Source organism: Haloarcula rubra (assembly GCF_019599465.1).
In the GTDB taxonomy this organism is placed as follows: Archaea; Halobacteriota; Halobacteria; order Halobacteriales; family Haloarculaceae; genus Haloarcula; species Haloarcula rubra.
This window is the reverse complement of the sequence record NZ_RKLR01000008.1, coordinates 115,344-173,014: the sequence shown is the minus strand read 5'-3', so window position 1 is coordinate 173,014 and position 57,671 is coordinate 115,344. Positions and strand designations below refer to the sequence as shown.

Here is a 57,671-nt window from a genome sequence, read left to right as displayed (position 1 = left end):
GACTCCGCCAATCGCACCCACTATTGGCAAAAGGACCGCGACGAGGAGAGCCACACTCCCAAGCAAGATCCCAAGCGGGAGTAAGGTTATCGCACCGGCGAAAAAGCCGAGCAGAAACCCGTTCAAAACAATCTGCCCTGGATCCCAAGCAAAGCGCCATCTCCATCCGTTGGTACCTATATCGTGAGAAGCTACCACTGTCACATGTACCTCTACGAGTACCACTACGAATCAGTTTGGATATCACATGGGCGATGTGAGAAGTCACATATTGGTCGAACTCTGTGTTCGTGGGTGGTCAGCGAAACAGCTACATTGTTGGCTCGAGGTCGGTTAAGGAGAACGATACATACAAGATAGCGGGACCATTCGCATCTGACACGGCAATTAAAAACGGATCTCAAAGAGGTTGATAGTCATACATGCACTATGCTGTCTACACACTACTCGTTGGCGTACTGGTCGGTGGGTGGCTGCTAGTTCTTTCTCTCTTCGATAACCCACTTGTGATCTCCGTTGCGACTGTCGTAATCATGGGTGCGCTGATTGCCCTTCTGATCTATTATAATTCGAATGGCACCGATACCGATGGATGAGAGCTGTCTGGGCTCACGCAGGTGATGCCGTTTCGTTTGTCTCGATGACGTACTTACGGCCGAGCATCGGATCGAGTAACTGGGCGACTGGAGCCTTATCATCCCGGAGGACTGGAACGTCGCCTGTCTTCACGTCCGTCCGGTAGAAGCTGATTTCGTGACTGAGGTTGAGGCCGATGTCGCGCCGCCGGTTTCGCTCCGAGAGTTCAGCCTTCGATACTCGTCGAGAATTTTTGGTTGCAATCAGCTCGATGTTCTGGACGAATCCCGTCCGAGACGTGGGGAAACTGTAGACCTGTGGGAACACCTGTGCCATCGTCTTGTACTCCGCTCGGTAGAATTCCGAGCCTGGGCCGCTAGGTGCCGAAATCACGTTCGCAAACAGGATGCCGTTTTCGTCTAATTTGCTGGATGCAAGCTGCATGAACTCTTTCGTTGTCAGATGAAATGGGACTTTGTCCTTCTGGTAGGCGTCGAGGATGATCAGGTCGTACGTCTTGTTCGTCGATTGGAGGAACTGGCGGCCATCGGCGTTGTAGATGTTCAGTTGCTCTGATTCTTGGACACGGAAGTACTCTTTCGCGGTTTGGATGACAACCGGGTCGATCTCAACGACGTCGACGGTAACGTTGTACTTCTCGGCAAAGATTTTCGGACCAGTGAATCCGCCGCCACCAATGAACAACACTCGGTCGATATCTTCACGCATCAGTAGAGGGAGATGGAAGTACCGGGTATAGTCAAAAACGTGCTCGTTCGGCTGATCGAGATCCATCGCACTGTGTCGCTGCCCTCCGAGATAGAGGGTTCGGACGCCATCGCTATCGACAACTCGCAACTCCTGGTAGGGTGTTTGGGTTTGGGAGACGACGTCTCCGGAGACAACCACTCCGGCCGAGCTCCCGGCGACCGCTCCGACAAGAAGTATGGAGACGAACAGGATCGTGGTCAGTGTCTGCCGAGGAATCGTTGGAAGCGCAACCCGAATTGCGGCGAGGATCAAGAGGCTACCGAACAGAAACCCGATTAGGTCGACGCTCAGTGATGGAATGAGAAAGAAGGTCGTCGCGAACGCGCCAACGATACTCCCGAATGTCCCCAGAGCAAACACATGCCCGGCAGCATCACCTGTGTTTTGTTTCTCTGAGAGTTCTGCTGCGTACGGGCTGATGAACCCGAGCATATACACTGGGGGCCCAAAAAGGATTGTGACTGGAACGAGTGATGCAAATCGGGCGGGGACGGGAACGACACTGGAGGCGCGTAGCATCAGTTCGCCAGCGAAGATGAGGAAGGCGACATAGGCGGCGGCAAAGAGCAGCAGCGACGTTATTCGGCCGTAGGTAGCGTTTGTCTCGGCCTCTTTGCCGCCACGATAGTATCCGAGGCTCAGTGCTGCCAGAAAGACACCGATGATGCTTCCCCACGTGTAAATGCTACTTCCGAATTGGGGTGCGATAATCCTCCCCGCGAGAATCTCTAGCCCCATGCTGGTCGTTCCAGCAATGAGGACTGCCAACTCGGCTCTCGTCAGTCGAAGGGAACGCTTGAACACGGCTCGCATTACGATATCACCGGACTGAATCCCTATAAATACCCCCTGTCCTGGCCTAGGCCTTCAATCCCTACAGATCAAGGCGTGAGCCTCGGGGTCGTTTGGAAGACCGCAGATCTTCCGTGATGACGAGACACCGTCGGCGTCTCGAACCACTCGGCCCGGAGGCGGTTCGCGTGTCCTGTTTCCAGTTCTCGCGAGGAATCAACGTACAGAAGATTGGCTCTGCGACGTGAACGGGTTGTAAACCAAATCTATTCAAAGATACAAGGCAGGATTCCACGGGTCACCCGACCCGGGGTTGTTGATCTCTTTTGAGTTGGGTGATGTTGGAGTCTCCGTTCTTCGGTGTTGCGATCATGCACTCGGAATTCGCTCACGGACGGTTTGGGCAATACCCGCCGTCGCCGAACAGTTCGGGCAAGCCAATATCCGTCCCTGTGTGTCAGCAAACACGCGAGCGAACCGCTCAGAGACGTGCCTGCCGCAGTGGTTGCAGTTGGGCATGACCTCCACCTAGTACACGTTTCTCTTTCATCTTCCGGGACTAAATATGTTCTCCAAGCTCCGACCCAATTTCGAACATTCGAAGTCAGATTCCATCTATCCGTATAGATCTTGGAACCTTTGCTGTCCCGAAATCGAGTGTGGGATGGGCCATGGTGGGGGAGAGGGGCTTCGGGGCTTGGGGTGCAAGACAGCGGTCAGCCTACCAAGGGATGGCCGTCCCACATCCTCTATTGGAACACGGGATTTATTAGCGGTCAAGGCGAATACCCCGAGGCTTGACCTCGGGGATGAAGCCGACACTTAGGGATACAAACCATTAACTGACAATACGCCTAATCAAAGGATAGCGATGGAATACAGTCACCGCTACCACGCTTACCCAACACAAGAGGTAGCGGAGAGGCTGGAACATCATCTGAACGTTCATCGCCAACTCTACAACCACGTCCGATGGGATTATGAACAAGCCCCGGAAGACGACAAACCAACCGAGTTCGACCAGAACAACAAACTCCCCGAGTGGAAACAAAAGTGGCCGATATTCGCGGACACATACTCGAAAGCCGCACAAGCCACCGTCGCACGCTTCCACCGCAACCTCTCGAATCTTCGTAAGAAGAAAGAGAAGGGGTACAACGTTGGTCGGCTCAAGCGGCAAGCACCCACCGAGTATCGGAGTGTGACGTACAACCAGTCCGGGTTCGACCTCGATGAAAAGAGGGACCGTGACAGGATTGCATACGTCCGCTTCAGCAAAATCGGCTGGGTGAAGATTCGCTATCACCGCCCGATTCCTGACCACGCCACCATCAAGGAGATCACGTTCAAGAAGGAAACGACTGGCGAGTGGTTCGTCTCCTTCGGCCTCGAAACCGACGATGATGACCTACCCGAGAAGCACGATGTGAACTCGCTTGATGCGAGCAATAGCGTTGGAATTGACCTCGGCATCCTGAACTACATCCACACGTCGAACGGTACGACCGTTGACTGGCTCAACCTCGAAGACGACTACGACCGACTCCGACGCGAACAACGGAAGTTGTCTCGTAAGCAGAAAGAGTCGAACAACTACGAGAAGCAACGCTTGAAAGTCGCCAAGGTCAAGCGTCGGATTCGACGCAGAGTGCTGGACTATCAGCACAAAATCACGACGTGGCTCGTCAAAGAGTACGACGCTGTATTCGTTGAGGACTTGGACGTGAAGGGGATGCTCGAACAGTCGCATAACGCTCGCAACAAGCAGGATGCGGCGTGGCGACAATTCATCACCCTGCTCGAATACAAAGCCGACCTGTACGGCTGTCACGTCGTACAGGCCGAAGCACGAGGAACCACCAAAGAATGTGCGTCGTGTGGCGTGGAAACAGCGAAACCAATCTGGATTCGAGAGCATTCGTGTCCGTCGTGTGGGTTTGAAACGGATAGAGACGCGAACGCGGCGATGAACGTTCTCAAGAGAGGCTTTTCTGAACTAGGGCTGGGATGGCCCGAATCAACGCCCGTGGAGACTGTGACCGCTACGGATACCGCTGATTTCCAGCGTGTGTCTGCAAGTCACGTCGTAGAAACGGGAAGCCTCGGGGCTTGACCCCGAGGCGATTCACCAACCTTTGTCCGCCAGATCGTCCGACTCGTTCGAATCCATGGTGGTCCAATCAACGAATTCGCCTATCGCACTCAGCGTTTCACACTCATACAGTTGTGAAGTATATGTCTCAAAGGTTTCAATCCACAATAGCATTGGAATAGAAAGTCTTTTGAGATCAAGTCCCGCAATTGCTTTGAGAAGTCTGTAGATTTCCGCCGCTAGTGGGGCATACTTCTCAGTTAATTTTTTAAACTCTACCCCATATAAACTAGGCACGAGAAATGCCGAGCGTACAACGAATGGAGAATCGCACTGGAACTGCCTGTGGATGTAAGATCAGTCGGGCCGCCGAACAGTATCAGCTCGACGAGCTGGACGAACGACTGTACCACGCCCATCAGATCGAAGGAGCCAGCCTCCGCGAACTCGAAACCGTTGTGAACAGACGGATTCTGGAGAGTGCCTTACAAGACGTAGGTGTCGAAACGCTCGGTGATGTCAGCGACCTCTATCAACGGCTGACCGACGACGATGTCAGTGCTGGCGACCGAGCAGAGCTCAGAACACGTCTCGAACAAGTTGGAGTCGATCTTTCCCAAGTCGAATCGGATTTCGTCACTTACCAAACGGTACGCAAGCATTTGCGTCAATCGCTCGGTGTTGACACCAGTGGCGGGACGGACCTCACCGTCTCCGATGCCCATACACGGATTCACCGGCTCCAGTCTCGAAGTGAAGCCGTCATTACGGAGACACTTGAACACCTACGTCGGGCCGAGACCATTGAGGCGGGGAAACTCGATGTCGTACTCTCGATGCGCGTGTCCTGTGAATGCTGTGGTGACTCATATCGTCTCGCAGACCTTCTGAACCAAGGACACTGCCAGTGTCGTGGTAAAGCTAGCCAAGAGCCCGAAGAATCCATCCAATGAAACCAACCGTGATCAGATTCGAACATGAGCTGCGATCGAATCAGAACCGACATTCGCCTCGAATCCTGCAGTGCATCGTGAATAATCCATTCAGAACGACGACCCAGTAACATGCCACAACAGATTGACAACAAATCAGTGTCAGTTTCCGTTCAGAATCTCGGCGGTATCGACACCTGCAACGTCGAGTTCGGACCAGACGTGACGATTCTTACGGGCCACAATGCGACAAATCGAACGTCATTACTCACTGCGGTTGCAAGTGCATTAGGTGGTTCGGCCGGGGCGCTCAAAGGCGACGCCGACCGGGGCGAAGTCACACTAGAACTCGACGGGGACACCTACACCCGACGATTCATTCGTGAGAACAGTGGGGTCCGTGTCGAAGGAGAGCCGTATACGACCGACGAGACGCTCGTCGATCTCTTCGCTTGCCTTCTGGAGTCGAATCCTGCGCGACAGGCCGTCGAACGTGGTGATGACCTTCGGGAACTCGTTATGCGGCCAGTCGACATTGATGAACTACAGACGCAGATTCGAGAACTCGAGGATGAACGGTGCGAACTCGAAGAGCGTCTGTCTACAATCGAACGTCAACGCGACCGTCTGCCTGATCTAGAGCAACGACGGACGACCCTTGAGGAGGAATTGGAAGACGTCGAAGAGCAACTCTCGGCCCGCCGTCAGGAAATTGAGGCACACGAGGCCGATCGAGAAGAGGCGAGTGCCGCCCAAGATGTCGTCGAGACACACCAGGAGACGCAGGCGAAGCTCTCTGATGCCCGTCAAGAACTCGAAACACAACAGACGAGTCTGGAGGCACTTCGGGACGAACGCGACGAGGTCGAAGCTGAACTCGAGGAGGTGGATGGCGACGTATCCGGGGAGGTGCAGGAGATTGAGACGGAATTAGAGCGACTCCGGGAACGAAAGCGCATTCTGGCCGACGCTATCAGCGATCTCTCGGCCATCGTCGAATTTAACGAGGAATTGCTCGAAGGCGGAACCAAAACGGACGAACTACTGGGTCGGACGGAGTCGGACGATGTCACCGCACAGCTTGATCCAACGTCCGAAACGATCGAATGTTGGACGTGTGGGAGCGACGTCAAGCGCCAGGAGATCGGTGAACGCGTCGACGAATTCCGAGACGTGATCGAAGAGCGACGGGCGGACCGAAAGGCTGCTCAGGAACGGATCGAGGAAATCAGTGATCGACAAGCACAGCTCGAAACGCTCTCCACGAAGCGGGAGCAACTCGAACAACGACGTCAGGAGATCGAGACCGAGATTCAGGATCGACAGGACCGGATCGCGGAACTGCAGGAACGTGAAGCCGACCTCGAAGAGCGGGTAACCCAGCTCGAGCAAGAGATCGCGGAGACGGAAGACCTCCGCGACAGCGATCTCTTGGAGAAGTACCAAACGGTTAGCGAACTGGAGTACGAACGTGGCCAGGTAGAGCAAGAACTCACTGACGTTCGGGACGAGTTGCAACAGATCGAGGAGTTAGCGGATGAACGCGACCAGCTCGAAGCACAGCGTGACGAACTCCAGACTGAACTCTCGTCGCTCCGGACACGAGTCGAGGATCTCGAACGGGAGGTCGTGGAGGTCTTCAACGACCGGATGGCAGACATCCTCGAATTACTGGAGTACGAGAACCTCGAACGCGTCTGGATCGAGCGGAAAACCGATGGGTCCGGTTCCGGGACCGGTATCCCGGATAGTACGTTCGATCTTCACGTCATTCGGACGACAGCGGATGGCACCGTGTACGAGGATACGGTGGCCCACCTGAGTGAAAGCGAACGTGAGGTAACCGGCCTCATCGTAGCGCTTGCGGGCTATGTTGCTCACGACGTCTACGAAACGGTACCCATGGTCCTGCTGGACTCAGTCGAAGCGATCGACGCATCCCGGATTGCTCGACTGGTCGAGTATGTCGCTGATACGGTTCCGTATCTCATCGTTGCCCTACTCCCCGAGGACGCAGCGGCTCTCGATGATAAGTATACGCGCCTCTCAGCCGACGAACTTCAGACGTAGGGCAGTTATTTATCCCCCGTATGACTTCTTTGTCGGTTCTCCGTCTTTCCGAGGTCTTCTTATCGAAATTCCTTTGCTGGCCAGGACGATTCATCTCACAAAGATTCCCGTGTAGGGGCTCCTATGGCTGATAATCTCGGTATTCGGATGCCTCCCCTGACTCCAGCTGGTGTCACAACCAGGGCTACCCTACAGAAAGCCCGAGGCAAGTCGGCCATCACATTGTACTTGTTTCATTTTTCGTTGTGGCGTCGGTGTCTATGCGTACGGTGATGACGTCACCGTCACGAAGCGTGTATATCCACGGGTCGATGCTCGTCTCTCCACGCATGGTGGTGATTGACGTGTCTGAGTCGCTCGATTGGTAGGTCGTACCTCTGAAGGTGATGATGTGGGCCTGCCCCTCGTGTTGGTATTCAATGTCTGGCAGGGTGTTGAGTGCATACTGCAGCGTGACGGTATCTTGCTCGTTATGCCACTTGTACTGATCCCCATCCGACGCGAAGTGGAACTTCTCGTCGAGTTCTTCGTACTTGGACTGCTCGAAGTTAATCCGCTCGCCGTTAACCTCGAAGAAGAGCTGGCCATGCCAGTGCTCTCCAGATTGACCCCCGGGCGAGCCCATCGGTTCCTCGGGCGTGGCGGTTGTCGTCTTCTGAGTCGACGACGTGGTGGTTGTAGTCCCCCCATTAGTCGTCGTGGTGGTCGTAATTTCTTTGTCGGTCGCTGTAGGCGTTGTTGTATCGTCGTTTTGACTTCCCAACGCGGAACAGCCAGCGAGCGTGGCGAGAACTCCGCTGCTGGACGCCAGTAGGAACTGACGCCGTGAGTGCGATGCCATAGCAATCCAGCTTAGCACAGCTGCTTACTTGCTTATACACCCGATAAACGACCACGAGAATTGTGAGACTTCACTAGTGTGTCGTCTCTGAGTCTCAATCAGGCCCCTCGTTAAGCGGGATTATTGTTCGATGGGGCTGATCCACCAGAGTTCTGAAGCGGTTCCTGACACCGAAGATTTCGTTGACGGAAAGGTTATATGCCACTCGAAAAAATCACAAACCGTCAGCTATGCCAGGCCATTTAGGCGGTGTTATCCCGGGTGTTCCAGAGGTTACGGATCCGTTTGCGTGGGTCGTTATTGCAGTTTTCGTCATTGCTACACTCGTTCGCAAGCGTTCACTCTACGGAAAGGGTGTGCCGGTCTTCTCGCCTCGATATGCAGCAACTGGTGCGTGGATTCTCTTTGCGATCTTCTGGCTGCTGCTCGTTCCCCACTTCGCCTTCGTGCAGAAAAGCTACATTGAAGGCTTTCTGAGCGCCGCCGCCGTTCCCGCAAGCCTGTATACCGCGTATCTCGTCTGGACTGAAAAGCGGGATCTCTCCACGCTTACTCGGTCGATTGCTCTCATGGGACTCATCTATGTACCGTTCCTCACACTTGCGCCTCTACAGGAGTGGCTGATCGAGACGACCACGAACAATGCCGAGTGGCTTCTCGCGGTGCTTGGATACTCACCAGCTATTGTTGCAGGGGATCTCGGGTATCAGAATACCTTCCAGTTTGTCCTTCCGAATAGCCACCGTATCGAAGTGAGTGTCATTCTCGCGTGTACGGGAATCGGAAGCATGTCCGTCGTTTCGGGACTTATCACGTCGACGGAGGCATCTCTGTCACGCAAACTCCAGGCTGTTACGATCGCGATCCCCGTGATTTATCTCGCAAATATCCTTCGTGTTGCGTTTATCGCTGTAGCGTTCGGCAAGCAGTGGTTCCAGTTCTACGTTCAGGAAATCCTCTTCCTGTTCGGAGCCTCAGATCCGTACCTGGTCTCCTATTTCGTCTCGGATCGCATCATCTCGCAGAGCCTCTCCGTCGTCGTGCTCGTCGGATTAGTCTGGGCGCTACTCCGCGTCAATCCTGAGTTGTTCGAGGTCATCGAGGATGTCGCGTATATCGCGACTGGGAACGAATACGACATTCGCCGAGCCTTAAATTAACGCCGGTTTCGTGGGCCGACGGAGTGGTTTTATAACTCCATATTGTTATCACCGCGACGATGGAGTTCACAACCGGAGCGGGACTATTACTTACAGCCGGTACTCTCGGAATCACGCATGGGATCGAACCCGACCACGTCGCTGGTATCACAGCATTGACTCACGAACGGGGTGATCCGAGACTCTCAGCCCTCGTCGGCGGGTGTTTTGCTGTCGGCCACGTTGCGATCGTTGTCGTTTGGATCGCGATCGCGTACGTCCTGCTTGAGACGGCAACCTTTCCTCCAGTGTTCGAACAGGCTGGAATGGTGTTCGTCGGCATTTCGTTGGGGGTTCTAGGGCTTTACCTCGGGATCACCGGCACTCGAAAACTCATCCACCGGCATACTCATGACCACGGTGAAGGCCCACACGCGCACTACCATCTGCATTTGCCACCATCGATTCGTTCCAGAACAGACCCCAACGGGGACTCTGTCGACGACCACGGCGAACACACGCATAGCCACGGGATCATCGGGTATCTCAAGATCGGCTTCGTCGGTGCGTTGTTCACACTCTCGCCGCCGGTATCGATGCTCGCGTTCATCTCGGTCGCGCTGGCGGAGACCGATGTGGCCCTTCTGCCCGGAGTCGTAGTGGTATATGGTGTTATGATTGTTGCCACAATGGCTCTCATCGGCGGTGGGGCGGGTACTCTGTTTCGTGTCTCCGCAGCCCGTGGACAGCATTTTCATGCAATTTCGCAGGTCGTCGCATCGGTACTGGTCTTGGGAGTCGCGGGTAACCTTCTGGTCGCTATCGTCCCCGAACTGTTGGCCTAGTCAACAACAGACGCGGGACGAGTTATTGGACGAGCGATATGATTGGTTTTCTCAACTCACGGGCCGGAGAGACGGTTGATGGACGGCAACGTCTCATGCCGGGCTGCAACCAGCGAATACAACCCAGCTGCTATCGAAAGGATGAACAGGAGATGTGCCAGCTGAAGTCCGCTCGGCCAGTAGTATAAGAACGCCATCTGTGCCGTGATCGACAATACGGTCCCGGCAGCGATCAGCAGGAGGAATTCACGATGAATCACGAGGAAGCGATCCGAATGCAGGACGAAGGCGATTCCCGCCAGTATGCCGAGGCCGACCAGCCCCTCATACAGCTCAAACATGTCCACGATCATCTGCGATCACCACGTACAACCACGGCTATGTCGGGATGGAGGGCGACGAGCCGAAAGACACCGAGTGCTAACACGGTGTACGAAAGCGGTTCAAGTGCGTTGACAATCGGCGGGTGTTGGGGCCAGAAATACAGCAACCCATGAGAGACTGTAAAAACCACTGTGGCCGCTAGTACTGGAAGCAACATCCGGCGGTAATTTGAGTCTCTGAACTCGTGATACGCAAGGACAGATAATCCGATGGCCACGACACCCACAAGGCCGCCGAGGGCGAGCACGACCGCGGGGGATGGATCGACGCTCATACGTGGTGAACGGTTATGTAACCGCATATGTGTATTGGTGCTCCCTGCTCAGGAACCAATAATATTAGAAATTATATATGAAATATACATCCCCTGGGTACATGTTCGTCGTATGGCTGTATCGATCAATCCCACCATTTTTGCTTTCTCGGAGACTACAGCACCGATATAATGAGTCATCCAAAATGGCCGGTCGATCAACTCAGAACGAGTCTTCCCGGCGACGACGAGTCCGGGTCTCTGTAAGAAGGAATGCAACGCTTCAACGACTGTGGCTGCAAGGTCGACCGAAAAGCCGAGGAGTACGGGCTCACCGATTTGAACGAGGAACTCTACCACCGGCATCAAGAGCGAGGGGCCAGTCTTCGTGACCTCGAAGCATATGTGAACATGCGGATGTTAGACCGTGTATTAGAGGACACAGATATCGTTCTCCTCGACGGCGTCGAAAGTGTCTATCGCATACTGACAGGAGACGACGTGAGCGAAGGAAAACGCGCTGAAATCAGGAGCCGACTCGAACACGCCGGTATCGACGTCGACAAGCTGGAGAGTGATTTCGTAACGTACCAAACCGTTCGAAAGCATCTTCGAGAGGCACTTGACGTCGATACTGGGGCGCGAAAGACACTCGACGCGTCGGATGCTGACACCCGCATTCGCCGGCTGCAATCACGGAGTGAGGCGGTCATCGCCGAGACGCTCGAACAGCTCCGGAGAGGCGAGAAACTCAAGACCGGAAAACTGGATCTCGTCATGTCGGTGCGTGTGACCTGTGAGAACTGTGGTGATTCGTACAGGCTTCGAGAACTGCTCGACAGCGGGCGGTGCCGCTGTGGCGGCACTCTCTCACAATAATGGATATCGTTAGGCCCCGAAAACACAAACGTTCTCGTGATATTCCCCGGTAGGCAGGGGAGAAGCATACGATGGCGATTTCGATCAATTGGGGGCAATGATGATCGACGATGGCGAGAGAATACTGGATCTCATCGGAATCGTCCTCGTCGTCTTCATCCTCCTAGGCATCGGAATCCTCATTTTTGCTGCGATGAACCGCCATCACAACAATCTGCAGACGAGCCCGAAATTAACTGGACGCTCAACCGTATGAACGCCACACACGTTCAGATTACACACGACGGTGGTGAGCCAGTCTCCGCGTCGGAACTCATTGTAACGGTGGATGGAATCGAACGACGTGTAACGTGGTCCGGACTCATCAGGCAGGGTGATTCCGGCGTCGTTAGAGGAGACCGCCAACAAGTGGTCCGCCTCTACTGGACCGGCGGACCTGGAGATCGTTCGCTGCTAGCGAGTAAGCAGGTATAGCAGTGAACTCCCGCGCCCTACTCACTCCCTACGGTCGATCGTTGAGGATGGAGGCTTAGCATCTTCACCGCCATTGCGATATCAAATTGAGCCCCCACTTTAGTAGATACGATTAGTGAACTACCCTACTCTACTTGCTCACGGCTGACGCCGTTCGCTCCTTGTGGGTAGGGCTTCCTGTTTCCACGACGCGCTTTGCAGATACAGGTGAATCCACAGGGAGCGCAGTCTCCACAGGCGTTGCTTCGGAGTGTCCCACTCCTACAGCTTCGAGGCCGCGAGAAAGAATGTTCCACGCCGCGTTGGCGTCCCTGTCCGCCTCAAGCCCGCAGGCGGGACAGGCGTGTTCACGGACCCACAACGGCTTCTCCGTCGAGACGCTACAAGACGCGCACTCTGTGGTTGTTCCTCGGGGGTTCACGGCGACAAAGTGCGTTCCGTTGCGTTCGCACTTGTATTCGAGCAATGAGAGGAACGTTCGCCACGCGGCAGAGGCGGTGTTGCGGCTGTTCGACGACGATTCCATCATCCCCGTCACGTTCAGGTCTTCGACCGCTACGAGGTCGTACTCTCTCGCGTAGTAGTTCGAGAGTTTGTGCAAGAAGTCGCGGCGCTTCCGTCGGAGGTCGGCGTGACACTCCGCGATCCGACGCCGTTGTTTCTCGTAGTTGGCAGAGCCGTGTTGCTTCCGCGAGAGCTTCCGTTGCTCACGCTCCAAACGTTCTCGTTCGGTGGAGAGGTCGAGTGACCTGACCGCCGTGCCGTCGGTGTCGTGGGCGTACTTGAGAATCCCTACGTCGATTCCGACGCACTTCTCGGGTTTCTCGGGTTTCTCGGGTGGTTCGGGCGGTTCGCTGTCCATTTCGATGCCGAAGGTGGCGAACCACTCGCCCGTCGGCTCCTTTTTGAGTGTGACCTGCTTGAGTTGGGCGTCGTTGGGGATGGGTCGGTGAAGCCGGATCGGTATGTTCGCGAGTTTCGAGAGGGACAGGACAGTCTGGCCGCCCTTCTTGTCGAGCTTGAAGCCAGACTGACTGTAGGTGAAACTGCGGAACTCGCGTGGTGGCTTCCACTTGAGTTGGCCGACGCCGTAGCCGTTCTCCTTGAGTTTGGAGAGGCCTTTGAGGTTGTCGAACAGACGTTCCACGACGGTTTGGAGAACCTTCGAGTACACGTCCGAGAGGCCGTCCCACCACTTCTTGAGGTCGGGGAGCTCCGACCGCAGGGTGGTCATGGACGGCAGTTTGCCGTGTTCGTTTTGGTGCTCGTTGAGGCGGTAGAGCGTGTGGTTGTACAGTTGCCTACAAATGTCTCGGTGGCGGTCCAACTCCTCGTGGTGGGCGTCGGACGGCTTGAGACGGTACTTGTAGGCGTAGTACATCTGTTACTCTCGTTGGTTCTCGACGTACTGTTTCAGCACATCCAGCGACACCTGCCCCGTCGAGATGAGGCAGTAGGAGTCGTTCCAGAACGAGTCGCCCCACAGTTCGGTCTTCAGTTCATCCTCGTACTCGTTGCGGATACGGCGAGCGGTCGCGCCCTTGACCGTGTTGATGAACTTCACGAGGTCTGTGGTTGGCTTCGCTCGGAACAGGATGTGTACGTGGTCGTCCTCGCCGTCGAGGTTCGTCAGTTCGACACCGTAGTTGTCCGTGAACCCGCTGATGACCCCGTGAATGAATTGGGTTCGCTCCTCGGTTAGCACTCCGCGTCGATACTTCGTGGTGAGTATCAGGTGATAGTGCAGGGAAAACGTCGAGTGCGCTCCCGAATCGAGGTCGTATTCCATTGGGTTCAGTCAATACTATGCTACCCTATTACAAAAACATTGCAACTGCGTGGGTCTGTAGGACTGTCACCGAATCGTGTATGAGAACTGTCCGGCGCTGTATCCCCTCCCTGCTCGCGCCTTCCCTTCGCTGAAAGTAGGCGCTCGCTGAGGAAGGGGGCTTAGCGCCTACTTTCAGCTAATCCATTTTGCAAGGCCAATTATACGGCATATAGCTTCACAGACGCCATCTTCGGCGGCACGCCATTAACCCACTCTCAAAAGGCTTATTTCACCGATCGATAAATTGGGATCGACCGGATCATGGGTACAGAAGCAGCACAAGCAGACGAGAGTCGGACAGTATCAGCCTCACGCACCCAAGTCATATATCAACACCTTGGTGTCGCTATAATTACTATTTTTCTTATATATTTCGCTCTGCTTGGCCACAGCGAGTGGTCGTCCGATATGCGGTTCTGGCGTGCATTGGGGGACGCATCATTCATTTTGCTTGCGATGGCTCTCGCGATTGGACCCCTCGTCGAACTTCGGCGGCAGGCGACATCCCTGTTAAAATGGCGACGTCCGTTGGGGATTTGGTTCGCGCTCACAGCCACCATCCACGGTTACCTCGTGTGGGATGGATGGGCACGGTGGTCCGTGAGACGCTTCCTCGGGTTTGAGGATCTCTCTGCAGTCGGCATCGAAGAACTCGTCCTGACGAACCCAGGATTTGGGCTTGCCAACCTCATCGGTACCGTTGCCCTCATTCTGGCTCTTGTCCTTGCCGCTATCTCGTCCGACCGGGCGATGCACGCGTTAGGGTATCAGCAATGGAAGTACGTCCAGCGATTAGCGTATGTGATTTTCTATCTCGCCGGTCTCCACGCAGCGTATTTTATTTTCCTCCACTATGAGCTCAGCCTCCGTAACCTCGTCTTCCAGAACCCACCCCCGTCAGACCCAAACTGGTTCCGCTTCTACTTCGTGGGTCTCGTGGTCATTGTCCTTGCACTACAATGGGGTGCGTTCGCAAAACGGGTCGTGAAGCATCGGCAAACCCTGGGCTAATGTGAGATCTACACTCAGTTCACGGTGATGGGTGGAGGATGTCTTTTGAATGTTGGATGCCCCTTAATTATACCAAATTCGGCGTTCGGGCAAACAACGACGGCGCTGTGCGCAGGTAGTGGTCCGAAAGGGCTAGTAAGCTACCAGGACCTAAAGGCCGTGGCATTCAGCATGGACTCCCACTCTAACCGAACCCGGTACGGGAACAACCCCGTTCGTGTTCAGCATCCCGCTGTTCAAGCGCACGCCTACGGGTGCGCCTCCCTCGGTTCCAGTTTGGCTCCGAAGGAGCTTCAGACCGATGTTCTTCGCCGCGTTGTAGTCTGCGTGGTTCTCGTACCCACAGTCCTGACAGCAGAACGACTCCTGCGTCTGCCGGTTGTCCTCGTGCGTGAACCCGCATGTCGAACACCGCTGGCTCGTGTACTGTGGATTCACGAACCGGACGGTGATACCGCGAACTTCGGCCTTGTACTTGACGTAGCCCGTGAGCCGTCGGAACGCCCAGAGGTGGTGCCAGTTCGCGTGTGGCAGCCGCTTGCGGATGTTCGTAAGCTGTTCGAAGGCGATGTACGAACAACCCGTCTCGACGGCCTCTACGACTACCTCGTTGGCAACACGGTGGAGCAGCTGCTCGAACCGGCCGGTCTCCGTCCGACCGACCGACTGGATATTCTCGTTCGCCCACCGCGTTCCACACTGCGCGAGCGACCCACGACGCTTCTCGTACTCGCGGTGCCAGTGGGTGAACTCGTCCGCACTCCAGAACGTCCCCGTCGACGTGACGGCGATATTCTCGACCCCGAGGTCGACACCGAGAACCGTTCCGTTCTCGGGGCGGTCGGGGACGTCCACATCCGCCTTTGTTCGGATGTGGAGGTAGAACTCACCCTCGCGTTCGTGGAGGGTGGCACCGGTCGTCTCGTAGTCGTCGTTCAGGAGGTACTGCGAGTGGGGCGTGTCGCGGTTCTCGTCGGGGAAGACGTACTCGACGGTGACGCGCCCATCGACAGTCGAGAGCGTGGCGTGGTCGTCGTAGAACGTCGCGTTGCGCTGGTTGTACTCACAGAACGGCGTGGTGAACGCCGGGAGCGAGGCGTACTCTCCCCGCTTCCACTTCGCCACGACGCTCTTGAGCGCGTCCACAGCGCGGTCTCGTGCCGATTGGACGTGGTTGCTGTGGAGGTCGGTTCGGTCGCGGATGGCAGAGTAGGTCTCGTCGTGGAGGACAGACTTGCGCGTCTCGACCCATTCACCGTCCTGGGCTACGTCCACGACGTAGTCAGCAGCGTTGAGGAACTGCCGTATCGTTTCGTGGAGGAGGTTCGCGTCGGCACTCTCCACGTCGAGTTTGACGGGGACGGTCCGGCGGACCTCCATACCATCACAAGACAGACAATGTACTTGAATGTTAATACAGGGATGGGGAGTCGGCTAGCCATCGACGGAGAACAGTCACACCACCATGTCGGTTTCCTCCTGAGCCTGAAGGCGCAGGTATCCACCTTGAGATCCCTATGAATGTCTCTCTGATAAGTAGACACAAGGACTACCTGGTATTCGAGTCGGCAATTTTATTTATTAGCTCCATCTAAACCAGATATGCTCACCAACGTGATGGAGGATTACCTCAAAGCCATTTACGAGCTTCAGGATGCCGACCAGGAGCTCGTCTCGACCTCCGAAATCGCGTCACAGCTCTCGGTCAAGCCCCCGACAGTGACGACCATGACAAAGAAACTCGCCGAGCGCGGACTCGTCGAACGTGAAGCATACAACGGAGTGAGGCTCACCGATGAAGGCGAGACCGTCGCCATCGAAGTAATTCGCCATCATCGTCTACTCGAAGCCTATCTCGTCGAACAGTTAGGCTACGACTGGGCCGAGGTTCACGAGGAAGCGGACGTACTCGAGCACCACATTAGCGAGACGCTTGAACAACGACTCGCGGAGGCGCTGGATGAGACAACTGTTGACCCGCATGGCGCACCGATCCCGAGCGAAACGCTCGCTCTCGCCTCCCGTTCCGACACGTATTTGAGCGAATGTGAAGACGGAGCGCATCTCGTCGTCGTTGAAGTGAGCGACCGCGATCCTGAACAGTTAGCGTATCTCGACGAAGCCGGAATCACGCCGGGGACCAATCTGGTCGTCACCGAGATTGCCCCGATCGATCTGATCACTGTTCAACCACAACCCGACGACACACCGGTCTCGCTTCCGATGGACGTCGCCCGGACGATTCGTGTCCGCGAACTGAATGACGAACCGGAACAGGCCGCCACCAACGCCAGAGGGGGTGCGTGATGCCCTCACTCGATTACACCCGGGCCGCGGATTACACGGAGGCGCTAGAGGCTCGACTTGTCGACCACCTCGATACAGCATTCCCCGTGAGCAGACGTAGCGTACTTGGGGGATTAGGGCTGGCTGGTAGCGCTGCCCTCACCGGTCTCGGTGGCTCGGCTATGGGACAGGGCGCTGGTAGTGATGATGACGACAGTGGGTTTGGAGCGCGCGGCGAGTACGAGAACACCAGGTTTGACCCGCACGAGTTTCTCACCCAATTCAACACCGGGCGGGACGGCCAGGACAACGTTCCCCAACGCGTGTTCGAGGAAAACGGCCAGACGGTGCGTGAGTTCGAGTTCACGGCCGTCGATACGGCCGTCGAGATCGCCCCCGGCGTCGAATTCTCGGCGTGGACATACAACGGGCAGGTACCCGGGCCGACGCTCCGTGTAACCGAGGGTGACCTCGTCCGGATTAGATTCACCAACGGCTCATCGAACCCGCATACCATCCATCCGCACCTGCGGAACCTCCGCCCCGAAATGGACGGCATTCCGCAGAACGGTCCCGGCGAACTCGATACTGGCGAGTCGTTCACGTACGAGTGGCAGGCCAACCCGATGGGTGTCCACCTGTATCACTGCCACTCATCGCCGCTCAAAGAGCACGTTCACCGTGGCCTCTATGGGGCAATCATCGTCGACCCGGACCCTGAGCGGGTCAGAGAACACCCTGAGGAGTACGTCCCATACCACCCGAGTCAGATCACCGACGCGCTACGTGAGGACCTCGTAGAGACGGCCAAACGTCGCAACTACGAGTTCATCCAGCGCAACGACTACGATCTCAACGAGCTGGTGATGGTGATGAACGGGTTCGACACGAACTTCGACGTCGACAACGAGGTGTACGCAGTGAACACCCGGGCCTTCGCATACGGCGTTGGTCGGACCGACGGCAACGGGAACTGGCAAGCTGGCGAGACGAAACGCCCGATACAGATCGACCGGAACGACCGCCAGCGGATCTATCTCGTGAACGCTACCGAGTTCGATCCCATCAACTCGCTGCACACCCACTCACAGTTCTACGATTACTACGACCACGGGACGACGCTTACGCCGACACATCAGACCATCGATACGGTGATGCAGTGTCAGGCCCAGCGTGGCATTCTCGAACTCGACTACTCCAATCACGAGCCGGGACTGTACATGTTCCACGCCCACCAGTCGGAGTTCGCCGAACTCGGCTGGATGAGCTTCTTCGAGGTGGTCTAAATGAGCGATGAGCGATCCGAACCAAATGGCGGTGTCACCGTCGAGGAGGGTCAAACCTTCGGCCTTCCGCGGTGGGTCCTCGCCCTGCTACCGGTCGTGTTGCTTGCGATCGTGTTGGGGCTGTTCCTCGTCGGAAATCCCTTTGCGGCCCTCGGCACAGGTGGCGAACCTCTCCCCGACGTGACAATCTCGTACACGACACTTCCGGATCAGGGAACGATCCTCGTCCACGTCACGAACAACGGCCCCAATGCGGTAACGGTCTCGCAGGTGCTGGTCAACGACGCGTACTGGAACTTTGGGGTAAGTGGTGGCGACCGGACGCTCGCACCGTTGGAGAGCGCGACTATCGAAATTCCGTATCGCTGGAATCCCGGCTGGGACCTCGACGTTACGCTGGTCCTCTCGGACGGACCAACGGTCAGCCACACGATCGTCGCACCCTCCACGTCGCCCGGGGTGACTGGCACCATCCTCGGGACGCTCGCGGTCGTCGGACTGTTCGTCGGTATCATCCCTGTCGCCTTGGGAATCCTCTGGTTCCCGTATCTCCGCTCGCTCTCGGAGCACTGGTTGCACGCCGTGATCGTGTTTGCCGCCGGAGTCCTGGCGTTTCTGGCCTTCGACGCGACGTTTGACGCGATCGAACTCCTCGAGCGAGTCCCGGGTGCGTTCGAAGGAAGTCTGCTCTTCGTCCTCGGCGTCGTCGGCGCATTCTTCGCCGTGCAGGCGATCAGTTCGTGGCGCGAACAGAAAGCGGCGGCTGGGAGCGAACGGGCGAGCAGCGGGCTCTGGGTCGCCTATCTGGTAGCCATCAGTATCGGCCTGCATAACCTCGCGGAGGGGCTCGCTATCGGGAGCGCGTTCGCTCTCGGTCGGGTGGCGCTCGGAACGTTCCTCGTCATCGGGTTCATGATTCACAACGTGACCGAAGGGCCAGCGATCGTCGGTCCGGTTGCCCGGGGGGAGCGGCCCGCGTTGAAACACTTTGTTGCGTTCGGCGTGCTTGCGGGCGGGCCAGTGATTCCGGGTGCCTGGATCGGTAGCTACGCGTTCTCACCGACGCTCGGGACGTTCTTCCTCGCGATCGGTGTCGGTGCGATTCTACAGGTCGTCTGGGAGCTAACGAAGATGGCTCAAGGCGACACTGGGCGGGCGGCGACGCCGCTGAACCTCGGGGCGTTCCTCGTCGGGTTCGTCTTCATGTACGTGACGGGGCTGTTCGTCACCGTCTGACCCACTCAAGGATTCTTCGAGAGGAACGCTCGGAGCTGTTTCGAATCCTCCATCGAAGGGTTCAACAACTGCGTCTCCTCCACAGCGTAGATCGTTACGGCCTCGTTCTCGAAGGCTACGGTGAAAACCGAGCGATCAAACGAGCGGAGTTCGTCGCCATATCGCTCCCGTTCGTTCGGTCCGACGTAGACGTACTGGACCTCGTAGCGATCCAGATACTGCGCAGCGTCTGTCCATTCACCAGTGTAAATCTCGTCCACAGCAGTAACTCGGCGTGTGTATGCCTCGGGGCTCCGGTACTCCTCTTGGTGATCCCAACCAATGACTGACGGCAGACCGGTGAACGTCGAGGCGGGACTTGTCCATTGATACGAAGGCCCAGGCGCCTCAACGATAGTCGGGGTCCCCGGTCGGTCGTCGAGCCAATCGATGGCCGTTGCTTGTGCGGGACGCCGTTGTTCGAGGTCGGCTCGCCCATCCAGTGTGGGGTCGTAGTCTCCCTCAACGGCGTCTCTTGCAACCTCTTGATTAAGAGCCATGACCGGAAAGGCGAGACTCGCGAGGACGACCATCGTAACGAGGGCGATGGTTGCGCTCGAAGCGAGTGCAACACGCCAACTCGTCAGCGTGCCATCTCCAGCGAGGGCACTGTTCGGGACCCTGAAGTCGGAAAGTCGATCCCAGCTTCGCGTCACCAGAATCGCGGCTGCTGCACCACCTCCAGCAGCTCCGAGCGTCCAGCCCTGCACGGCGACCTTTAGCGACGTGTTCCAGCGGGGGTTACCGATTTGCGGCAACCGTGCATAGACCAGCTCGAACGACAGGAGAAGACCGGCACCCGCGATGAGCAAGATCAGCGCGAAGTCCCCCCGACCCGAGCGTACCAGCAGCCATCCGCCAAGCAGGAGTGGCCCGGTCACCGCGAGAACGGCGAAGTCGAGCCACACAACTGTCCCGACCATCGTGACAAGGAGCGCGAGAATCCCCAGTGTGAGACTTCGCCGGTTGGTTCCTTCGATGATGGGCCAGCCACGTGTGATGCCGTACGCTGCGAACAGCGCAAACAGGCCAGCGTAAATGACGAGAAACGGTCCCAGTGGACTGCGTGGGGGAAAGATCCCGATGCCGTTGTTCGTCGGCACGTCACCAAACAGCAGGAACGGCGAGGCGATAGTGATGGAGATGAGGAGAACGATGACGGCGCCGACTCCGGCCAGGAGAAGTCGCCAAAGCTCCGCAATCAGCCACCCAGGACGTGTGTCGGTATTACCAATATCAATGTGGAGCCGATCCGCATAGCGTTCGGGCAACAACGTGGCCGGATGTGCCTCGGCCGCCCCAACCGTGAGTACCGTTAGGCCGCCGACCGTCGGGAGGGCCCAGGTATTCATGAAGCCGAAGACGCCACCGATAGCTCCCAAGCCGCCGAACAGGATCGTAGCACGTCGCCGGCGCGCGTTCTTCGGTGCCGTGTAGTAAGCGTAGGCAACTGCACCGGCGAATAGAACGTAGCCGGTTGAGAGCGTTTGTCCGTGGAGATCACCTTTGACGAACGAGTAGAGCGGGACTTCCTGGAGAGTACCGGGAACCACGTATCGGGTGTACCACCACGACCATTCGGAGGGGGTTGCGAGTTCGGCGATTGTCCGGCTCAAGGCCCCGTTGTTGAAGCGGGTGGCGACAAATCCGAAGGCAGCCGGAGAAACCACGTCAGCGACGCCGTCGGGGAGGTATGGCGTCAGTAGACGAGTAGCCGTCGTCGTTCCGCCCCCGACCGCAACGAAGAACGTCCCTAGGGCACCACCGAATCGATGGGAGTATCCCCTGTTCTCGACTATCGCACCAGTGAGTCCGTACGCGACAACGAACATCACACCATAGAACGTCGCAATCCCTAAGTTGAACCCGTATCGCAGTTTGGTCCCAGTTAGCATCGAAAAGCTAGTAACCTGGAGCTGACCCCCGTAGTAGTACTTGAGTGGCTCGCCGGCATACCAGAAGTCCTCCGGTGGGAGGCCAGGGGCCCGTTCGAGCGACTTCACCAATCCGAAGTGAAGGAACTGCTCGCCGCCGGCCGGCGTGATACTCGGGCTTGCTGCGCGAACCACGACGAGGATTGAAAACCCCACGATGAAAACGCCGTACATCACAGCGACTGAGTCCCATTTTGGTTGGCCACCGAGCCGGTGAGCGATGAACGCGCCAGCAATCAGCACGACGATGCCGATGAGAATCGTGTGAAGCCCAAAGGTGAGCTGTCCGATCCAAAAAACGACGATAGCGAAGGGAATCAGCGCTGTGGGCAATGAGAACGCCGCGCCTCTGCGTGGAAATTCACGAAAGACTAACGCGGCAATCGGCGCACCGAGCGAGGTGAATACCGCGAGCATCAAGAGGTATCTCAGGACGAGGAGGAACTCCACGGTAGCTAGTCGATTTACGTTCGCCCGTAAGTGCTTTTTGTGTCATAATATAGGGAAGTTCGGGTGAACATGACGGCCCACAACCAGCTCTGGGGGTCGTGAGCACATGGACGAATGTAGCTATCCTTGGATGTGAATGCTCGATCAGTGTGGCACAATTACCGGTAGCGAACGACAGGGGAAACGACAACGTTGTTATTCTCAGAGAGGGGCTCAAGCTGTGGTGTCGATCAGGAAGACAGATGCCGAATCCGCGCCGATAGAACCGCTTCGACTTCAGCACTCCAGTACAGCAGAGCGACCGTGAGCAAGAAGACGACCGTCGACAGGTCCCACGACAGCTGTGTGACCGCACTGAACGCTGACGCGCCGAACAACGGCATGAGAATCGAAAACGTACAGCCAACGCAAGAGACGAGGCCGAACACGCCCGAAAGGACCCCTTTCGTGGCGTCAAGCAATCGAGCGTAGAGGAGATACGCGAACGAGAGATAGCCGGCGGCCTTGAACGGGACGGCCACTGTCTGAAGCCACGGGTTGCGAAAGACCACGACAGGACCCCACCCGGGGAGTGCCCACGAAATACGGAACTCGGTTCCGGGTCCGAGCGGCGTGAAGACGCCGAATCGAACCAGACCCCCGAGGTACAACAGCACAAGCAGATAGATGCCAGTCGCTCCTAGGGCAAGAGTTTGGATGCGCCAGCTTCGGTCTGAGAGTTCCGTTCGTGACACCGCAAGGAGCCCAACGTTGATCCAAATGAATGGGTACACCGCATACCGAGGCTCTGTAATCGTCGTCGACGTCATGCCCACGTACGTGAGAACGGCGAGAAACTCCGCGAGCAGGATCGCACTCCAGACCGCCACGTCACGCTCATTGATATCGAATCGAGTGCCGAGTGTTCGCAGGCCAGTCGCGAGTTCGCCCATGGTTGGGGGGTCCGTGTTTGGTACATCAGATTGGCAGGCTCATAAGCGTTGATGACAGTCCATGTTCAGTTGTGGAGTGAATGAAGAAGATTTCCTTCGAGTACAGAGAACAGAATACTGGCCTGCGTTTCCTGGTTACTAAACAGAGCCCCGATCGTCAACTCGTTGTGAATACACACACGGACAAGCATCATTCTCGGACCGACGATGGGTTTGCAAGACGATGGAGGTGATGATAATGAAATGGACGATACCCGTCAGAAGCTTATCGGCATAGTGTGGCTTCTCCTTGCTGCCACAAGTGCTATTGAGGTGTATCTTGGCGGATTAGACTCCCTCTCATTACTCCAAGGAATGGCTGCCCTATTCGGAGGATTCGCTCTGGCTGTTGGACTACTATATCTCACCGGCCTCATTACGCTCATGGACACTCGTACTAAGCATCCGTGAGGCAATAACGAGAAGATCTCTCGGTTGTGAACCGACCAGGTCGACAGATTTAATCCCTGCTCAACTGCTTGATCGTGGCTGGAGATTATCATTATCTCTCCCAATCGGTTGAAACTACCAATCGTGTGTTCTGCGTCCCAACACGGTGCTTATACACTGTATAAGTAAGGTGGATCCTCGCTTACGTGCCGATGCATGCCTAGTAGTAAGTGGTCTCGGCGTCAGTTGTTACGCTTTGCTGGAGTTCCAATTGTAGGTGGGCTCGCTGGCTGTGCGAGCGGTTCTGATGGAGCCAATACCCCGCCGACTTCGACACGGACGAGTACGAATACCCCATCGCCCACGGCCAGAACCACTACGACTACCACAGAGGAACCGACACCGACTGAAGAATCGACGACCACGGAAGAAGCGTCAAAGGATGCACCGGGCTATAAGGACTCGCACTGGCACGGTCGCCTCTTCTTCGAGATTGATGGTACGTTGGTGGACTTCGATCAGCAGCGGTACTACCTCGACACTATCGAAAAGAAGCATCCGGAGACGGTCTACTTCCACTTTCACGACTCGGCTCACGGACCGAACGAGTGGAGCAACGAGAAGAAAGTCATCACGTTCGCCCGTGCGCTCAACCTCTTGCCCGGAATCAGTTACTCTCAAGATGGGCGTGGTGAGCCCGTCATCACGTACGAGGGGACGACGTACCGGACGACAGACAGCGGCGTAACGATCGATATCCATGAAGGGACTCGAACGATCGATCCAACGACGTACGAGGTCCAACATAACGACAACTTCTGGGTGCGAATTACTACGAAGAGTGCGACTGCCACTACTTCGGGAGATAATACTCGCACAGGCAAGCTCGTGTTCGACGTCAATAACCGGCGGCTGAACTTTGAAGGGAGCAACTACGAGCAAGCGGGTACAGAACAGTTTCAGTTTCGTGACGACGACAACCCATACACGTGGTTCAACACCGGTGAGCCAGTCACACTCGCAACCGCGCTCAATACGATTCCATCGATTGAGTACTCACAGGAATCTAAGAAAGGCCACGTGATTCAATATGATGCGGGCGAAAAGTTCGGTGGAACCTACCGTTCCAGTACGGGCGGAACGGAGATCATCATCCGGCAACGCACGGCTGACGTGAACCCAGAGCAGTACCAGCTACGGAATGGTGACCTCATCTGGGTATACGTGCATACTGACCAGGCACCTGATAACGAACACTAATCAAATCCCATGTCGACGCACACACTCTCGTTCAAACCCGCAATTGGGTTGTACGGCCAACACGACCCGAGCGCTGCCCTCTTCGAAGATGGGACCCTCATCTTCGCCATCGAAGAGGAGCGATTAACCCGAGACAAGCACGCCCCGAACACATTTCCAGAAGAGGCCATTCGGGCCTGTCTTGACTACCGTAACCTCGAACTGAGTGACCTCTCACGGATACTCCTCCCATACGATCCGTCGCTTCAGTCGGAAATTTTGGACCACTACCTGCTTGATACGGTTCGTCTTGACGGTCTCGGCCCGAAGTTGAGCCATCTCGAGTGGACAGTCAAATCCCAATTACAGGCGCAGTTCTTCCCCACTAAACAGATCGAGAACCGATTGCGGACGATCGGCACACCTATCCCCCCCGTTGAAACACGCCCGCACCACGCGTGTCACGCCGCGAGTGCGTTCCAGCCGTCGGGATTCGACGAAGCCCTCGTCCTCACCATCGACGCGAAGGGCGAATACGATGCAACCGTTGTCTGGCGTGGTGACGAATCTGGACTCGAACGGATCCGGACGTACGACCACCCGAATAGCCTAGGGTTGTTCTACGCCGTCGTTACGGAGTACCTCGGTTATCGGATGTTCAACGGTGAGGGCAAAGTAATGGGACTAGCCCCCTATGGCAACGAGAATCCAGAGATCGAGTCCGTTCTTCGTGAGGTCATCGAAACGGGGTGTGAATACGACGTTACCTCGTTGACACAGCGCTGGGGCGCGGGATACGGAGTGGGACGACTAGAGGAACTGTTCGATCGGCCGCGGAACGAGACGCCCGGCGATTTCGATCAGTGGGAGAAGGATTTCGCCTACACTGCGCAGAAACTACTCGAAGAAACCGTGCTGGATATCGTCGAGACCTACACTGACCACCTCGGGACGTCCAATGTGGCGCTTGCTGGTGGTGTGATGCTCAACTGCAAACTGAACAAGCAAATTCGAGAGTCAGAAGCCGTCGAGAACGTCTTTATCCAACCAGTCGCACACGACGCCGGGTTACCGCTCGGTGCAGGGTGGCTGGAGCAAAACCCCCGAGACGTGCCAGAGATGACCACAGTGTACCTCGGACCCGAGTACACCACCGATGAGATCGTAGACCTACTGGAAACGAACAAGATTGATTTCTCGCAACCGCTCGATCTCGAGCGATATACAGCTGAACGACTCGCAGATGGGGCACTCGTCGGCTGGTTCCAGGGTCGACTCGAATTGGGGCCCCGTGCCCTGGGAGGTCGAAGTATCCTCGCGGATCCCCGATCGGTCGACTCTCGTGATCGGGTGAATCGCTTCGTCAAGCATCGTGAGGGATGGCGACCATTCGCCCCCTCGATGTTGGAGAAGGCAGTCGACGAGTATTTTGTTGATGCGACGGCGTCACCATTTATGATCGACACATTCGATGTTAGAGAGGAGAAACAGAAGGAGATAGCTGCAGTGCTCCACCCGGCCGATCATACGACCCGCCCACAGACTGTTCGCGAGGATCAACATCCGCGATACTATCGATTGATCTCAGAATTCGAGAGCCTCACCGGAGTTCCTGTGGTGTTGAACACGTCGTTTAACGACCACGGGGAGCCGATCGTGAACACTCCAACCGAGGCGCTCAAGGACTTCTTCGGGATGGGGCTTGACGTGCTCGTGCTCGAGGACGTCGTTATCGAAAAACAGGGCTCTGGTGAATCGCCATACAGCGGTTGATTTCACGGTGTGACGGCTCGCTTGATGTTGTGAACGATACATTTCACGACGATTTCTCGGAACTCACGAAACCACGCTCGCGCACGCACGGCGTCGCCGAGCGTGCGTTTGATCGTCGAGAAGACGGTCTCACACATCGATCGCTGGCGGTAACGAGGCCCATCGACCCGCGCGTTATGCGCGTGGTCGATGGGCCGGAAGATCCGATGCTTGATCAGTGGTCTCACGCCCTCCTCCCTGAGTTTTTCGCGTAATTCCATCCAGTCGTAGCCCTTGTCGGCGGCGAGGCTGGTCAGGTCGCCCGCGTTGCGGCGGGCGACCTGCCAGCCGAGCTGCGTGTCGTGCGGTTTCCCGGTCGAGCAGTGAACGTCCAAAATCGCTTGCGTTTCTGTGTCAACCAGCGCGGTCGTTTTGAGCGTCTGAACGCGGTAATTCGTCCGGCGACAGTAGTGTTTGCTGGCGGTTTCGCGGTCGAAAAACGTCGCGTCGATTGCGGCGTGACCGCTCGGGTCGTGCAGCTCCGACGAGAGTCGGAGCAGCACTCGCCACAGCGCCGTCTTGAGTCTGTCAAACGCCTTTACTAACGTCGAGTGATCTGGGAGATCGGCCTCGACGAGGCCGATCTCGGCCAAAATTTGTGGCATCTCGCTCAGCAGATCAAGTGTCTCCCGGTACGATTTCTCCAAGTACACCCGCAGACAGTGCAGCGACACAACCGCGTAATCGGCGAAGCCGCCACCCCCTTCGGGGGCGGCGACTTCGCCTCGCCCACCAACAGCATTTTTAGCTAACGTGACCGCTTTCTGCGTGAAGCGGGAGATCTTCGACATGAATCATCGCCGATTTCCCGCTTCAACTCCCTAGTTCTGACGGTCGATTCCGACGCCGTCTAGTGATTCACCAGAGCCGATCGCACGGAATGATGTTCCAATCGCGAACGTGAGTGTTCCCAGAAGTACTGCTCCACCGATGAGGAAGGCGATAACGATCCAGAGCTGAATATCAGCGACGAGCTGATCCATCGCCCCAGCAACAATATAGAGGATGGCCACAGCAAGAGGAACAGCCAGCGAAAGAGCGACGCTTGAGAGGTATCCCCCGTGGCGGTATGCAGCGAGTATCGCCATTCCGAGCGACAACGTCATTAAGCCCCCACCGCCGCCAATAGCAATTGCGTCGGCGACCTCAGGCTGGGTTGATTTTAATCCACCAGCGACGGCGAGGCTTGCTGGGATGCTGAGTAACGCGAGGACGAACAGCCCTCCGGCGTACTTGAGGTATCGGTTCGTGGTCGTGTCCCATCTACCAACACGGGCATGACTAATGGGATCAATCATCGTTTGTGTTGTTAAGCTCGCTCGTGTCAAAAGATTGCTTCCTTATTACACTTACCAGCATTTGTGTTCGGTTACGGTCCCTCATCCCGTCGACGGCCGATACAACGCTGTCGAGAACGCTGATTTCGAGGCACAGCTCGGGGGATTCCGATTTTGGAGGCCACCCTGGCTGGATTCAGACCAAATCGTCGCTGTCTATCGATTCATATTCTTAACCGAACACGGATGCACTTACCAGTTCACGCAAGCTGCGTAGTCATCGTTTGCCTGCTTACACTGATTCCAGTCTTCTGTGTTGTTGAGATTGATACTTTCGACGTCGCGTTAGTGTTGTTCGACCATCCGTGTTCGGTTGAGAACACGAATCGGCAGACGGCGATGTCATCGGCTGAATCCGCTCCAATTCCCGTTCGAGTTCGGATCCGAGATGAGTCTCGTATCCAGTATTCTCAACGACTCCGTATCGCTGTTCACGGGAGAAGGAAGCGTAGCCGAACCTGAACGGTGTAGGGATTAGCGGGCAACTGTTACACTTGAATGTTGGAATATACGTCGTGCCCCAGTACCAACGAGCCACGCCATTACACCGGCCATGAGTGTGATTACGACATAAGTCAAAAAGACGGGCACGGCAGGCGAATCAGTGTACGGCCTGATGCCCATCAAGGTTTGTACTTCGGTGGCGAGAGCAAACCCAAGGAGTACAGAAAACACAAGTGTGACACTCACGAAGAGATTACCACCAAGATATGCGTTAATTCCTGCGCTGACAAGCGCAAGCACGACTAACCCGACGACAATAAGGGGTACAAGGAGTTCGGTAGGTCCAGATAATGAGGACGCATATGAGCTTCTGTTAACAATCGCCGCGCTAATTGATACAATAAACATTAAAACACCCATACCACCTGCCAGCGTAAGCATCCGTCGCATCGGGTCGGCGGGGGACTCTTCTGTGGACATAACTCGGTTATTGATTTGTTTTACAAATAAATATGGCTTTCGAGCCTACCAGTTGATATAGCCAGCGTACCTATCGTTAGAATCCTTACATCCGCTCCAGCTTCGAGCGTTATCGAGGTTAACTCTCCCGACCGTGGCGAGAGTGTTATTTCGCCACCAATCCTTTAGCCGACTCTCAGGCGGATCAAAGGTAAACGTTCCGTAGATATCGCAGCCATATCCGTGACCGTATGGGTCGTGGTGGATTGAACCAATTTCAAATTGCCCATCAGATCCTCCAAAATTGGAACGATGTTGCCACATACGGACGTGATCCTGTTGATCCCCACAGAAATTCTGTGTGCTGACCTGCGCGTCTTGTTTAATAAAATAGCTATTATACAGGTCAACATAGTGGATGTATCGATCTTCCGCACAGATTCCCGGATCATTCCACCTAGAGGATGATTTCATCTCGTTGTAGACATCAATGAATGAGTTGTAGGGGGTTTCCCAGACAACATTGATTGGTGCCGACTTCGTGTATTGCCCGCTGCCACTCTTTTTGTATTCCCAGATGGGGCCTGTATACTCAGACTTCGACCGAATGCTGGCCTCTTCTCCTATTTCTGCTGCCAGTTGTTTTTGATAGTGTTCCCTCCATTCGTCTTCAGTTCCGACGAGTTTGTCAAGCTCTGACCGGTAGACTCGTTTTCCTTCATCGGGAAACTCATGTCCGGTTGCCTCTTCGAGCTGGTTTCGGTCCATCTCTAGATGTTCAAAACGGATACGACGGGAACCGTACCGCTCCTCGAGATTGGAGCTGATATACCACTCTTCGTGAACAATCGTATCCTGATTAAATGTATATTCGTTAAGTATATTTCCGCGAGCACGGACTGGCCCCTTTCCAGAAGATGCTTGAGCAGAGCCTACGCTCGAAAACCCTACTCCTCCAAGTATACCAGCGGCACCAAGTTGTTTTAAGGCGGTTCGTCGACTAATTGTTTGCCTGTATTGGTCATCTGGCATGTGGATACACCACATCCGCCACGTACTCGGCAATTGTATTCATCTCACCGACTGATGAATTTTTCATGCGAGGGAGCCTCTCCCCATTGGTTGCTACCCCCACCCCAGTCCATACCCCCATCCCCCCACGAGGTGAGACCCTCCCCCACGCCATGGATGTCACCCACATCGGCTGGTGTTTAGTTAATCCTCTTTGAGACGAGATTAAAGATGCTCCACTCGTAACACGCATGTATGCCCCGCCCATCCGGTGGCGATCTCGACCTCGCCACCGTCCTCACCGAGCGACGCTCATACCTCCGCGCCCTCATCGAGCAGCCTCGCTCGAAACGCGATTTAGAAAGCGCGGTAGCCTCCTCGCGGTCGACGCTGGACCGTGCCCTCCGCGACCTCGCTGATGCGAATCTCGCTCGATACGAAGATGGAGTCTGGACACCCACATTGCTTGGCTGGTGTAGCTACCGAGCGCAGGAAACGTATCGTGACCATCTCACCACACTCGCCGAAGCAGCCCCACTCCTCAACAACCTCCCGGTCGACGGTTCGGTTGGCTGTGCGTTCCTCGACGACGCTGACGTGTACGAGGCTGACCCAGCGATGCCGGATGCAGTCATACAGACGCTTCTCGAGTCGGTTGAGCACGCAACAGAGGTGTGCGCCGCTACTCCAGTCGTCGTTACTGGCTTCGCCGAGGAGTTCTACGACTGCGTACGGATCGGCGACAACTACACGCTGGAGATGGTCCTGCCAGCCAAGGTGTTTGAACAGGTCTATGTAGCGTTTCCAACGCTCACAAACGAGCTGATGAGCGACGGGAACGTGCGTCTGTATCGAGCGTCGATCCCGTTTTCGTTCGGGCTCTGGATTGCGGATGCGGACGAGGTTGGAATCGTTGTCTTCACCGAGCAAGGGCTGGGTGGCATCTTGGTGAACGATACCGACGACGCGCTCGACTGGGCGACAGACCAGTATGAACGCGCGAAACAGGACGCCGAGCCGGTCTTCCTCCGAGGCCGCCTCTGAATAGGAGAGAACTTACCCCTCCAATTTTTGATTCAGTTCTAGATATTTTGAATAGAAGGCACGCATCAAATCCATCCTCCGAAGTTGTGGGAAGTTGATTACTTCGGAGTTCGGGAGTACAGAGCCAACCCTGTGGATCATCCCTGGATCTGCTTTCCGTGCAGAGAAAGTACCGCCTCAGCCGGTCGCAGACCCTTTAGTAACAATCGTGAGCTGCTCGCTAGTGATATCTGCAAGACTGAGACGGTTCATAAAATCGCTGCAGTTGAGCGATTAGAGGAGACATCGGAGACAATCGATAATACCGCTGGCGAACTCTCGGAAGAAGCGACAGTGCTAGAGTTCGAAATTACACAAGAAACTGGACTGGTGTATCTTGAGTACCAGCCGTCGCCGTCAATGACGAGCATGTTCGATGTCCTCGCCGCATACTCACTCATCGTCGTGCCACCGATAGAGTACACAGACAACTATGGCAAGCGTGGCATTCGACTCACAGTGGCTGGCACCGAGTCCGCGATTACTGCTATCTCTGCAGAGGTGCCCCACGGAATCGAATTGCATCCCGAACAAGTCGGGGAATACGTCCCCGAACGGCCTGGGCTATCGGGCCTGTTGACTGATCGGCAACAGACCGTGTTCGAGGTTGCCGTCGAGGTCGGGTATTACGAAGTCCCACGGGAAACGACGCACGAACAGATCGCTACCGAAGTCTATCGGTCCCCGGCGACGATCTCTGAACAGCTCCAGCGCATCGAATCAAAATTCCTGCTCCAGTATCTCGGTGACTAAGTAGATTTTATATATACTCCAAGAATACTCGGGATTAAAGCTACTAGCAACCGTCCTAAATTGGGAGTATGACTGCTACCGGTGACGCGATTCTCGTTGTCGGCGGATACGGGACCATCGGCCGCACGGTCTGTAATGAATTGGCCAATAGCGTGTCAGAAGAGGTTATTGCGGCTGGCCGTTCCCCCGAAAAGGCACATCGCTTCGCCGACACTATTGCAGGAGTGAATGCTCGTACGCTCGACGTGAACGAGGAGTCATTCGATGAGTCCCTCGCTGGCGTCGGAACGGTCGTCATGTGTCTCGATGCAGCGGACGCCACGTTCGCCAGATCTTGTTTCGAGCGCGGTATCGACTACGTCGACATCTCACCGGACGATTCACTTCTCCGAGACATCGAAACAGCCGATGGCATCGCCCGTAAGAACGGATCTACAGCTGTCCTCAGCGTGGGTCTGTCCCCAGGAATGACAAACCTGTTTGTTTCCGATGCGGCTGCCGAACTCGATACCGTCGACAGGGCCGACATCACGTTGCTCCTCGGTCTCGGCGAAGCATTCGGCCCGGATACGATCAAATGGACCGTCGAAGACGCGTTCGGGCGCTTTTCAGTGCAGAATTCCGAGCAATCAATTTCTGTGACTGGTCTCACGGAGCCGCGAATGGTCAGGATTCCGGAGTGGGGGCGACGGCGGGCGTATCGAGCGAATCTCGCGGATCAACAGGTGCTCGCCCGGACTACGGACATCCCCACGGTGGAAAGCCGACTCTGTTACGACTCTCGTGTTGTCACCCGCTACCTGGCAGCGTTACGTCGGACTGGGCTGTTCCAGCCGGTCGTGTCGATGCTCGGCGTCAACATTATCGTGAAACTGGCCGACACCCTTCCGGTTGGTTCCGACGAATCGGTCATCAAGACGGCGGTTCGCGGCTCGAAGAACGGTCGCCTCAGCCGCATCGAACAATGGGTTCGTGGGCCAGACCAGGCCCGCGCGACGGCACTCGTTGCAGTTCAAGTTACATCGGAACTGGTGGGATCGTCACAACCAGCGGGCGTCTTGCACATTCAGGAACTGTTCGACAGTTCGCCGTTCGTCGAGACGCTACTGGAGGGAAATTACGAAGTTGGCCGTACACAGCAGCAGGGTCGAGTATCCTGAGGTCACGGTTGAGGTAGCCCCACCAGAACAGGTCCTCGACCTGATAATCGAATTCGGTGGCGAGCTTCAGGGCTAGTTCAAAACTCGGGTCTACCGGTCACACTCTCACTGGGGCTTCAAACCAAACATATTGAGGCCCATCAGACCGAGTTTTAGTTTAGACTCATTCTAACTTTAGATGGGTCTAATTTATATGTTGGGCGAGGAATAAGCGTACATGGCTATGCTAAGGCTTGACCAGCGGAGGAGATCATGCCATCGATAGATTACAACAGCGCAGCGAAGGTCACAGAACGCCTCGAAGAGCGACTGGTCGAATCACTCACCGGTGAAACGAACGTCAGTCGCCGCACCGTCCTCGGCGGTCTCGGTGTTGCCGGGAGTGCAGCAGTTGGACTGGGGAGTTCCCGAGCAAGTGCCTCGTCCGGTCACGACGATGAAGACGAACACGGTAACTTCGGTGCGGTGGGCGAATATCGAGATTTGAATTTCGATCCGCATGAGTTTCTCACCGCGTTCAATACAGGAGAGAGTGGGCAGGATAACATTCCTCAACAGGTTTACGAAGAGGACGGCCGAACCGTACGGGAATTCGAGTTCACTGCCGTCGACACGACGATAACTATCGCGCCGGGCGTCGAGTTTCAAGCGTGGGCGTACAACGGCCAAGTGCCGGGTCCGACGATCCGCGCCGTCGAGGGCGACCTGATTCGCGTGGAGTTTACGAATCTCGGACGACACGCGCACACGATTCATCCACACCTGAAGAACCTCAACCCGCGAATGGACGGGATTCCCCAGAACGGCCCCGGCGTCCTTGATACGGGTGAATCCTTCACCTATGAGTGGATCGCCCAGCCCGCCGGTACGCACTTCTATCACTGCCACTCGCTCCCCCTGAAAGAGCACATCCATCGCGGACTCTACGGCACGATCATCGTTGATCCGGACCCCGACCGCGTCAGGGAAAACCCACGCGATTACGTCAATTACCCCGGTCCGATTACCGACGACTTCCGGGCGCAGCTCGTCGAAGAGGCAAAGAGCCGGAATCACGAGTACGCCGAAAACGACGCCGTGAACGAGATGGTGATGGTGATGAACTCGTTCGATACCAACTTCGACGGCGGAAACGAGGTCTACGCGGCGAACACACGGGCGTTCGGATATGGAGTCGGTGACACCGACGGACAGGGCAACTGGACGGCGGGTGAGACGAAACGCCCCATCCAAATCGACAAGAATGAACGCCAGCGCGTGTACCTCTCCAATGCGACGGAGTTCGATCTCATCAATTCGTTCCACACGCACTCGCAGTTCTTCGACTACTACGACCACGGGACAACGCTGACGCCGACGAGCAAAACCGTGGACACGATTATGCAGTGCCAAGCACAGCGCGGCATCATCGAGATGGACTACTCCAACCACGAGCCAGGACTGTACATGTTCCACGCCCACCAGTCCGAGTTCGCCGAACTCGGCTGGATGAGTTTCTTCGAGGTGGTCTAATATGACGGACAAGACACGAGATTCGACGACGGACGGTGGTGTACCAGCCGAGAACGAGAGCATACAACCGCTCGGGCTTCCGCGATGGGTCAGCGCGTTACTCCCGATCGTGTTGCTCGTGCTCGTCCTGGGCTTATTCGCGTTCACATCACCGCTCGCCGGTGTTCAGAGCGGCACCCCGCTCCCAGACGTGACGGTCACGCATACGACGCTTCCGAGCGACGAAACGGTCGTACTGCACGTGACGAACAACGGGCCCGAATCCGTGACGATATCACAGGTCCTCGTCGACGAAGCCTACTGGGATTTCCGGGTTGAAGGAGCTGGTGGTGACCAAACGCTCGCCCCGATGGAAAGCGCACAGATTGTGATCCCGTATCACTGGAATCCGGGATGGGATCTCGAAGTCGCTCTCGTACTGTCTGACGGGGCGACGTTCCATAACACGATCGTCGCTCCGAGTCAGTCACCCGGGTTTAGTCTCAGTCTGCTCGGAACGCTGGCAGTCATCGGGCTGTTCGTCGGCGTAATCCCGGTCGCCTTGGGGATGCTCTGGTTCCCCTACATCAAGACGATGAGCGATCGGTGGCTACACGCCGTGCTCATATTTGCGGCCGGCGTACTGGGCTTCTTGGCGTTTGACGCCGGGTTCGAGGCGTTCGAACTCGCCGAGCGGGTTCCAGGCGCGTACGAGGGTAACCTCTTGGTCGTCTTCGGAATCTTCGGCGCTCTTCTCCTCGTCCAGGCGATCAGCGCGTGGCGTGAGGGCCGCGTCGCCGCTGGTGATAGCCGGGCGAGCAGCGGCCTCTGGATCGCCTATCTGGTCGCGGTAGGAATCGGCCTGCACAACCTCGCGGAGGGGCTTGCTATCGGGAGTTCGTTTGCACTCGGACGTGTGTCACTCGGTGCATTCCTCGTAATCGGGTTCATGCTTCACAACGTGACGGAAGGTCCGGCTGTCGTTGCGCCGGTCGCCCGCGGGGAACGTCCGGCGCTCAAGCACTTCGCCGCGCTCGGCGTCATCGCCGGGGCACCCGTCATCCTCGGTGGCTGGATCGGCAGCCTCGCCTACTCACCGACGATCGGCGCCTTCTTCCTCGCGATCGGTGTTGGCGCTATCCTGCAGGTCAACTGGGAGATTGCGAGCATGGTTCGTGATGCAGGGGGTCGCGTGGCCAGTGCCACGAATCTGCTTGCATTTCTGCTCGGACTCGGCATTATGTACGTGACCGACCTTTTCGTGGCGCTCTAATAAGCACTACCCATTTCTGTTACAATGTCACTCGAAATCTACGATCGGCGAACGGTGTTACGACTCAGCACTGCCACCATGGCGACGCTCAGCACGGCTGGGTGTTTGGGTGGACAATCCTCGTCGGTACAGACCGTCACGATGCCCGGCGACCTCAAATTTGACCCGAAGACCGCGATGATCAAACCTGGTGGGTCGGTTACGTGGACGAACGAGAGTGAGATCGAGCACACGGTTACGGCGTATGAAGACGAGATTCCAGACGCGGCGGCGTACTTCGCAAGTGGTGGCTTCGAGTCAGAGCGTGCCGCGAGGAACCGGGTCTCCGAGGGGCTCATCGCTCCGGGAGAGAGCTACGAGCAAACGTTCGATCAGCCGGGAACGTACGGGTACTTCTGTATCCCACATGAGGGGTCTGGAATGGTCGGGACAGTGCGAGTGAGGTAAGCGGACAACCGACATTCAATTCTCCAAGCCGTCGTCGTCCCTATTACACATATGGTTGAGGCACTCACTCATACTATACTTATCTTCCGTGACGACGTACAAATGGTATGTTCATCGGACATTTTCTGGCTGCGTTCGCCATAGCGGCGAGTGTCGCCGTATGGCGGGGATGGCCAGAAGAGCGCGCGCTTGCGGTCGGGGCGGTGGCTGGCTCGTTCGCGACGCTCCCAGATATTGATATGCTGTACGCCGTAGTTGGGCTTGTCGGAAGCCTGGAAGGCGCCTTCGTAACCTCCGACGCGTTCTGGGCTATCGCAAACGAGATCCATCGCGGGGCCACCCACTCGCTGATCGTCGGTGTCTTCGCAGCAATCGGGTTTGCCGCTTGGCGCGCTCGCGATGGCTACAATTCTGGGGCCGGCACACTCGGTGGCCTCATCCTCGGCGGCCTGGTCCTCATCGTGACGGTCGTCGGCGGGATAGCTCCGGGCGCTGTGGTCGCCGTGTTCGTTCTTGCTGGAGTCGGGTTGGTTACATTTGCCGAGCGCGTCGGTCTCGGCCCGAGAGCCGTTCTCGGTGCTGGAGCCCTCGGGCTCTTATCGCACCCGTTCGGAGATGTGTTAGCCGGCCCGTCGCCGGCGTTATTCTATCCACTTCCTACCGAATCCGGTGTATTGAACGGCCAGATTATCCTCAACCCCGATCCGACACTACATCTTCTCACCGCCTTCTTCATTGAGCTCACGATTATTTGGATGGGACTCTTTGTCGTTGCACAACTGCGAGGATGGCGCCTCAAACAGCACATCAACCGGCGTGCAGCGCTCGGGGTTGCTTACGCAAGTGCGATTTTCGCGATTCCCGTACCGACTGTTGAGACAGCATCACCTTTCGTATTCACCGTCCTCACAGTCGGTTTTATCGGCACTCCGAGTCGTTCGGGTTGGCGAGAAGATAGATCGATTCAGCTGATCGATGCTGTTGCGACTGCGCTTGCTGCCATTACGCTCGCGGCCGCCGCGTACACCGTGACATATCTAGTGCTCCTCGGGTAGTCATACAGTCCCTTGAGAGATGGTCGATCCTGGTCGTGTGAAAATCAAGCTTGTTGTGAACCGGGATATATTAGACATGGAAAATCAACGTTTTCCATTCATTTTCTAGTTCTGACAGTCAAAACCGTGCTATCCAGAGATCAATCAGAGCTGGAAGTTGGAATTGTTAAGATTGTCGTCGCCAGACTATCTCTATCCCAGCCCACAGCAGGCAACTAGTGAGGAGGACCACGAGTTCGAGGACCTCCAGAAATCCCATCCAGACCGGTGTGATGTACATAAGACCATTCAAGTATTTCCCGGGAATGAGCTGTTTAGCAATGATAAGTAAACTATCACGCAAACTGCCTGTTCGTGAGTCAAGATTCGCTTGCGTCGCACTCGGCCCACCGGCACTCTCGTCTCCAGTCCCGAGACGTTCCGCCTCGTATGGGAAAGCGATATTGACGCTCCAAACCACCTCACCTTGTTTGTCAACTTCGAATACACGATTCCCGTTCGAATCTGTAATCAAAGTGTGACCGTTCGGGAGCCGGTCGGCGTCCCGTGGCCACTGCATCCGCGTGTCTCGCCACACCCACGACTGTTCCCAGCTGTCTCCCGTTCGTTGGTACTCAACGACACGGTTGTTCTCCGAATCTCCGACGAGGACTGCGGGACCGCCACGCTCAGTGGGGATGTAATCCGGATTGTGCTGTTCGTAGAGGATACTGTAGTTGTCCTCCTCGCCGAGCGTCCATCCTTCGATGAGACCACTCCGGTTGAGGAACACGACCCGGTCCTGGTTCCGGGCACTCACCATGAGCCGGCCATCCTCGAGCACTTCGATGTCATTGATATGTGTCCAATCCTCAGGGTATGGACCACCCGTTTCTCTGGGGAATGCGCTACTGGCGTTCCACGTCCACTCGGTCTGGCCGGAGGTGGTATTCACAACGAATACCCGGTCGAGGTAGATATCTGCGACGGCCAAGTGTGTCTCGTTGAGCCGGTCGGCATCGTGGTAGCGTGTTGCTTCCTTCCCGGGGGTGGTTTCGCTCCAGACGCGCGTTACCTCGCCGGTCGTCAAGTTGACGCGTTCGTATCCGTTGCGCGTGCAAGCGTCGGTCGAGCGAGCAGCCTCATATTCGTTCCAGACTTCCTCGTCAACCCGGCGCTGGACAAAATTAGTGGTGTTTGGACAGGCCGACGGCTCGAGGTGGTCTGCGAACATATACTCTACAGTGGTTCTCGTTTCAGGTACCGGATCGACGTCCCAGTACCGCGTATGTGAGTCGTTGTAGTAGAGGATACTTCCGTCCGGGTTGAATGCGACAAGTTCTGCTCGGGCACGAGGCCCGCTACTCGCTTCACCTCGCCACGAATTTGAATCAGTCGCGACGACAGTAATATTGTCGCGAGGTTCGACGGCCTGTTGCTGTGGGTTCGCAACCCCCTGGTTCGTGAGATGGCTCTCGAAGGTATCGTTGGTTGCGCCAAGCGTATATCCGTAGGCTAAACCAATACTGGATAAACCGATTATGATGATGAAGAATATACGGAGAAAAGACTTGGATGCCACAATAGATTCTCTGACCAGAGACTAGTTGGTTATGCGTGGGTTAAGATGGGTCTTAACTTTAGAGAATCGCACCGTAGAGCACTGCAAAGGCTGTGATTCTCTTTCTGGTCGATTCTCGGATACTGGAGTGGGGAAACCGGTGTCTGAATAGCACGGGTCGAAATTTCAGCACACCGAGCCATGTTCGATGAGTCAGCGTTCTCCCCACGTTTCACGCTCCAGTTCGCACACAAGTATATCGAGTGGCCAGTCTCAAATACAGGCCAAACCTCGTTTTGCGCCCCAGTGAATCGCCTCGGGATCAAGCCTCGGGGCATTCGCTTAACCGCTTGTAAATGTGCCTAGCGTGTCGATCCACGTCATTGTGAATCGGTTCGCTGCACGCCGCGACCTATTTGATAGGTGAAGGTGGACGTCAGGTGTCGTAGGACCGGTCGGGCTCGATCCGTGACAACCGCATCGCGTTCCCGGTGACGCCGAGGCTCATTCCCATGTCGCCGACGACGACAGCGACGGCGACGCTGACGAGCCCGATCGGCACACCGACGGCAAGCAACGCCTTCACGCCGAGGCTCGCCCAGATGTTCTGCCGGATCACACCGTTGGCGGTGTGTGACAGCTCGTAGAGGTACGGCAGTTTCCCGACGTCGTCGCCCATCAGCGCGATGTCGGCGGTCTCGAGTGCGGTGTCGGTGCCAGCTGCACCCATCGCGATGCCGACTTCCGCGGTGGCGAGCGCGGGCGCGTCGTTGATACCGTCGCCGACCATCGCCACCTCGCCGTACTCCGTCTGCAACTCCTCAACGGCGTCGACCTTCTCCTCTGGCAAAAGTTCGGCACGGTACTCGTCAACGCCGACCTCCTCGGCGATGGCCCGCGCGGTGCCCTCGTTGTCGCCGGTCAGCATCACGACGCGCTCGACACCAAGCTCCTGCAGGCGCTGGACGGCTCGCTTCGAGGCCGGGCGTACCTCGTCGGCGATGGCGATGGCACCCAACAACTCCGACTCCGTTCCGACGAGGACGACCGTCTTGCCTTCACGCTCCAGTGCAGCGAGCGTGCCCTCAGCGAACGCCCCATCGTCGGACTCGGCCGCCTCTTCCGCCACGACGCCACCGTCCGTCTCGCGGCGTGCCCGAGCCAGGTCGAAACCCAACTCCTCGAAGAGTGCGGGCTTGCCCGCGTAGTACGTCTCGCCGTCGATCTGCCCGCGGATACCCTTCCCGGTGAGGCTCTCGAAGGCATTCAGGTCGGGCAAATCGGCCAAACCCGCCTCGTCGGCGCGGGCAATGATCGCCGTGGCAATGGGATGCTCGCTGCGCCGCTCCAGCCCGGCAGCACGACTGAGCAGATCGTCTTCCGTGGTTCCGCCGATCGGGACGACGTCGGTGACGGCGAGTTCGCCCTTCGTGAGCGTCCCCGTCTTGTCGAGCGCGACGGCGTCGACTTCGCCCATCGCCTCGAGGTAGTTGCCGCCCTTGATCAGGACGCCGTTCTTTGCGGCACTGGTGATGCCCGACACCACGGATACCGGCGTCGAGATGACGAACGCGCACGGGCAGGCGATCACCAGCAAGGTGAGTCCGCGGATGAACCACGTCTGCCAGTCGCCGGCGAAGCTGAACCCGTACCCGGCCACGTCGACCGAGATGGGGTCGACGATGAGCAGGGGCGGGATGGCGGCGGTCAGGATTGCAAGCACGACCACGACTGGCGTGTAGTAGCCCGAGAAGCGGTCGACGAACTGCTCTTTGTCGGTCTTCTTCGTCTGTGCGCCCTGCACCATCTCGATGATGCGCGAGAGCGTCGAGTCGCCCGCCGTCGACGTGACTTCGACTTCGAGGTAGCCCTCCTCGTTGATGGCGCCGGCGTACACCTCGTCACCTACCGTCTTGTCGACGGGAACGCTCTCGCCGGTGATCGGCGACTGGTCGACCGCGCTCTCGCCGTCGGTGACCGTGCCGTCGAGCGGGATCTTGTCGCCGGGGCGGACGACCACGGTCTCACCCACCTCCACCTCGTCAGCGGGCACTGTGACTTCCTCGCCGTCGCGCACGACGGTCGCCTCGTCGGGCGACAGCTCCATCAGCTCGCGCAGGGAGTCCCGCGCCCTATCCATCGCGTAGTCTTCGAGCAGCTCGGCAATGCTGAATAGGACGGCCAGCGTCGCCGCCTCGACGAAATAACCGATGCCGGTCGCGGCGATTATCGCCGTCCCCATCAGCAGGTCGATGTCGAGACTCCGGTTCTTTGCGGAGTAGTACCCGCTGCGGACAACAGGGATGCCACTGGCGGCGACGGCACCGAGGAACAGGACGTCGGCGACATGAAGCGGGTAATCGAGGACGCTCGCCACCGCGACGTTCTGTGTCATTAGGAGAAACTCGAAGAGGAGGCCGAACGTGACGAGTGCCGCGCCGAACCACGTCTTCTTCGCGCGCGGACTCGTCCAGACCTCCGACGGCGGCGCGATGTCGACGCCGTCGCCCTCCTCCTCTTGCTCACCGTTATCGGAATCTGACCCTCCAACGACCTCATAGCCGGCGGACTCAATCGCGTTGACCACGTCGGCCTCACTGGTGCGATCTGGATTGTACGTGATGTTGGCCGTGCCGGTCGTTGGCTGGAGCGTGGCGTCGACGATGCCGTCGACGCGCTGGAGGCTCTTGTCGACCTTCTGGGCGCAGGACGGACAGTCCATCTCGGGAACGACGAGGCGAGCGGTCAGCTCCCGTCGCTGGCCGTCCCCGCTCGCGTCCCCCGCTGCGTTCGGATTCTCTGTCATTACCTCACTGTAGGGGCGTCAGTTCGATAAGCCTTAATTGGAATATTCCAAACCGAGAATCAGCGTGTTGCCGGGGTCTCTTCGGGCGACTGTTCGCCGGCGACGTGCTGCTTCGCCAAGTGTTCTTCCGCCCGACGGAGTCGGTAGGTGAGCGTCGACCGCGGCACGTCGAGATGCTCGGCCAACGTGCCGACATCGACCTCTCGGGGCGACTCGTAGTACCCGTGTTCGACGGCTGCTTGGAGTGCAGCCTCCTGCTCCGGCGACAGGACGCCATGCTTCTCGTCAGCTCCCCCCATCGACGCCGTCGTCTCCGCGGTTCGGAGCATCTCCATCTGAGCGCAGTCTCCGACGGCGACTTTGAGGGCGTCGAAGAACGCGGCCATGTCGCCCTCTCCGGAGTGGATGAGCCGCCACGTGTAGTGGCGGCCCTCGTGACGAGTCTCGAACAGCACGCCGTCACCGAGGTGGTCGCGGGCGATGTGGGGGACGGACGCGCAGGTGGGGGTTCGCTCCCAGTCGGAGTAGAGAACTAGCGTGTCGTCCGTGCTATCGAGGACGCGGGTGGTCTGGGTTGCACTGCAATCCTCGGTAGCCAAACAGTCGGCGTAGTAGTCGCTGGTGAGAAAGGCATCCTCGATGGCGTCGAGTGCGTCCGGGCTGCCGCTGGCGTGGTCGACTCGCCAGAGCTGCTCGGCAGTAGCGTGCAGCGAGAGCGAGCGGACGCGGGCGTCGGGATGGTCGGCGAGGGCGTCCGCGACCCTGTTACACCCCGGCTCGTATTCGAGGGCGAAGACGAGTTCGCGCATACTCACACGTAAAGGGTGGCTGGATATAACACGTCGGCTCGGAGCTTCCATCGTACTGGTTAGAGTCAGATCACGTCGTCGGGGTCGTGTACCTCCTGCATTCGTTGGGCCTCGGCGGCGTACTGCTCCTGCAGATCGGCATCGTTGACCGAACCGAGATTGTCCGGCTCGGTATCGACGGCAGCCGTCGTGTCGCGGACGTCGGTGAAGGAAGTGAGCGCCCGCTCCTTGCGGTAGTACTGTTCGCCGTCTGGGGTCGCATAGGTGAGGATGATAAGGTTCTGCTCGTCGTCGGAATACGTCCGCTCGACGAGCCAGACGCGGACACCGTTCGAATGGGAATCGCCGGGCATAGCTGCTTGTTCACTCTCGGGTCGGAAATGGGTAGTGTTGGAAGTGTAGCTAGAGTTGACTCGTTTACGGTGAAGTCTATGATATCTGTCGCATCTGTGACTCATTCCTCCTGTCCCGAATACGAACCATTGGTCTATACTGACAGTTGTGAGGTGGCTATCAATGGAAACTTACGCCTGTCTTCTTAATATTTCAGCACATGAGTGAGCTCTAAGACGTCTTCACCGGTGCTAGTCCGGTCTTTGCACTTCGTCGGGTATCAGTGTTCGATATCCTGACTGGTCTGCCGGAGGCAAACGATTCGTTCGATCCGTCTCCGTACCGGTCTTGGTTGTCCTCGGGGTAGTGACCGCTCTGGGAATCATGATTCGCTAATGATTCAAATCAATCTATGACACGACTCTCGAAACAGTGGGTTCAGCACAATCAAGTCGGTATCTACTTCGTTGCCGTCTTACTAGCGATCGGAGTCGGCCTCGGACTTCCAAGCGCGAGCTCTCTCTTGGAACCGTTCATCAATCCCGTGTTGGCTGTCCTGTTGTACGTCACGTTCCTCGAGATACCGTTTGTCCAAATCCGGCGGGCCTTCCGGAACGCCCGGTTCATGGCGGCTGCGCTCGGGATAAACTTCGTGGTCGTGCCGGTCGTCGTATTTGGCCTCACGCAGTTCCTGCCACAGGAGCCGGTGATTCTCGTTGGCGCGTTTATGGTGTTGTTGACGCCGTGTATCGACTACGTCATTACGTTCACCGAACTTGCCGGCGGTGACGCCGAACAGATTACTGCCGCGACTCCGGCGCTGATGCTCATCCAGCTGTTGTTGCTCCCGCTGTATCTCTGGCTGTTCATGGGCCAGCAGGTGGCCGAATTCATCGAGGCAGGGCCGTTCATCGAGGCGTTCGTCGTCATTATCGCGCTGCCGCTGACGCTCGCATGGGCGACTGAATACTGGGCTGACCGGTCCGAGCGCGGCGCTCAGTGGCAGAACACGATGGGCTGGTTTCCGGTTCCGATGATGGGGGCAACACTGTTTGTCGTGATCGCCTCCCAACTGCCGCGCGTCCAGGATTCAATCGGACAGATCGCGTCGGTCGTCCCGATCTATGTTGCGTTTCTGGTCATTATGCCGTTGCTCGGTCGGTTAGTGGCTGGAGTGCTCGGGATGGGAGCTGGCGAGAGCCGGGCCCTCGTGTTCACCTCTGTCACACGGAACTCGCTTGTCATTCTTCCGCTGGCGCTCGCGCTGCCATCGGGCTATGGGCTCGCACCAGCGGTGGTCGTTACTCAGACGCTCGTCGAGCTGACGGGTATGGTGGTCCTCACGCGAGTCGTCCCGGCGTGGTTGGTACCGGAAACCCCCCAATCAGCCCCTTTAGTGTGATGTTGGATGAATCGATAGTGGTTGATGTATCAACTGCGAGGTCACTCGGGATGAACCACTTCCCTCGGCGTACTCATACATCCAGCCCCTGCTTGAGCTCGCTGTCCCATTAGGTGGGAATCCGCCTGAGAGTTTTATTTGGTACCACTATATCTCCCGAACATGTCCAAAGTCGGATGTAGCCAAGACGAATCCAACACTACACAGGGGACTATCTAACGCGACACATGACGACCAAACTGTTGGGCCAAAGTACCGCTGTAAAAAATAATAGACTGCGTGAAACACTCGAATCTTTTTGCTGTGAGATATGCACGTTTCGATTGATGAGTCCCAGTAGAATATATCAACACCAATGATGAGAGAAAACCAGCAACGGATTACGCAACTAATTGTGAGCGTCCTGCTCTTAATTCTTGCAGCTGGGACAGTCTCTGCTCACGGAGCAAGTCTCTCAAGTGGTTCACGTGAACCCATACGCGTTCCGACATGGCTGTTTCTGAGTACGGGCGGAGCGGCAGTCGGGGCATCTTTTTTGTTAGCCTCCTTTGTGACAGATAGACAATTTATCAGACAGCTCCATCAGTGGGGCTTCCCGATTCATGCTGAGAACAGTCACGTGGCTGTTACTGCGGGTCGTGTACTCGGGTTGGTGGGCTATGTTACTGTCCTGGTCATCGGATTCATCGGTCCCTCCACACCACAAACCAATGCGGCGATACTTCTTGTGTGGGTTGGCTGGTGGGCGGGACTAGCGATGACAAGCTATCTGGTTGGGAACACTTGGCAGACTCTCAACCCACTTTCTACCATCGCACTGGTGCTGCCCTCACTAAATCGACGCTATCCCGACTCGTACGGGGCATGGCCTAGCGTAATTGGACTCTTGGCGTTAATCTGGATCGAGGTCATAAGTCCATTAGCTGCTGACCCACAATTACTCGCTACCGCTGTGGTCGCGTACAGCGTAGTGACCCTGTTTGGTGTCGTTATCTTTGGACGGGACACGTGGTTTGACAAGGCGGATCCCGTAGAGAGAGTATTCCGCTACTACGGTCGTGTGGCACCCATCGGAAAAACTGGACGGAAAATTAAATTTCGGTTGTTCGGTATGGACCTTTCCGTTCCCCGTTTGGTAGACGATTTCGATGAAGTCGCATTTATTATAGCGTTGCTGTGGGGGACAACCTTCGACGGATTCGTTACGACACCTGGGTGGCGTACCCTGACGGAACCTCTTGTCGCAGGTGGTTTCCCTCCACAAGTACTGTATCCGGTAGCGCTCCTCGCTGGCTTTGGCCTCTTCTTTGGAATCTACCTCATCGCGGTTGAACTCAGTCGACGAACTGCAGAGACCTATCTCCAGTCACGCATGGTGGCAGTTCAGTTTGCTCCACCATTGCTTGCAATTGCTGCTGGGTATCACTTCGCTCACTATCTCGGGTATTTTCTTGAACTCGCACCAGCTCTCTGGTTGGCACTCCTCTCACCGTTTTCAGATCCCGGCACAGTCCCAGTATATCAACCGCCAAGTTGGTTCGGTGGAGTTGGTATTGCGGCCGTGGTTATTGGCCATCTAGTTGCTATCTGGGTCGCACATGCGGCGGCCTATGACCTGTTCCCCAGTCGGATTCAGGCGATCAGGTCACAGTATCCGTTTATCGCGGTGATGGTGTTCTACACGATGACCAGTCTGTGGGTCATCACTCGCCCCGAGGTGGCACTTCCATACATATGAGCAATCACGAATATACAATCGGAGAGGACCAATCGCCCCATCTGTGTGAGTACTGCGGTCGTCCTTTCAGCCAGCAGGAGTGGCTAGACTTACACCGGGGGCTAGAGCATCCTAACGAATTATCTGAGGAGCATATTTCAGCGTTTCAGACAGCGTACGAGGCAGAGGAAGGAGAACTCGGACGATTCCGCCTCCGAGCTCTTGGTGTGCTTATACTGCTGTATTTTTGCTTGCTCATGGTTTACGCGCTTGTCTGACCTGATACATACGACAGAACCCTCTAAAACGACAATACAATGAAACTGACTCGACGACGACTGATACAGACGGCCAGCGCCTCAATTACAGGACTGATCGCTGGATGTGCAAGTCGAACAACCGATACGCAACGCTCATTTAGTATCTCGAGTCCTGCCATGGAAAACGGGGGGACACTCCCAGCCCGGTACACGTGTGATGGGGCTGGAGAGTCACCCCCGTTCGAGATACGGAATCACCCGGATCCGACAGCGGCACTGGCGATTACCGGAGAGTACGACCGTGGGCCGATAAATGAGCCAGTGTTCTGGTCGATATGGAATATCCCTCCTGAGCGGACCACGATCCCCGCCGGTATACCGCGGACACCGACTGTAGAGACACTGGGTGGTGCTCCTCAGGGTCGACAGCGTGGCGGTGAAGTAGGATACAAAGCACCGTGTCCACCGCCCGGCCAACCGTACGAGCACCGATTCCAACTCTATGCACTCGGTGAGATATTGGATATCGAGGCGGGCACGAAACATGACGACGCCGTCGAAGCGATCGGTAGTTCTGTCCTTGCCAGTGCTCGACTAACTGTAACTTTGCAGCGGTCCGAGAGGACGTCTGAACGAACGACCCAACCGATGGAATAGCGACGGAGAACACGGAATCTCGAAAACGAGATCTTATCGATGGCTGTATTATTAACTTATGCGCATATTGTTAATAGTATCTATTGTCATATGCGGCTTTTATAACAGCTAGTTTAATAAAATACGATTGTCTAGAATTCGCTAATGACCTCATCAGACGAGAACAGTGACGAGTCAGATGAAACAGACGACTCGCATGAACACGATCATTCACATGACCATTTTGATCGTGAACATTCAGAGAGAGATGAAGTATCGGATCCTTCGATAGCCCATGATGGAAGTGTGGCACAGCTCTCAGTGCCCGATATGGACTGCCCGTCGTGTGCGGGGAAAGTTGAAAACAGTGTTAGCAAGGTCGAGGGAATCAAAGAAATCGAGCCACAGGTGACGACAGGAACTCTCACAGTAACATACGAGGCCGACATCACGTCGACGGAGGCTATCACCGAGCGCGTCGAGAAAGCTGGCTACACTGTCGAAAACAGCGACGAGGTCACGGAGAAGTTTTCTGTCCCAGAAATGGATTGTCCGTCCTGTGCGGAGAAGGTCACGAAGGCACTGGACAGTCTCGACGGCATTGCAACGGCGGAACCCCACCCGACGACTGGGAAAATCACAGTCACATACGATTCTGCAACCGTGACGGGTTCAGACATCAGTGCCGCCATCGAGGGCGCAGGATACGAAGTTACAGATACGACCGCACAGCAGGGTAACAAAGATAATAGCGAATCTGGTGACAGTATCTGGCGAAGCCGCCGGGCTATCAAGACGTGGATTAGTGGTGTGTTCCTCGCCGGTGGACTCCTGCTGGAATTCTTCCTACCCGGGGAGAATATACAGGTCGCGAGCCTCCTCGGAAGCGACCTGGTGTTAGCTGACGCCCTCTTTCTTGTCGCGATTGCGCTCGGTGGCCACGAAATTCTCCGCAACGGGTATTACTCGTTGCGAAATAGGAACCTCGACATTGATCTGTTGATGTCCATTGCGATCTTGGGTGCCCTGGTGGCAAGTGTTGCATTCGGGGAGGGTCTCTATTTTGAAGCAGCGACGCTTGCGTTCCTCTTCAGCGTGGCCGAACTTCTCGAGCGCTACTCGATGGACCGTGCCCGCAACTCGCTGCAAGAGCTGATGGATCTGTCTCCGGATGAAGCGGTCGTCAAACGCAACGGGGGCGAAGAGACTGTCCCTGTTGCGGAAATAACGGTCGGTGACATCGTCGTCGTTCGGCCAGGAGAGAAGATTCCCATGGATGGCACGGTCGTAGACGGGGAGAGTGCGGTGAATCAGGCACCAATCACTGGCGAGAGTGTTCCAGTGGATAAGAGCGAGGGTGAAGAGGTGTACGCCGGGACAATCAACGAAGAGGGGTATCTCGAAGTGGAAGTCACCGCTACGGCGAGCGATAATACCCTCTCGCGTATCGTCGAGATGGTTGAGGACGCCCAGTCGAACAAAACCGAGCGCGAACAGTTCGTCGAGCGATTCTCCGCGTACTACACACCTGCTGTCGTCGCTTTTGCTATCCTCGTCACGATTGGGAGCCCCTACGTTCTCGGCACGACGTGGCCAACAGCTATCGTCTACGGGCTTACATTGCTCGTACTCGCCTGCCCCTGTGCGTTCGTCATCTCGACGCCAGTCTCGGTCGTCTCGGGCATTACGAGCGCGGCGAAGAACGGCGTGCTGATTAAAGGCGGAAACCATCTCGAGGCAATGGGCGAAGTCGACGCCGTCGCATTCGATAAGACGGGGACACTTACGAAGGGAGAACTCACGGTAACTGATGTCATCCCCCTCAATGGAAATTCCGAGGACGACGTCCTTCGGTGTGCCCGTGGCCTTGAACAACGTAGCGAGCACCCTATCGGAGAAGCAATAGTCGCGGAAGCAGACGGTGCAAGCGTCGCAGAGCGCGAAATCTCGGATTTCGAGAGTATCACCGGTAAGGGGGTTCGGGCAGAGCTTGACGGGACCGATCACTTTGCCGGGAAGCCCGGCCTGTTTGAAGAACTTGAGTTCGATCTGTCACACGTTCACGCGACCACCGATGGGGGCGTGGTTACCGACACAGCCCAGTCACTATGTGACCGGCATAATTGCTTCGATTTGCTGGAAGAGACGGTCCCAGAACTCCAGAGTGAAGGGAAGACTGTGGTGCTTGTCGGGACAGACGAAGAACTAGAAGGGCTCATCGCCGTCGCCGACGAAGTCAGGCCAGCAGCGAAACAGACGATAGCCCGACTCCAAGACCTCGGCGTCAAACGAACAGTGATGCTAACGGGAGATAATGAGCGGACTGCACAGGCTATCGCCGAGCAGGTGGGTATCGACGAGTTTTACGCAGAACTCCTTCCGGAAGATAAGGTCACTGCGATCGAGAAACTCACCGATGAGCACGACGGTGTCGCGATGGTTGGAGATGGTGTAAACGATGCCCCTGCCCTAGCCACCGCTACCGTAGGCGTCGCTATGGGCGCCGCTGGGACGGACACGGCACTGGAGACGGCCGATATCGCACTAATGGGTGATGATCTGGGCAAGCTGCCGTATCTCTACGAACTGGCCAATGACGCTAACGGCGTTATCCAGCAGAACATCTGGGCCAGTCTCGGAGTCAAGGCCGCACTGGCATTGGCAGTACCGTTTGGTTACGTCCCAATTTGGTTGGCAGTGCTCGCCGGCGATGCAGGAATGACGACTGCCGTCACCGGGAATGCAATGCGCCTCTCCAGAATTCGTCCACCAGAAGACAGCGGGGCTGAAACGATTTCCAGCGGAGGTTCACACCGATGAGTAGCACATCCGAAGACACCGAACAGAGTCCCACTGCCGATGAACAATCTGGACTCCCCTACGGACCATTTCTTGTCCTGCTTAGTGCCACAGTCGTCGCTGGTTCGGGACTGCTAGTCTACACCATGGAGCAGGCGAATCTCCCTTTAGTGGCCGATTTTGTGTGGATACTCGGCTATGGTGTCGCAGTTTGCATTATATGGGTTGTCTGGCTCCGACCGGTAGAACTCGTTGGGCCGGCAGGTCGAGAGACGGGCGATAGTTCTAAAAACGAAGATACAACTGCCGACTCATCAGCTAAAGACGGCCCAGAATGGGAAATATCAGGATGGGGCGAGTTAGCAAAAGTACCGAGCGAAAAAGGAGGAGACACTCAAAATAACACCCCGGAAAGTGTAGATACTTCATCTTCAAAGGACATCGAATAATCCTGAACTACCACTCCTTGATTGTGTGTTCTCATCAAGTAGACCTCGCTAAGTAAGAGATGTAAAGAGTGTTATAGAACAGTTCCACACACTGTAGTGTTCGCATTGCGAATCGTTCGATACAGTTGACCTATTGTCCACACGCGTCGGCTCTACGCGACTCTACTTCTACTGAACCGATAGAGCGTGAACGCGAGAATAACGAGCATGAGGAGAACGCTTCCCCAGACGACCGGGCTGAATCTGCTCATAGAGATAATGTCTGGATTCGTCGATAAACACTTTGTGCCAGCATCAGGTTCGCATGCTCGTTCTAATAGCTAGTTCACCTAATTGCGGATGCAAACAACACCTTGGGAATCGTTCTATAACATCATCGGGGATGAAACCTATTAAGCTCAATCCAGTCGCCGAGAAAATTCACTGCTGGATGTAGAGTGAATACATGATTACAGCAAGACCAGCAGCGACGAAGACACTATTTGCGAGCACGCCGACTGCAAGTGAGACGGCAAAGAACTGATTGGCGATACCCGAGAGAAACGCTCCGAAGGTAATAATTCCGAATCCGACACCGAGCACTCGTAACGAGGGGGAATTAGTATGCCGATAAGCCCTAAACGCAATATAGGTAATTGCGCCACCAAGGAGCAAAATCACCAACTTCACGGCCGCAATTGCGGTCAAAACAGCGTTCACAGCTCGTCACCCATCTTGGACCAGATATCTGCAAGCCGTTCGTCCGTCGTCCGCTGGTCTCTGTCAACAGCGACGGAGAACTCACCAGACTTGGTCATGGAAATGGTGATATCCTCGAAGTCCCGTTCATACTGCGTGACACGCCCACCACCAGGATTTATTTGATCCCGTTCTCGAACGAGAGATGCCGTGCTCAATAGGTCCAGTTTTCGGTACAACGTTGATTTAGGGATGTCACACGCTTCGGTAAGTTCTGTTGCAGTCATAGGGTCAACTGTTTCACGGAGGATTGCTTGACAATCTGGGTCATCTAACGCGTCAACAACAGCCTGAAAAGGGGGTGTGTCGACGGTAGAACCCGGATTGTCACCCATTTGCTGTCTGCCTCGTTTTTTTGCGAGAGAAGATGTGAGTTTTGTTATGGCGGTATTGAATGCTAATCGACCATCGGTGTATTCGATACAACTCGGTGTGTTCAGTCGCTGAAAGGGTCTCGAACATGCAGGCACTGTTATTGATGTTCCGCGTATACTTCGAGGAGTTCTTGATAGCGACTCCGGATAGTCGTCTGGCAGATGTGACAGACGTTACTCACAGTCTCTTGTGTTAACTGCTCGTTCGTAAGGTGGGTAGAAGCATACAATGCTGCGGCCGCTAATCCGGCTGGACTCTTCCCACTTTGAATCGCGTTTTGAGTCGCTACTTCTAGAATGTCGCGAGCCACTCGCTGTGCTTCCTCACTCACATCGAGTGCAGAAGCGAACTGAGGCAAGTATTCCGTAGGATCCTCGGGTTCGAGTGTCAGTCCGAGCTCACGGGAGAGATATCGATAGGCCCGTTGGATCCGAATCTCTTCGACTCGACTGACATCAGCAAACGCTGAAAGGGGACGGGGCATTCCCTGTTGCCGCGCGGCTGCATACAACGCTGCTGTTGACATGCCCTCTATTGACCGCCCCGGGAGTAGATCCTCTTCGGCTGCCCGCCGGTATAGTACACCAGCAGTTTCACGAACAGATTCCGGGATACCTAATGCGGATGCCATCCGGTCGATTTCCCCGAACGCCTGTTTGAGGTTCCGTTCAGTGGCGTCCTTGGCCCGAAATCGTTCGTCCCACGTTCGAAGACGCTGTAAGCGTGCCCGCTTCCGAGCAGCTATGGCTGCCCCATTGGCATCTTTGTCCTGCCAGCTGATTTTTGTACTCAGTCCCTTATCGTGCATCAGCTTAGTTGTCGGAGCGCCTACACGACTCTTTTTGCTGTTGTCGCCAGCTTCGAAGGTTCGCCACTCTGGTCCTCGATCGACGAGAGCTTCCTCGAAAACTAACCCACAGCTCTCACAGGTCTGTTCACCGTGAGCCTCGTCTTCAATTATACCACCACCACACTCTGGGCAGGCTTCGATGGCAGAGCCATCGCGCTCTGGTTCCTGCTTCTGGGACTCATGTTCACGGTCACCGCTGGTCCGTGTAGTGATATCATCAGACATCGTTACGTCCCTCCGGAAGTCATGGTGGTCCTTATCACACAGAAGGTGCCCGTATCGTATGAACATGCGGCGGTGTCCCAGTTGGTAGGAATCCGAGGTGCCACTATAGTATTGAACTGTGAATTACTGACTGAATTTGTTGGCCCAAAAATCGTGCTATCGGCGCATTACAATGTCTCAGAAACAGGCTGACAGCAGAGTCACTGATGATTCTCGCCAGATGTATAACCATGGCAAAAATAAGCAGTTGCTAGATGGTGGGGTTGCATTTTGAATAACACATCCGGGTTCGATACAGGAATCCGTTCTGTCGCAACTGCAATCGGACTGACTTTTGTCCCAATCGTTATCGGGTCGATGGTAGTCCTTGGAGCCTCGTCAGTGCTGCTTGTGGTCGGAATCGATGTCTCATCACGGCCATCGCTACGGCTACTCCTGAGTACAGTTCTACTGCAGGGACTCACCTTTGGCGGCCTTGCACTCGTATATCTCAAAATTCGAGGGCTCGGATTCGGATTCGTCCCCGTTTCGGTACCCAATAAGCGTGATATCGCAGTCACAGTCGTTGGGACAATCGCTCTTATCCTTCTTCTGTTGTCAGTCTCAGGAATAATCTCAATACTGGATATCGAATCAGCGCAGAACACCGTTGTTACCATCGGTCAACAGAACCCAGTCGTGTTTCTCATTCTCATCCCGCTCTCGTTTCTGTTAGTGGGCCCAGGTGAGGAACTGCTGTTCAGAGGACTCGTTCAGGGGACACTCGCAGAGTCACTCCACCCCACAAGAGCAGTGATATTGGCAAGCGCACTGTTCGCATCAATCCACCTCTTCTCGTTGTCGGGCGAGGGGAAACTTGTCTACATAGCCATTGCCTTTATTTTGGCACTGGTCTTGGGTGGCGCATACGAGTACACCGGCAATCTCACCGTCCCAGCCCTGATGCACGGCGCGTACAACGCATTACAGTTCGCAGGTGCATATATTTCTTCGACAGGTGGATTCTGATAGCTCGTATGTGCCTCCTTCTTCTACACGGTGAATCGACACAAGCTATCGGTCATACCGTACATCATCCGGTGAAGTCTTCATAAGATAGCGAGCCCTGATTAACGATTGTTTGACTCTCTGGGACAGAACCGTCCGGTGGCATACTCCCCTGAGCCGGTCCACCAGGTTCACCGACCACAATGCGGCCAACCATTCCAATGGTTTTGTGTGGGATACAGAAATAATCGTATGTCCCTGTTGTTTCAAACGTATGATTAAATGTGGCCCCTTGCGCATTGAGAGTGCCACTATCGAAAGAGTCAGCACCCGCAGGAATGCGCGTTACCGATGCCGAAGTAGCCTCCTCAGTGTACGCTGTCGCTGAATGACGGCCACCCCGGATTTCAAACGTGACAGTCTCACCAGGCTCGACGAATAATCCGATTGGGTCAAAATAGTACTCACCGCCCTCAGTAATCATCAGGACAGTGTTCGGCTCTCTAGTATTGGTCCGGTTGCTACCGTTTTCTTCCGCAGAGCTGCATCCAGCGAGGCCAATGACTCCACCGGTCGTTAACAAGCCGGTAGTTTTGAGAAGTTGTCTGCGCTCCATACTGGTCAATATACAGTACCTGATTATGAGACAGGTGCGGCTTCCCACATCATAGGACATCGCCATGCGTTGATATACCCGAACCGCGATAGCCGAAATAGAGAATAGCGCACAAATGTTGGCAGTTTCAGCGCTGCTAGCCCCAGTGTCGAGATACGAAGTGAATAGGACTTACCCAACTTCCAATGGATGCAACGCCTATTATGATTGAGCAGAGTGGCACAGACTATTCTGTGTTTAGAGAGTTCACTGCCATCGAAATCGTCGGAACGGTACTTCCGGTCCTTTTGCTGATTATCGTCAGTACGATTCTCTTCTCGTGGCCACCAACCGTACTGGCATGGTTCTCTTGTGGGGTTGGAGGACTCATACTGGTGATATGGACGGGCCGGGCACCCACAATTTCAGTCACTGTACTCGACTGGCCTCGTCCTGAGTCAGGAGCGGATATCGTCATAAACGCCATCGCGTACAACGGTGTACTAGTTCTTGGAACAGTCATCGCAGAGATTGTATGGCAAGTTTCAACGACGGTGCTACTCGCTGCACTGGTCGGTGTATTCCTCCCGTTTTGGTTCCTCAAACACATTCAGTTCATCGCCTTCATGGATTCCGGATGAACATGAAACGCAAATACAAGCGTCTAGCATACAAGCATCGCAAGCAAAAGAGCGAATCGACAGAGTGGTTTCAGAAATCCCGACGACGACAACGGAATTCGAAGGGTGTACCAGTGGATGCAAAACGATGGACCCAAATTCTATAGTACTATGAGTACGGGAACCCGGTCTCAGTGGCAGATACAACCTGGGTCAGCAAATACTCGCTCGACTGGCGTCGGGGTTCGGACAGGCACGGTGCTTGTCTCCTGTATTATTGCATTGACACAGGTCCCAACCGCGTCAGCACATAGCGTGACCGGAGCCGCTGGTCTCACAGAGATACATGGGGCCATGCTCACCCTCGTTGGGATTGCTATTGTCGGTGGAGCTGTCGGATTCAAACGACATAGTCGACTCACTCCCGAACAGGCCCTCACCGGTGTCTTTATCGGTATCGTAACAGCAGCGACGGGAGCTGTTCTGTTCGATGCACTCTCGATTGATGTCCAGTACTCGGCTGCGACTATGCCGTTTTCGCGGTCGTTGTACCCCTTGATAGCGTTCGCTGTCGGGCTTACTATCATGATTGGGAGTCTCTCAATCGGTTGGTTTAGATGGCGGACGCGCCCTCGATACACCGGACTTGGGTTCATTTTGGGGCTGTGGGTGACCTACCCATATCTCATCCCAGGACCAGCGAGTAACTCCCATCCCCTCGGATACTTGCTGGCATTGAGTCTCCCCATCGCTGTTGGGTATATCCTCAAAAAAGATGCAGCCCACGTTATTCGAGACGTCTTCCGTGACCCAGTGGCCCGGCGTTTCGGCATTGGTGTGGCGGTCGTCGTTGGGCTGTTTTTCCTCTTCATTACAGGATATCTCTCCGTATTTCCCGAAGAAGGGCTACCACACGAGCCGAAACTGGTCGTCTTACCGGTCATTTATCAACTGGTTTCTTGGCCGACACTCGAAGTTGTCCGGCCGCACATTCCGTTCTTCCTCGCAATCTCTCCAGGGCTGGTGATAGTTGTTGGTCTCCTGAGTTCGCTCATCGGATTCAATGCAGGGATTATCGCTCGGTACTGGCGAATCGAGGAGAGTGCTGGACTTACAGAGGGGACTGCAGGCACAGCGACAGTTGTTGGCTCGTGTACCTGTGGGTGCTGTGGCCCGCTGGTAGCGAAAATCGCGATTCTCGCAGCGGGGCCATCGATTGCGGCGCCACTGTACTGGGTCTTCGTTGACCCAGCATCACCGCTAGGTGTACTCTTTATCGCCGGGAGTATTGCTTTGTTCACTGGGAGTCTAGTCTACTCGATAGAATCAGCAACACGCTCCAGCGAAATTGCCGATTTCAGCCCAGCAGACTGAGAATGTAGTGAAACCGAGAGAGTCCTACGACACGCCCAAAAGTTTGGTCAGCAAATCCCACCCGACAAACCGAGGGGTCCGCTCACGGAATGCTTCATACTCTTCGCCATAGTGTTCCCGCAGCCATGGCTCTTCAGCAAATGGGAAGAGGGCAGAGACGACAATCGTCAACGTTCCGTGTATCGCTACTTTCTGGGAATCCGTCGCGATTATAGCGCCGACGAGAAACGAATGAACCCCACACTCTGGGGATTACGCGTAACCTGAGAGATTCTCATACTATCTCACCGTATTTGACCCAGCGAAGTGCTTCGTCGCGGTCATCGACATCGAAATACCGCATTTCCGTCGGTGCAACGGGCCAGAGAGGACGAATCACCTTCCACAATTCATAGAGTAGCCTCGCCCACACGTTGTCACCGACTGCAGCGTATCGCTCGATGGCGAACTCCGATCCATATCGTAGGTCAGGAATCAGGCCGGCGAGGTGTGTCAGGAACGTCCACACAGTCCAGTCAGTGGTCTCCTCGTAGACATGGATCGCCCCGTATTGGATGGTTTTCTCACTTAACAACTCGTAGAACTCCTGGTACCCTGATCGTGTTCCCTTGTGCATCCGGAGCGCGATGACATTATCTTCGGTTGCCCCCAAGAGTTCATACATCGGAGTGCCAGTGTGGTCCTGGTGCGTGTCGTCGTGAGTCGTAGTTGGAGTCATCGTCAGTGAGTGTGGGCGTCGAGGCGGTCGTCGTGCTCACTGTGCAGGAATTCGATTGTGGCGTGATTCACGCCAATATCGGCTAATGCCTCGTGGACCTCTCGGCGAATTCGGTCCGCTGCGGCGAGCGTCTCGACTGCCGTCCGTAGGTGTAACGTCGCGATTGTCAGTTCGCTACAGATCTGCCACGTGTGGAGGTCTTCGATAGCTTCGACGCCGTCGATACGGAGGACAGCTGTCTCCACTTCCTCACCGGAGATGGGGCCTTTATGAAGGAAGATGATACCGCTGCCTCGCAAGAGTTTCCCAGCCGACCAGAGAACGATACCGGCGATGAGAATAGCGACAACGGGGTCGATGACTCGAAGGCCGGTGAGGTCAATCGCCACCACTGAAACAATAACAGCGACCGATCCGCCGGCATCACCGAGCAGATGATAAAACGCGCCGCGTTCGTTGAGATTCATCTCACCACCCTGGACGACATAGACCGACACGAGATTGATTACGAGGCCAGCCACTGCGATTGCGAGTGTTGGGCCTGTTCCAATATCAATCGGGTTCAGAAACCGCTGATACGACTCGTAGACGATGTAGATTACCATTGGAATCAACAGCGCACCGTTCAGAAACGCGGCGAGCGGTTCGAGTCGGTGCAGCCCATAGGACCACTCCGGCGACCTATCGTACCGGTCAGCGACGGCCGCAGCTGCAAAGGCCATCACGTACGCCAGCGCGTCAAACAGCATATGCAGCGCGTCACTCAGTAATGCGACGGAACCAAACAAGAGCCCACCAGCTAATTCAGCGACGAATCCGACCAGATTGATACCTGCTACGGCACCGAGTTTACTGATGCTATCGCCGCCGCTAACACTGTGCTCGTGACCATTCTCAGTAGCATGATCATGTTCCATTGCAATCGTCTCGTCTCTCATCCTGGACAGCCCAGAATTATTAAACTGGCTGTTAATATATGCCCAAAGCAGCATCAATTCTAATAATATATTTTGATTTAGTTAATAACATTATTCCTATGAATATGCGATGCGGAGGGTTATCGCACAGTTTGCAGGTTTGCCTAACTACTGCTGATAGCGGTAGATTTCATCGCGAACGATAGTTCGAATTTCTTGCCTGGGGAGACTCGTATCATCGGGAATATCCGGCTTCTCTAGTGCCTCGAGTTCTTCTGCGGCGGCTTGGAGGCGCTCGTCTTCAGCTTCAGCGTAGAAGTAGAGGTCACGGCGGTCGTCATAGAGGACCCGCAACGTTGATTCCGCGACACGTGTTCCATCAGCTGCGTCAGCATAGGTATAGCCTTGCTCAATGCGTTCGAGCGCGCGTCGAATAGTCAGGAACTCATCGGCGTTGACCTGGAGATAGCCGTCT

54 protein-coding genes (2 of these 54 cut by a window edge) are annotated in these 57,671 nt (G+C 56.0%); 28 read left to right on the top strand and 26 right to left on the bottom strand.

Annotated elements, in window-relative coordinates:
• The 3 genes from EGH21_RS17610 to EGH21_RS24755 form a co-directional block, all read right to left on the bottom strand.
• Nucleotides 1-225 carry the start of a hypothetical protein gene (locus tag EGH21_RS17610; protein WP_220619767.1) on the bottom strand. Its footprint begins 432 nt before the window's first position, so 225 of the gene's 657 nt are visible here — the first part of the coding sequence; it begins with the start codon at nt 223-225; its stop codon lies beyond the left edge, outside the window.
• A gap of 384 nt (nt 226-609) precedes the next feature.
• Nucleotides 610-2,160 carry a spermidine synthase gene (locus EGH21_RS17605; protein WP_119712986.1) on the bottom strand — a complete coding sequence of 517 codons (1,551 nt, stop codon included), beginning with the start codon at nt 2,158-2,160 and terminating at the stop codon, nt 610-612.
• Nucleotides 2,161-2,508: 348 nt separating this feature from the next.
• A complete protein-coding gene (locus EGH21_RS24755) occupies nt 2,509-2,658 on the bottom strand; it encodes a DUF7563 family protein (RefSeq protein WP_425433313.1) in 150 nt (49 codons plus the stop codon).
• A gap of 352 nt (nt 2,659-3,010) precedes the next feature.
• On the opposite strand from EGH21_RS24755, the gene EGH21_RS17600 reads away from it, so the two are divergent.
• The 3 genes from EGH21_RS17600 to EGH21_RS17590 all read left to right on the top strand — a co-directional run bounded on the left by EGH21_RS17600 (nt 3,011) and on the right by EGH21_RS17590 (nt 7,233).
• Nucleotides 3,011-4,252 carry an RNA-guided endonuclease InsQ/TnpB family protein gene (locus EGH21_RS17600; protein WP_119712985.1) on the top strand — a complete coding sequence of 414 codons (1,242 nt, stop codon included), beginning with the start codon at nt 3,011-3,013 and terminating at the stop codon, nt 4,250-4,252.
• Between the two features lie 299 nt (nt 4,253-4,551).
• Nucleotides 4,552-5,184, top strand: coding sequence for a rod-determining factor RdfA (rdfA, locus tag EGH21_RS17595; protein WP_147374896.1), 633 nt, complete (start codon nt 4,552-4,554; stop codon nt 5,182-5,184).
• Nucleotides 5,185-5,322: 138 nt separating this feature from the next.
• Nucleotides 5,323-7,233: an archaea-specific SMC-related protein gene (locus EGH21_RS17590; RefSeq protein ID WP_220619766.1), complete on the top strand. Its 1,911-nt coding sequence runs from the start codon at nt 5,323-5,325 to the stop codon at nt 7,231-7,233.
• Nucleotides 7,234-7,450: 217 nt separating this feature from the next.
• Here EGH21_RS17590 and EGH21_RS17585 read toward each other — a convergent pair whose 3' ends face one another.
• Nucleotides 7,451-8,074 (bottom strand): hypothetical protein, encoded by a 624-nt coding sequence (locus EGH21_RS17585; RefSeq protein ID WP_220619765.1) that lies wholly within the window; start codon nt 8,072-8,074, stop codon nt 7,451-7,453.
• A 254-nt stretch (nt 8,075-8,328) separates the two neighbouring features.
• On the opposite strand from EGH21_RS17585, the gene artA reads away from it, so the two are divergent.
• Both artA and EGH21_RS17575 read left to right on the top strand, forming a co-directional pair.
• Nucleotides 8,329-9,234: an archaeosortase A gene (gene artA, locus EGH21_RS17580; RefSeq protein WP_425433314.1), complete on the top strand. Its 906-nt coding sequence runs from the start codon at nt 8,329-8,331 to the stop codon at nt 9,232-9,234.
• Nucleotides 9,235-9,293: 59 nt separating this feature from the next.
• Complete coding sequence (locus EGH21_RS17575) at nt 9,294-10,058, top strand: hypothetical protein (RefSeq protein WP_220619763.1); 765 nt, start codon at nt 9,294-9,296, stop codon at nt 10,056-10,058.
• 56 nt (nt 10,059-10,114) lie between these two features.
• Here EGH21_RS17575 and EGH21_RS17570 read toward each other — a convergent pair whose 3' ends face one another.
• Both EGH21_RS17570 and EGH21_RS17565 read right to left on the bottom strand, forming a co-directional pair.
• Nucleotides 10,115-10,411 carry a hypothetical protein gene (locus tag EGH21_RS17570; RefSeq protein WP_220619762.1) on the bottom strand — a complete coding sequence of 99 codons (297 nt, stop codon included), beginning with the start codon at nt 10,409-10,411 and terminating at the stop codon, nt 10,115-10,117.
• Nucleotides 10,408-10,716, bottom strand: coding sequence for a hypothetical protein (locus EGH21_RS17565; protein WP_220619761.1), 309 nt, complete (start codon nt 10,714-10,716; stop codon nt 10,408-10,410). The genes EGH21_RS17570 and EGH21_RS17565 overlap by 4 nt, the downstream gene beginning before the upstream one ends.
• A gap of 252 nt (nt 10,717-10,968) precedes the next feature.
• Between EGH21_RS17565 and rdfA (EGH21_RS17560) the strand changes: the two genes are divergently transcribed.
• Nucleotides 10,969-11,574: a rod-determining factor RdfA gene (gene rdfA / locus EGH21_RS17560; protein WP_220619760.1), complete on the top strand. Its 606-nt coding sequence runs from the start codon at nt 10,969-10,971 to the stop codon at nt 11,572-11,574.
• A 604-nt stretch (nt 11,575-12,178) separates the two neighbouring features.
• Here the strand turns inward: rdfA (EGH21_RS17560) and EGH21_RS17555 are convergent.
• Both EGH21_RS17555 and tnpA read right to left on the bottom strand, forming a co-directional pair.
• Nucleotides 12,179-13,429 (bottom strand): RNA-guided endonuclease InsQ/TnpB family protein, encoded by a 1,251-nt coding sequence (locus tag EGH21_RS17555; protein WP_220619759.1) that lies wholly within the window; start codon nt 13,427-13,429, stop codon nt 12,179-12,181.
• A 3-nt stretch (nt 13,430-13,432) separates the two neighbouring features.
• Nucleotides 13,433-13,837: an IS200/IS605 family transposase gene (gene tnpA, locus EGH21_RS17550; protein WP_220619758.1), complete on the bottom strand. Its 405-nt coding sequence runs from the start codon at nt 13,835-13,837 to the stop codon at nt 13,433-13,435.
• Between the two features lie 303 nt (nt 13,838-14,140).
• Here tnpA and EGH21_RS17545 point away from each other — a divergent pair, with 303 nt between their 5' ends.
• On the top strand, nt 14,141-14,890 hold the full coding sequence (locus EGH21_RS17545) for a ferric reductase-like transmembrane domain-containing protein (RefSeq protein WP_220619757.1): 750 nt from the start codon (nt 14,141-14,143) through the stop codon (nt 14,888-14,890).
• A 150-nt stretch (nt 14,891-15,040) separates the two neighbouring features.
• Here the strand turns inward: EGH21_RS17545 and EGH21_RS17540 are convergent, their stop codons facing one another.
• On the bottom strand, nt 15,041-16,270 hold the full coding sequence (locus EGH21_RS17540) for an RNA-guided endonuclease InsQ/TnpB family protein (protein WP_220619756.1): 1,230 nt from the start codon (nt 16,268-16,270) through the stop codon (nt 15,041-15,043).
• A 222-nt stretch (nt 16,271-16,492) separates the two neighbouring features.
• Between EGH21_RS17540 and EGH21_RS17535 the strand changes: the two genes are divergently transcribed.
• The 3 genes from EGH21_RS17535 to EGH21_RS17525 are packed head-to-tail and all read left to right on the top strand — an operon-like array spanning nt 16,493 to nt 19,698.
• A complete protein-coding gene (locus EGH21_RS17535; protein ID WP_236035632.1) occupies nt 16,493-17,197 on the top strand; it encodes a metal-dependent transcriptional regulator in 705 nt (234 codons plus the stop codon).
• On the top strand, nt 17,197-18,462 hold the full coding sequence (locus tag EGH21_RS17530; protein ID WP_220619755.1) for a multicopper oxidase domain-containing protein: 1,266 nt from the start codon (nt 17,197-17,199) through the stop codon (nt 18,460-18,462). Before EGH21_RS17535 ends, EGH21_RS17530 begins: the two co-directional genes overlap by 1 nt.
• Nucleotides 18,463-19,698 carry a ZIP family metal transporter gene (locus tag EGH21_RS17525; RefSeq protein WP_220619754.1) on the top strand — a complete coding sequence of 412 codons (1,236 nt, stop codon included), beginning with the start codon at nt 18,463-18,465 and terminating at the stop codon, nt 19,696-19,698.
• Nucleotides 19,699-19,703: 5 nt separating this feature from the next.
• Here the strand turns inward: EGH21_RS17525 and EGH21_RS17520 are convergent, their stop codons facing one another.
• On the bottom strand, nt 19,704-22,121 hold the full coding sequence (locus tag EGH21_RS17520) for a DUF2298 domain-containing protein (RefSeq protein ID WP_220619753.1): 2,418 nt from the start codon (nt 22,119-22,121) through the stop codon (nt 19,704-19,706).
• A 230-nt stretch (nt 22,122-22,351) separates the two neighbouring features.
• Nucleotides 22,352-23,053, bottom strand: coding sequence for a DUF7546 family protein (locus EGH21_RS17515; RefSeq protein ID WP_220619752.1), 702 nt, complete (start codon nt 23,051-23,053; stop codon nt 22,352-22,354).
• Between the two features lie 213 nt (nt 23,054-23,266).
• Here EGH21_RS17515 and EGH21_RS17510 point away from each other — a divergent pair, with 213 nt between their 5' ends.
• The 3 genes from EGH21_RS17510 (at nt 23,267) to EGH21_RS17500 (ending at nt 26,494) form a co-directional block, all read left to right on the top strand.
• Nucleotides 23,267-23,503 carry a hypothetical protein gene (locus EGH21_RS17510; protein WP_220619751.1) on the top strand — a complete coding sequence of 79 codons (237 nt, stop codon included), beginning with the start codon at nt 23,267-23,269 and terminating at the stop codon, nt 23,501-23,503.
• Nucleotides 23,504-23,989: 486 nt separating this feature from the next.
• Entirely contained in the window at nt 23,990-24,742 is a 753-nt protein-coding gene (locus EGH21_RS17505) for a hypothetical protein (RefSeq protein WP_220619750.1), read from the top strand.
• 9 nt (nt 24,743-24,751) lie between these two features.
• A complete protein-coding gene (locus EGH21_RS17500) occupies nt 24,752-26,494 on the top strand; it encodes a carbamoyltransferase family protein (RefSeq protein ID WP_220619749.1) in 1,743 nt (580 codons plus the stop codon).
• 2 nt (nt 26,495-26,496) lie between these two features.
• On the opposite strand, the gene EGH21_RS17495 is transcribed toward EGH21_RS17500, so the two are convergent.
• The 4 genes from EGH21_RS17495 to EGH21_RS17480 form a co-directional block, all read right to left on the bottom strand.
• Nucleotides 26,497-27,324 (bottom strand): IS5 family transposase, encoded by an 828-nt coding sequence (locus EGH21_RS17495; protein ID WP_220619748.1) that lies wholly within the window; start codon nt 27,322-27,324, stop codon nt 26,497-26,499.
• A gap of 30 nt (nt 27,325-27,354) precedes the next feature.
• A complete protein-coding gene (locus EGH21_RS17490) occupies nt 27,355-27,831 on the bottom strand; it encodes a hypothetical protein (RefSeq protein WP_220619747.1) in 477 nt (158 codons plus the stop codon).
• A 513-nt stretch (nt 27,832-28,344) separates the two neighbouring features.
• Nucleotides 28,345-28,794 carry a hypothetical protein gene (locus EGH21_RS17485; protein ID WP_220619746.1) on the bottom strand — a complete coding sequence of 150 codons (450 nt, stop codon included), beginning with the start codon at nt 28,792-28,794 and terminating at the stop codon, nt 28,345-28,347.
• Between the two features lie 45 nt (nt 28,795-28,839).
• A complete protein-coding gene (locus EGH21_RS17480) occupies nt 28,840-29,805 on the bottom strand; it encodes a hypothetical protein (protein ID WP_220619745.1) in 966 nt (321 codons plus the stop codon).
• Between the two features lie 234 nt (nt 29,806-30,039).
• On the opposite strand from EGH21_RS17480, the gene EGH21_RS17475 reads away from it, so the two are divergent.
• The 7 genes from EGH21_RS17475 to EGH21_RS17445 all read left to right on the top strand — a co-directional run bounded on the left by EGH21_RS17475 (nt 30,040) and on the right by EGH21_RS17445 (nt 37,046).
• Nucleotides 30,040-30,828: a helix-turn-helix transcriptional regulator gene (locus EGH21_RS17475; protein WP_220619744.1), complete on the top strand. Its 789-nt coding sequence runs from the start codon at nt 30,040-30,042 to the stop codon at nt 30,826-30,828.
• Nucleotides 30,829-30,960: 132 nt separating this feature from the next.
• Nucleotides 30,961-31,620: a helix-turn-helix domain-containing protein gene (locus tag EGH21_RS17470; RefSeq protein WP_425433312.1), complete on the top strand. Its 660-nt coding sequence runs from the start codon at nt 30,961-30,963 to the stop codon at nt 31,618-31,620.
• A gap of 68 nt (nt 31,621-31,688) precedes the next feature.
• Complete coding sequence (locus tag EGH21_RS17465) at nt 31,689-32,780, top strand: saccharopine dehydrogenase family protein (RefSeq protein ID WP_220589742.1); 1,092 nt, start codon at nt 31,689-31,691, stop codon at nt 32,778-32,780.
• 252 nt (nt 32,781-33,032) lie between these two features.
• Nucleotides 33,033-34,292, top strand: a complete 1,260-nt coding sequence (locus EGH21_RS17460; protein ID WP_220589743.1) for a multicopper oxidase domain-containing protein — start codon at nt 33,033-33,035, stop codon at nt 34,290-34,292.
• A 1-nt stretch (nt 34,293) separates the two neighbouring features.
• Nucleotides 34,294-35,544: a ZIP family metal transporter gene (locus tag EGH21_RS17455; RefSeq protein WP_220589744.1), complete on the top strand. Its 1,251-nt coding sequence runs from the start codon at nt 34,294-34,296 to the stop codon at nt 35,542-35,544.
• A gap of 24 nt (nt 35,545-35,568) precedes the next feature.
• Nucleotides 35,569-35,991 (top strand): cupredoxin domain-containing protein, encoded by a 423-nt coding sequence (locus EGH21_RS17450; protein ID WP_220589745.1) that lies wholly within the window; start codon nt 35,569-35,571, stop codon nt 35,989-35,991.
• A gap of 107 nt (nt 35,992-36,098) precedes the next feature.
• Nucleotides 36,099-37,046, top strand: coding sequence for a metal-dependent hydrolase (locus tag EGH21_RS17445; protein ID WP_220589746.1), 948 nt, complete (start codon nt 36,099-36,101; stop codon nt 37,044-37,046).
• Nucleotides 37,047-37,212: 166 nt separating this feature from the next.
• On the opposite strand, the gene EGH21_RS17440 is transcribed toward EGH21_RS17445, so the two are convergent.
• From EGH21_RS17440 to EGH21_RS17425, 4 genes are all read right to left on the bottom strand, one after another.
• Nucleotides 37,213-38,607: an arylsulfotransferase family protein gene (locus tag EGH21_RS17440; RefSeq protein ID WP_220589747.1), complete on the bottom strand. Its 1,395-nt coding sequence runs from the start codon at nt 38,605-38,607 to the stop codon at nt 37,213-37,215.
• Between the two features lie 415 nt (nt 38,608-39,022).
• Complete coding sequence (locus EGH21_RS17435) at nt 39,023-41,392, bottom strand: heavy metal translocating P-type ATPase (protein ID WP_220589748.1); 2,370 nt, start codon at nt 41,390-41,392, stop codon at nt 39,023-39,025.
• Between the two features lie 59 nt (nt 41,393-41,451).
• Nucleotides 41,452-42,201, bottom strand: coding sequence for a helix-turn-helix domain-containing protein (locus EGH21_RS17430; RefSeq protein ID WP_220589749.1), 750 nt, complete (start codon nt 42,199-42,201; stop codon nt 41,452-41,454).
• A gap of 65 nt (nt 42,202-42,266) precedes the next feature.
• The gene (locus EGH21_RS17425; protein ID WP_220589750.1) at nt 42,267-42,554 is read right to left on the bottom strand and encodes a DUF7967 family protein; all 288 of its coding nucleotides are present in this window, start codon (nt 42,552-42,554) and stop codon (nt 42,267-42,269) included.
• 392 nt (nt 42,555-42,946) lie between these two features.
• On the opposite strand from EGH21_RS17425, the gene EGH21_RS17420 reads away from it, so the two are divergent.
• The 5 genes from EGH21_RS17420 to EGH21_RS17400 all read left to right on the top strand — a co-directional run bounded on the left by EGH21_RS17420 (nt 42,947) and on the right by EGH21_RS17400 (nt 49,797).
• The gene (locus tag EGH21_RS17420) at nt 42,947-43,936 is read left to right on the top strand and encodes an arsenic resistance protein (protein WP_220619743.1); all 990 of its coding nucleotides are present in this window, start codon (nt 42,947-42,949) and stop codon (nt 43,934-43,936) included.
• 391 nt (nt 43,937-44,327) lie between these two features.
• Nucleotides 44,328-45,674, top strand: coding sequence for a hypothetical protein (locus EGH21_RS17415; RefSeq protein WP_417936052.1), 1,347 nt, complete (start codon nt 44,328-44,330; stop codon nt 45,672-45,674).
• Nucleotides 45,675-45,970: 296 nt separating this feature from the next.
• Nucleotides 45,971-46,570: a YbhB/YbcL family Raf kinase inhibitor-like protein gene (locus EGH21_RS17410; RefSeq protein WP_220619741.1), complete on the top strand. Its 600-nt coding sequence runs from the start codon at nt 45,971-45,973 to the stop codon at nt 46,568-46,570.
• A gap of 144 nt (nt 46,571-46,714) precedes the next feature.
• On the top strand, nt 46,715-49,369 hold the full coding sequence (locus EGH21_RS17405; protein WP_220619740.1) for a heavy metal translocating P-type ATPase: 2,655 nt from the start codon (nt 46,715-46,717) through the stop codon (nt 49,367-49,369).
• On the top strand, nt 49,366-49,797 hold the full coding sequence (locus EGH21_RS17400) for a DUF7996 family protein (RefSeq protein ID WP_147439938.1): 432 nt from the start codon (nt 49,366-49,368) through the stop codon (nt 49,795-49,797). The genes EGH21_RS17405 and EGH21_RS17400 overlap by 4 nt, the downstream gene beginning before the upstream one ends.
• A gap of 420 nt (nt 49,798-50,217) precedes the next feature.
• Here the strand turns inward: EGH21_RS17400 and EGH21_RS17395 are convergent, their stop codons facing one another.
• From EGH21_RS17395 to EGH21_RS17385, 3 genes are all read right to left on the bottom strand, one after another.
• The gene (locus EGH21_RS17395; protein WP_121512958.1) at nt 50,218-50,496 is read right to left on the bottom strand and encodes a DUF7521 family protein; all 279 of its coding nucleotides are present in this window, start codon (nt 50,494-50,496) and stop codon (nt 50,218-50,220) included.
• The gene (locus EGH21_RS17390) at nt 50,493-50,870 is read right to left on the bottom strand and encodes a winged helix-turn-helix domain-containing protein (RefSeq protein WP_121512959.1); all 378 of its coding nucleotides are present in this window, start codon (nt 50,868-50,870) and stop codon (nt 50,493-50,495) included. Before EGH21_RS17390 ends, EGH21_RS17395 begins: the two co-directional genes overlap by 4 nt.
• Before the next feature lie 137 nt (nt 50,871-51,007).
• On the bottom strand, nt 51,008-51,985 hold the full coding sequence (locus EGH21_RS17385; RefSeq protein WP_220619739.1) for a transcription initiation factor IIB: 978 nt from the start codon (nt 51,983-51,985) through the stop codon (nt 51,008-51,010).
• A gap of 357 nt (nt 51,986-52,342) precedes the next feature.
• Between EGH21_RS17385 and EGH21_RS17380 the strand changes: the two genes are divergently transcribed.
• Entirely contained in the window at nt 52,343-52,993 is a 651-nt protein-coding gene (locus tag EGH21_RS17380; protein WP_220619738.1) for a CPBP family intramembrane glutamic endopeptidase, read from the top strand.
• A 64-nt stretch (nt 52,994-53,057) separates the two neighbouring features.
• On the opposite strand, the gene EGH21_RS17375 is transcribed toward EGH21_RS17380, so the two are convergent.
• Nucleotides 53,058-53,456: a plastocyanin/azurin family copper-binding protein gene (locus tag EGH21_RS17375; RefSeq protein WP_236035639.1), complete on the bottom strand. Its 399-nt coding sequence runs from the start codon at nt 53,454-53,456 to the stop codon at nt 53,058-53,060.
• A gap of 335 nt (nt 53,457-53,791) precedes the next feature.
• Here EGH21_RS17375 and EGH21_RS17370 point away from each other — a divergent pair, with 335 nt between their 5' ends.
• Entirely contained in the window at nt 53,792-54,208 is a 417-nt protein-coding gene (locus EGH21_RS17370) for a hypothetical protein (RefSeq protein WP_220619736.1), read from the top strand.
• Nucleotides 54,209-54,541: 333 nt separating this feature from the next.
• Nucleotides 54,542-55,561: a hypothetical protein gene (locus EGH21_RS17365; protein WP_220619735.1), complete on the top strand. Its 1,020-nt coding sequence runs from the start codon at nt 54,542-54,544 to the stop codon at nt 55,559-55,561.
• Between the two features lie 274 nt (nt 55,562-55,835).
• Here the strand turns inward: EGH21_RS17365 and EGH21_RS17360 are convergent, their stop codons facing one another.
• The 3 genes from EGH21_RS17360 to EGH21_RS17350 all read right to left on the bottom strand — a co-directional run.
• On the bottom strand, nt 55,836-56,225 hold the full coding sequence (locus EGH21_RS17360) for a SpoIIAA family protein (RefSeq protein ID WP_220619734.1): 390 nt from the start codon (nt 56,223-56,225) through the stop codon (nt 55,836-55,838).
• 56 nt (nt 56,226-56,281) lie between these two features.
• Nucleotides 56,282-57,217: a cation diffusion facilitator family transporter gene (locus tag EGH21_RS17355; RefSeq protein ID WP_220619733.1), complete on the bottom strand. Its 936-nt coding sequence runs from the start codon at nt 57,215-57,217 to the stop codon at nt 56,282-56,284.
• Between the two features lie 147 nt (nt 57,218-57,364).
• A protein-coding gene (locus EGH21_RS17350; protein WP_220619732.1) for a recombinase family protein crosses the window boundary here: on the bottom strand, nt 57,365-57,671 show its 3' portion. The gene runs 500 nt beyond the window's last position; only the last 307 of its 807 coding nucleotides appear in the window; its start codon lies off the right edge, out of view — the gene reads right to left on this strand; it ends in the stop codon at nt 57,365-57,367.

Coding starts and splice junctions, on each gene's coding strand:
- EGH21_RS17400 (WP_147439938.1), top strand. CDS start 49,366: ATGAGTAGCACATCCGAAGACACCGAACAGAGTCCCACTGCCGATGAA.
- EGH21_RS17355 (WP_220619733.1), bottom strand. CDS start 57,217: ATGAGAGACGAGACGATTGCAATGGAACATGATCATGCTACTGAGAAT.
- EGH21_RS17485 (WP_220619746.1), bottom strand. CDS start 28,794: ATGTCCACAGAAGAGTCCCCCGCCGACCCGATGCGACGGATGCTTACG.
- EGH21_RS17450 (WP_220589745.1), top strand. CDS start 35,569: ATGTCACTCGAAATCTACGATCGGCGAACGGTGTTACGACTCAGCACT.
- EGH21_RS17570 (WP_220619762.1), bottom strand. CDS start 10,411: ATGATCGTGGACATGTTTGAGCTGTATGAGGGGCTGGTCGGCCTCGGC.
- EGH21_RS17385 (WP_220619739.1), bottom strand. CDS start 51,985: ATGTCTGATGATATCACTACACGGACCAGCGGTGACCGTGAACATGAG.
- EGH21_RS17500 (WP_220619749.1), top strand. CDS start 24,752: ATGTCGACGCACACACTCTCGTTCAAACCCGCAATTGGGTTGTACGGC.
- EGH21_RS17360 (WP_220619734.1), bottom strand. CDS start 56,225: ATGTATGAACTCTTGGGGGCAACCGAAGATAATGTCATCGCGCTCCGG.
- EGH21_RS17545 (WP_220619757.1), top strand. CDS start 14,141: ATGGGTACAGAAGCAGCACAAGCAGACGAGAGTCGGACAGTATCAGCC.
- EGH21_RS17530 (WP_220619755.1), top strand. CDS start 17,197: ATGCCCTCACTCGATTACACCCGGGCCGCGGATTACACGGAGGCGCTA.
- EGH21_RS17605 (WP_119712986.1), bottom strand. CDS start 2,160: ATGCGAGCCGTGTTCAAGCGTTCCCTTCGACTGACGAGAGCCGAGTTG.
- EGH21_RS17515 (WP_220619752.1), bottom strand. CDS start 23,053: ATGGGCGAACTCGCGACTGGCCTGCGAACACTCGGCACTCGATTCGAT.
- EGH21_RS17490 (WP_220619747.1), bottom strand. CDS start 27,831: ATGATTGATCCCATTAGTCATGCCCGTGTTGGTAGATGGGACACGACC.
- EGH21_RS17480 (WP_220619745.1), bottom strand. CDS start 29,805: ATGCCAGATGACCAATACAGGCAAACAATTAGTCGACGAACCGCCTTA.
- EGH21_RS17475 (WP_220619744.1), top strand. CDS start 30,040: ATGCCCCGCCCATCCGGTGGCGATCTCGACCTCGCCACCGTCCTCACC.
- EGH21_RS17375 (WP_236035639.1), bottom strand. CDS start 53,456: ATGATTACTGAGGGCGGTGAGTACTATTTTGACCCAATCGGATTATTC.
- EGH21_RS17430 (WP_220589749.1), bottom strand. CDS start 42,201: ATGCGCGAACTCGTCTTCGCCCTCGAATACGAGCCGGGGTGTAACAGG.
- EGH21_RS17410 (WP_220619741.1), top strand. CDS start 45,971: ATGAAACTGACTCGACGACGACTGATACAGACGGCCAGCGCCTCAATT.
- EGH21_RS17460 (WP_220589743.1), top strand. CDS start 33,033: ATGCCATCGATAGATTACAACAGCGCAGCGAAGGTCACAGAACGCCTC.
- EGH21_RS17370 (WP_220619736.1), top strand. CDS start 53,792: ATGATTGAGCAGAGTGGCACAGACTATTCTGTGTTTAGAGAGTTCACT.
- EGH21_RS17445 (WP_220589746.1), top strand. CDS start 36,099: ATGTTCATCGGACATTTTCTGGCTGCGTTCGCCATAGCGGCGAGTGTC.
- EGH21_RS17555 (WP_220619759.1), bottom strand. CDS start 13,429: ATGTACTACGCCTACAAGTACCGTCTCAAGCCGTCCGACGCCCACCAC.
- EGH21_RS17465 (WP_220589742.1), top strand. CDS start 31,689: ATGACTGCTACCGGTGACGCGATTCTCGTTGTCGGCGGATACGGGACC.
- EGH21_RS17525 (WP_220619754.1), top strand. CDS start 18,463: ATGAGCGATGAGCGATCCGAACCAAATGGCGGTGTCACCGTCGAGGAG.
- EGH21_RS17435 (WP_220589748.1), bottom strand. CDS start 41,392: ATGACAGAGAATCCGAACGCAGCGGGGGACGCGAGCGGGGACGGCCAG.
- rdfA (WP_147374896.1), top strand. CDS start 4,552: ATGGAGAATCGCACTGGAACTGCCTGTGGATGTAAGATCAGTCGGGCC.
- EGH21_RS17420 (WP_220619743.1), top strand. CDS start 42,947: ATGACACGACTCTCGAAACAGTGGGTTCAGCACAATCAAGTCGGTATC.
- EGH21_RS17575 (WP_220619763.1), top strand. CDS start 9,294: ATGGAGTTCACAACCGGAGCGGGACTATTACTTACAGCCGGTACTCTC.
- EGH21_RS17405 (WP_220619740.1), top strand. CDS start 46,715: ATGACCTCATCAGACGAGAACAGTGACGAGTCAGATGAAACAGACGAC.
- tnpA (WP_220619758.1), bottom strand. CDS start 13,837: ATGGAATACGACCTCGATTCGGGAGCGCACTCGACGTTTTCCCTGCAC.
- EGH21_RS17455 (WP_220589744.1), top strand. CDS start 34,294: ATGACGGACAAGACACGAGATTCGACGACGGACGGTGGTGTACCAGCC.
- rdfA (WP_220619760.1), top strand. CDS start 10,969: ATGCAACGCTTCAACGACTGTGGCTGCAAGGTCGACCGAAAAGCCGAG.
- EGH21_RS17565 (WP_220619761.1), bottom strand. CDS start 10,716: ATGAGCGTCGATCCATCCCCCGCGGTCGTGCTCGCCCTCGGCGGCCTT.
- EGH21_RS17585 (WP_220619765.1), bottom strand. CDS start 8,074: ATGGCATCGCACTCACGGCGTCAGTTCCTACTGGCGTCCAGCAGCGGA.
- EGH21_RS24755 (WP_425433313.1), bottom strand. CDS start 2,658: ATGCCCAACTGCAACCACTGCGGCAGGCACGTCTCTGAGCGGTTCGCT.
- EGH21_RS17540 (WP_220619756.1), bottom strand. CDS start 16,270: ATGGAGGTCCGCCGGACCGTCCCCGTCAAACTCGACGTGGAGAGTGCC.
- EGH21_RS17390 (WP_121512959.1), bottom strand. CDS start 50,870: ATGGGTGACAATCCGGGTTCTACCGTCGACACACCCCCTTTTCAGGCT.
- EGH21_RS17600 (WP_119712985.1), top strand. CDS start 3,011: ATGGAATACAGTCACCGCTACCACGCTTACCCAACACAAGAGGTAGCG.
- EGH21_RS17495 (WP_220619748.1), bottom strand. CDS start 27,324: ATGTCGAAGATCTCCCGCTTCACGCAGAAAGCGGTCACGTTAGCTAAA.
- EGH21_RS17535 (WP_236035632.1), top strand. CDS start 16,493: ATGCTCACCAACGTGATGGAGGATTACCTCAAAGCCATTTACGAGCTT.
- EGH21_RS17425 (WP_220589750.1), bottom strand. CDS start 42,554: ATGCCCGGCGATTCCCATTCGAACGGTGTCCGCGTCTGGCTCGTCGAG.
- EGH21_RS17365 (WP_220619735.1), top strand. CDS start 54,542: ATGCTCACCCTCGTTGGGATTGCTATTGTCGGTGGAGCTGTCGGATTC.
- EGH21_RS17380 (WP_220619738.1), top strand. CDS start 52,343: ATGGTAGTCCTTGGAGCCTCGTCAGTGCTGCTTGTGGTCGGAATCGAT.